We start from the raw sequence: 57,671 nt of genomic DNA, 5'->3' as shown, positions 1-57,671 counted from the left end.
CCAAATCCTTGCGCACTTCATAGCCTAGTGGAGCTTCTTCGGAGCAGACTTGATAGGGAGAGATTTGCATAAGTGCTTGGGTGATAAAGGCATTTGCCTCTACATCTGCTTGAGTGATAGGCGAGCCATCGGCTTTTTGGCTCGTGGTTTTGTCCTTGATAGCTAGGATTATCTCCCCTGCTTGCAGCGCGACTCTAGCGGCTTTATCTAGCAGCTCTTGCATTACTCGCCCCTTTGCGCCGCGATTGCTCGAATATCTTGCAGCGATATGGCTAAATCACTTGGCATATCCACTTCCAGCCAGCCCCCATCAATCTCCACGGCTTGCGCGTTATCAAAAGTATCTATAAGAGCTTGCAAAAAGCTTGTCATATACATATTTTCAAAATCCTTGCCATCATAGATTGCACTTCTATCAAGCCCATCGTAGAAATCTAGCATTTGTGGCAAAAAGTCGTGCCTAAACATAAATAGCCCCATATACTGCCCTTGTATCTCATCTAAGCTTTTAGGCTTTTTGCCTAGCTCGGTGATTTTGCCATTGTGGATTTTAAGGCTCTCAGCATCAAGCAGCACATCGCTAAAGCGCATTTGCCAAAGTCTGTGCCACTGCTTATCTACCGCGATTGACAAAGGCGCGCTACTTTTGCAAAGCTTTTGCACACAAGGAGCGAAATACACAATATCCGCATAGGAGATAAGCAAGTCTTGCCCCTCTTTAGCACAGCCCTCTATCCACTCTCTAGCACAGAGCATTGTCTGCACCATATTGGTGCTAGCATAGTTTGGATTCTCATACATTGTGTGGATACTATGCTTGCTTAAGTAAGATTCTAGCACCGGATACAAATACCCGCCAACCACTGCTATTTCATCGATCCCACACGCACGCAATGCCTCTATCTCATAGTCTATGATCGCCCTGCCCGCATACTCCACCATACATTTTGGCTTATCTTTGGTCAGTGGCATAAGCCTTGAGCCAAAGCCCGCTGCTAGAATAAGTGCTCTCAATTTCTCTCCTTTAGTGCTTGTAAAAATCTCTGCCATAGCCCATCATACTCCATACCCCCACTTCGCTCAATATGCCACATCACGCCAAAGATAGGCAGCTCCCTATGCCTAAATGCTTCTATACTTGCATCACTAGCTAGGGCGATTGGCTTTAGCTCGCTAGAGATAGATCGCACGCAGTAGTTATGAAAGGAATTAACCCGATAGCTTCTCCCTTGCACATCTATACTATGCTCTCCTATATGCCCCTGAAGTGGCGCAATCTCGCAGGAAAAATACTGCGCGATCATCTGCGCCCCACGGCAGACCCCAAGCACAGGCACACGATGCCCTACACAATGCTCTAGCACTGCTCTCTCATATCTATCGCGCTTATGTGAGAGCTCATCATCGCAAAAGAGTGCTAGATCATTCCCCCCGCTAAGGATCACCCCACGCACAAAGGGCGCATACTGCGCAAATGGGATATGATAGGCAAGAGGCAGAGGCAGATAGCTAGTAAGATTACGCGCGAAAAACTCCCCCCACTCGCTCGCCAAGCACTCGCGCACTTCTTTGTAGCTAGATTCTACAAGTCGTTGTGTCATAGCGATAAACATTACAGGCACACTATCTGCTGGGCTTGGCAGTCTATTTGGATTTTAGAGGCATTGGCATAGACTTGATATGCGTGCTCCCCCACGCCAATGACTGCTGGGATCTGCAGCTCAGAAGCGCGGATCGCCATATGGGAGTTGCTCCCGCCATAGCAGGTGATAAAGCCAGCAATATCTTTGGTGAAGAGATAGTCATAGCCCGGATCGGCGGATTTAATAAGCACGATAGAGCCTTGTAGATTTTGCTGCGTAGTAGAATCTAGCTCGATGGCTTTGCCTATGGCGAGCTTTTGTGTGATGAAGTTTGGTATCACCTTGCTTGAGAAAAAGGCGAACACTTCTTCTGGCTTTGTGATAAGCGGCGGGAGCTTTAGCGCGCAAGTAAGGTCGTATTCCTGCTTGTTTGCGGCGATTTCTTGCAAAAATCGCTCCTTTGGACTCTCTTTATACAAGCTTGCATACAAGCTCAAGATACTTTTAATATCCAAATGCGCCATATCGCTTGCTGGGATTTGCAAGCTCTCGCCTAGCTCTTTGATATAGCTTAGGGCTTTTGAGAGCAGCTTAGAGAAAGCAAACTTCACGCTCTCTCTGCCCTCTATGGCTTGCTGCAAGAAGATAAGCAAATCACTAGCGCAAATCTCTAGCCCGTGCTCTTTGAGCAAGGAGTCTAGCGCACGGAGGCGATCTTGGCTTAAAAAGTGGTGGCTTAGCGTTGGCTTGTCGCTGGTGGATTCAGCTAGCGCACTAGAGTCTATACTAGATTCTAGGTTTTGGGCGTTTGGTCTATGGATCGCCACGCCGCTATGACTACCCGAAGCCGAATCCTTACAGGATTCCCCCCCCCCCCCGTTTCACCGCCAAAATAATAACCAAACCCCTCATCATACCTAGGCGAAGTAATATCATAGCTCCCTGCGCGCAAATGCCCATAGCGCGCTAGGAAGTCTTCTAAGCCACCTTCTTGCAAGCGCGCCATATCCTTGCCTAGCTGCTTGGCTTGGGTGTTGAGCGAAGCTAGGAAGCTTTGCATCTCTTTGGCAGTCAAAAAGCCTATTTCCACAAGTGAGCGCAGAATCTGCATAGCGATAAACGCCGCCCTAGCCACCCCAGCAAAGGGCAGCGTCCCAAATCTCTTGCACTCTTCTAAAAGCCAATAAATCTTGTCATAAAGCGAGAGACTAGAATCCACTATCGCGCTATATCGGCTCTCAAGCTTTTTGGACTTCTCTAAGTCTTTGAGATAGAGCCCAGAGTCTGGGGCTAGCACGGAGTTGGTAAGATTGAGCAGGGCAAACTCCACACGCTTTAGCTCATTATCATTAAAGCCGTGCTCAAGTAGCTTGCGCAGCCGCTTTGGCGTAGAAAAATCATAGCAAGAAAACACAATGTCAAACTCGACCTTATCGTGGGACTCTGGGGCGGATTCTAGGGCTTTTAGGTAGTAATCCACAAGCTTTGTGGCAATGTCTTTATCCAAGTGCTTTGGGATAAAGGAGTTAAAGCTCACGCGCACATCGATATAAGGTATGCCTAAAAATGAGTGCATAAGTGGGTGGGAGCGCAAGTTTCTATACCCATAATTATCGCGCTGGTAAGCCCACACGCCATCTGTTACAATCTCTTTATACAAGCTAAGTGCCAATCGCTTAGGCTTTAGCCCAATGATTTCTGCTGGATTCCAATCAGGCATCACGCCAAATATCGCCTTTTGCCCAAGCACATTTGGGTGGGGCGCGCTTAGGGCTTTTATGCGCTTAGAGAGTCGCTCTAGGGCTCTAGGGGTGATTATGTCGTAGAGATCTTGCTTGCCTTGCATTACAAGGGGGCGCACTTGTAAGCAATAAAGCTCTAGCTGTGGTGATTCAGCTTGACTTGGTTCTGGCGTTGGCTTTTTGCGATAAAGCGGGGAGTTTGCGGCTCGCTGCGTCGATAGACCTCTAGTCTTATCTCCTTGCTCGCCACTACACAACCCCGCTTTTTCATCAAAAATCCTTCCGCCTGCGACTTGGCTACAAAACACATTTTGAGCTTGGCTTTCAAAACCCCTAGAATCCACTTCACTGCATTGCCCCTTCGCTTTGACGAAGGCAAACTCCACATCTAAAGCCCTGCAAGAAAAGATAGATTCTAGCTCGCTAATAAGTGCCACCACCCTAGCCATCAAAGGCTCGCTACAAGGCGCGCTACGATACTGCACGAAATACGAGATAGCATTGGTGCTCCCGCTTGTTACGCTGGCATTATCACCGCTTGTGTCATAGCTTATGCAAAAATACGGCGCGCTAGACTCCTTATCCACGCTAAAGCCCACGCCACATAGCGCGATAGAATCTAGCATAGGCTGGATTAGGATTTCATCGCTAGATTCTGGCATAGAAGCCCCCACTTGCTCTATGGCTTCTAGTAGGGCTTTGGTGTCGCTTGCTGGGATATTGGCTAGGCTTAGGAATGCCCCGGCATTAGAAGTGCTAGCGGTATCTTCACTCCTAGAGCTAGATCGCACGATAAGTCTCTCACTCTTAAGCTCTGCGATACGCGCTAGGATGGCAGCTTGTGAAGTGGCAAGCTCATCAAGCGAAGTGATCACTAGCGGCAGGACCTTAGCACTATTAAGTCGCCCATATAGCTGCTGTAATGTCCCTGCCTTTGTGCCAAACTCCCCAAACTCCACTGCCATCTCCGCCTAGTCTTGTAAAGTAAAAGTGGATTCTAGCAGAATCTTGCAAAATTACTAAACTAAAGTTTGCAAGGGATTTAGGCGAGATCTGCAAGCAAGCTAGCTATTAAGCGCGCTTATGCTACTATGCCCTCTAAGCAACACCACTCAATACAGCTCAAACAAAAGGTAGCTAATGATTACGCAAGAAAATCTAAAAGAAGTGCTAGCAATTTTAGGCTTTAAAGCTCTCTCTGCGGGGGGGGGGGGGGCAAAAAGCTAGAATCTAAACAAGCACATATCTACACAAAAACATACACAAACAATACAAAAATAGAAGTGAATTTCGCCACGCAAAAAATCAATTATGAGCCGCTAGATTCTAGCTTCAAAGAGGGTAAATATCCAAGCATAGATAGCCCAAGCACAGGCTTTATAATCCACAGAAACACAACCACAAATTTTAGCTCTAATGAAAATTTTGTCTGCCTTTTGTGTGTTGATGCCCTGCTTTCTAAAGGCTATGAAGCAAGGCATATCATATTAGAGCCAACCTTTGAAGTCGGGCATAATCAGCAAGTCTATGGCGATATTTTAGTGCTAAAAAAAGATTATACAAATCTTATTTTGATAGAAAATAAAACTGCAGGGGCTGAGTTTAATAAAGAATGGCATAAAATGCAAAAAGATGGCGGTCAGCTTTTCTCCTATTATGCGGTAAATAAATGCGATTTTCTCTGTCTTCTTGCTTATGATTTTGACTCTAATTCCAAGCAAATCGTCTATAAAAGCCATATCATTACAACAAAAGATAATAAAGAGCATTTAGAGCGAATCAACGCAGATTTAAAAGAGCACGAGAAAAAGCTAGGCTTTGAAAGCCCACAAAACGCCAATGTAAGAAGCTATTTTAATGTATGGACTAACACCTACACACAAGATTTTACAACCAAAGGCTTATTAGAATCTAGCATTGAGCCTTATAAAGTCGGTAAAGAAAAATACAACCTAGACGACCTAAAAGCAGTCCCATATAACGAAATAGCAAGCATTTACCACGAGTTTGCAACTATTCTAAGAAACAACGCCATAGGCAATCCAGAATCTTGCTTTTATATCCTAGTTGATTTATTGCTATGTAAAATCATTGATGAGCAAAATAATTGCGATAAAAATGGCAACCCAAAGCCCATAAAAGAGCAAGATTTGCAGTTTTACTATAAAGGGATTCAATATGACAATCCTTTTGCCTACACCGATAGACTTTTAAACCTCTATGAAATAGGCATTAACACACTATTTAAAAAGAAAGTCGTCAATGTCAAAAAAGCCGAGCTAGATGAGCTTTTCACAAATGCAAAGCGAGAAAAAGGCGAGTTTAAAAAAGACCTTGACAAAATCTTTGACAAGCAAAAATACTTCAATATCAAAAAATTTAATTTCATAGAAGTAGAAAATGAAGAAGAGTTTTATCTCAATTTTAAAGTATTAGTAAAAGTAGCCAACTTAATCCAAGATTTATACATCTCACAAAGTGAAAATAACCAATTCTTAGGCGATTTATTTGAAGGCTTTTTAAACCGCTACTATCATCAGCACGAGGGCAGATTCTTTACCCCCACGCCTATCACAAGCTTTATTGTCTATTCTCTCCCAACGCTTAAAAAAGATTCTAAAGTGCTTGACTTTGCCTGTGGGGCTGGACATTTCCTAACAGAATCCATAGCCCACAATAAAGACATAAAACTCTATGGCATAGAGAAAAACAAAGACCTATCAAAAGTCGCAAAGACCGCTTGCATTATCCACGATTCTAAAACGAGTTCAAGCATTATTTTCCAAGATGCCCTAGACTTTATCAAGCAAAATTTTAAAGATGAGTTTGAAGAGGCAAGTTTTCACTGCATTCTCTCAAATCCACCCTATTCTGTCAAAGGCTTTTTAAACACCCTAGAAGACATCGCACAAAAGTCCTACGCCCTAACCCAAAGCATAGATTCTAAAAGCTATGAGAAAAACAACGCCATAGAATGCTTTTTTATAGAAAGGGCAAAGCAGTTTTTGAAAGAAGATGGACTACTCGCCCTAGTCCTACCCGTTTCAATTTTGCAAAAAGGTGGGATTTATGAGAAAACTAGAGAGCTTTTATTCCAGCATTTTAATCTTCTTAGTATAGTGGAGTTAAATAAAAACACCTTTGGCACGACAGGCACACAGACAATCATACTCTTTGCAAAGAAAAAGAAAAAATACAACCAAGATTTATTGCATAAGCTAAAAGAGCACAACTTCAATCTATCCTGCTTAAAAGACGACTTTATAAACACTAGAATTTTAGAGCAATACTGCGATTTTATGCACTATCCTTACAAAGACTTTTTAGCATTTTTACAAGCAGATATTTTAAATGAGAATCTTAAAAATAACGAAGTCTTTAAAGAATACCAAAGCGACTATGACAAAAATAAAGATTCTAAAGACAAGCCCAAAGTATTTAAAAGGACAAAACTCACTCAAACCGAGCAAAAAGCCCTTTTTGAAAGCACACAAAGCTATAAAGAAACCTACAAAAATCTATCCGCACAACACACACCAAAGGACTACAACAAAGCCTTCAAAGATTTTCTACTCACTAAAGAATATAAAAGCTTAGAATCTAGCTTTCATTACCAAAGATTTTTACACCAAGTAAAAGAGCTAGAATGTGAAAAATTGCTTTATTTCTCCTATATCCAAGATGAAAAAGTCCTAATCCTAAAAAGCCCAAGCGATAAAACCACAGATAACAAAAGCAATAAAGCAAATATCATCAAATTCTTAGGTTATGATTGGAGCAAGAGAAAGGGCGATGAGGGGATAAAATACCAAACTACAATCCAAGACATACAAAACGCCGAGTTAAAAGAAAGCGAAGATGACAGCGATGAAGATAAAAAGCAAAAAGAAGCCCTGCGTAACATCAACTCCGTAAAATTCATCTCTACCCCGCTATACAATCCCGCAAATCCTAGCGACCCAACAAAGCTATGCTATGCTATAAAAGCTTTTATAGAATCTAGTGTTAATATAGATTCTATCATTACCGCCTTGCAAAGCGATGATAAGGACTTTTACAAGCTTTTTATAAGTGAAGTAAAAGCTATGCTAGACTTTAGCAAAGTGGATTTTAATAAGGCTATAAGTTTAAATCCTATCAATTCACAAGGCGAGTTTAACGCACAGAATCCTTTTGAAAATTGTAAATTTGAGTTGGTGAAGTTAGGGGAAGTGTGTGAAATTTTAATCGGCGGAACTCCAACAAGAAGTAATTATAGTTATTTTCAAGGTAATAACTTATGGGTTTCAATAGCCGAAATGAACGGACAGGTTATCACAAATACAAAAGAAAAAATCACCGATGAAGCAATTAAAAAATCAAATGTAAAGCTTATACCCAAAGGCACAACACTTTTAAGTTTTAAGTTAAGTATAGGTAAAACTGCTATTGCTGGAAAAGATTTATACACAAATGAAGCAATAGCTGGACTTATACCAAAAGATAAGTTGAAAATTTTAGATAAATACTTGTTTTGGGTTTTTGAAAGCAAAATATTAAATCTAAATTCTATTAGAGGCAATAACGCATTTGGAAAAAGTCTAAATAGCACAATTTTAAAAGAGCAAGTGAAAATCCCCTTGCCGCCTTTAGAGATTCAAAAGCAAATCGTAGCAGAATGTGAAAAAGTAGAAGAGCAGTATAACACCATAAGAATGAGCATAGAAAAATACCAAGAGTTGATTAAAGCGATTTTAGTGAAATGTGGAATCATTGCAAATAATGATGAATTTATCGGGGGGGGGGGGGGCGAAACTAGCCGACTAATTACTTCCTTACTAGATTCTATACAAGAGTTAGAATCTAAACTAGATTTTAATAACAATAACGACTTAAATCTTAAAGCCCTTTTAGATTCTATCCCCACCCCACCACCACAAGGCTGGGATACAATCAAGCTTAATAATAAAAAATACCTTACCCTTAATCCAAGCAAAAGAGAAATTGCAAATATTGATGAAAATACCATTATTTCTTTTGTGGAAATGGCAAGTGTGGCAGATAAAGGCTATATCCAAAACAAAGTTGATAAGCCGCTAAAAGAGCTTAGAAAGGGGAGCTATACCTATTTTGCGGAAAATGATATTTTGATAGCTAAAATCACGCCGTGTATGGAAAATGGAAAATGTGCCATTGCAAAAAATCTTACAAATGGTTTGGGTATGGGAAGTAGCGAATTTCATATTTTTAGAACACATAAGGGGCTAAACAATAAATTTTTATTTGCTTGTCTTAATCAAGATTCTATAAGACAAGAAGCGGCGAAAAATATGACAGGCTCAAGCGGACACAGAAGAGTGCCAATAAGCTTTTATGAATCCTTGCAAATCCCACTCCCGCCCCTTGAAGCACAGGAAAAAATCGTATCCACCATTGAAAGGATAGAATCCAAAATACACCTTTTAGATTCTAGCTTGCCGAGCTTAGATTCTAAAAAAAGCGAGATTTTGCAGCATTTTTTAGAAGCGTAGCACCCCTAGAATCCACTTTTTTGTGGATTGCTTCGGTCGCTTCGCTCCCTCGCAATGACAACAAAGGGCATTATCGCTAGAATCTTTTTGATTATTGTGCTATGGATTGCCACGCCGATTTCATCGGCTCGCAATGACGATAAAACGGTGTTAATGTAAAAAGTGGATTCTAGTAGAGTGTGGGAAGCGCATATTTCAAAAAGTGGATTCTAGGATTTACGATATTTTGTGTCCCAAAGATTCTAAGAATTGCGGTGGGGCTGTGCTTGCTTTTTACAAATTTTGGGCGGTCATTACCGACAAGGTAACTCCCACCCAAAATTTGTAAAATCACACGCATTGCCTACCCAAGACACACATTTATTGTCTCTCTAGGATTCTAGGATTTGCGATGAGAAAACAAGGCGCAGCCGCAGTTTCTTTAGTAAATCGGGGCTTTGCAAGCGCGTGCAAGGGCGCATACTTGGCGTATGTAACCGCAGCCCGCGTGAAGCAATCCACGATTTATCGCGCAAAGCCAAATCCTCGTGCTACAAAAGGCATAGCTCTTTAAACTGCTGGTAGTATCCCCACCCATTTACAATATCCGCTCGACTCCGCATAATATGTGCTAGCTCTCTATCAAGCTTTGCTTCTAGCTTCTTTGCCACATCTTTATGCTCGCGCAAGAAGTCTAGCACTTGCACTTCTGTGATCTTATGCGCATTGATATACTCCACTCTTCTTTGCAGTGCTTCTATAAAGCCTTGCATAAAGCTCTCCAAGCGTTGCAGCAGGGCTTGGCTAAGTAGCCCTGCCTTGTCGCTAGGGATTGTGATAGCGATATTGGTAAAGGGCGTTTGCTTGATAAAGTCTTGCAAGAGATAGGTAATGCCCCTTTGCCACATCGCATACTGCTCTAGGGTGATAGATACTTCTAGCACTTGTCCGCTAGCTTCACCGCTTAAGGGGATACGCAGGCTAAAGGGCAGCACGCCATTGATCTCGCCAAACATCTTTGTCGTCCATATCACAGAGTCTTTCTCTGGGGGATTGAAGTCAAGCTTGCGGCTTAAATCTAGCAAAGTGGCGTAGGCATTTTGGCTTGTGATTTGCTGCATATCGATGTAGTGGGTTTGTGTAATTACCTTTTGCAAGGACTCTTGCAGGGAATTTTGGATAAAGATATGTCCGCTAGAATCCTCCACAATCGTAGCGATACTTGCTAGATGTGGGCTAGCCTCCCCCCAGAAAATAGGAGCTTTCGTGAAGTCGCCAAAGCCTACTTGCGTGATTTGCTCATAGGGCGTATCTAGGGTGAAGACCCCTTCTCCACCTCGCCCGCTTAGGTTCAAAATGCTTTTTATCACGCCGATAGGATCGCGCACCAAGCAAATCGCAGGCGCACGCTTGGCAAATGTAGCGAAAAACTCTTCCTTTTGTGTAAAGCCGCATTCACTTAGGGCAATGGCATAGCACTCGCCCCCCCCCCCCGATTTTGGCATATTTGGCTTTTAGGAGCATTTGGTAGAGATGAGTATATCGCTGCTTGCCTGACTCTTCAAAATGCCAATTAAGCTTCACCCCACAATGGTGCAAAAAGCCTAGCATTGCGTTATGCCCTACGCCGTGGCTTGAAAGGTAGAAAAAATCATAGCTTTTAGGCAGCTTTACCCCAAGCTTCCACGCCAAAGCACTCCAAACTCTTAGCATAAACCGCACCGATCCTTTCCCTAGACTAATCATAAGTGTATAGAGTCGCATAATTCTCCTTTAGATACAATCTAGCCGACTCTCCTTATGCTAGCCTATCGCTACACCTTGCTTGACTACACCTTTCTGGCACTCCAGCATCTGGTGGTGTATTTGATATGCAGCTCTTTAGGCAGAGTGGCTCTCATCTTTTGTGTGATGTTCTCAAAGAGCTCTCTTCCCTCCGCAGAGTCCAAATCCCAATAAGGGTTTTTCACGCTTTTCCACGCGTTGATATAGTTCTCTAAACTCTGCTGGAAGTAGAAGTCCTCTTCTACATACAATATGCTATCAAAGAGATCTTTCCTAGATTCTATGATAGCGCGCTGATCTTCTCGCCTAGTCCCCCTTGTGTAGTGTGGGACAAGCTCTGTGATAATCTCTTCTGCTTTGTTTTGGATAGGGTCATCTAAATCCCTATGATTCCACATACAGGAGAAGATTTCCCCCCCCCCCCCCCCGCAAAAGTCGGTGCGCTTCTATAAGCGCGCTTTGCCTATCCATCACATTAAAGCTACTACCAAAGGTAACCCAATCAAACTCCCCGCTAGCTAGCGTGCTATCCACTCCACTAGCGCGCACCCACTCGATCTGCCCCTTTTGCGCCCACTCTTTGGTGCGATTTATGCCAATTTCTCTCATCGCGTCATTTGGCTCAACTGCCACCACCTTGCACCCTCGCTCTAGTAGCATAATGCTTAGATTCCCAGTCCCTGCTCCTATGTCAGCGACTTTTGGGGCGGTGGTTTGGCTGCTTTGCTTGACTAGAAAGGTAAGCATATCAATGCTTGCAGGGGCGTAGTTGGGGCGGTATTCGTAGAATTTGGCGTGCTTAGTATAGTCCCAAACTTTCTCTACGATCTTTTGCTGTGTAGAATCCTGTGTAAGAGTATTCATCATTTCTCCTTGTGCTTTAGCGTATGCGCGCAAAGCACAAGGGGCATAGAATCTATGCCTTTCTCACGCTCCACGCACGGATTTTATAAGGGACTTCAATCACGCTAAGATGGGCGATTTTGGACTCTATCATAGCGATGATTTTATCCCAGCGATCTTGCCCAGCTTGCGCTTGTATGTCATTGACAGAATGCCAAGCCCCCATATAGCGAGCCTTGTCCATAGTCTCCACATAATCGCACTCCATAAAGAAGCAGTCTGTGAAATCTCCTGTGGAGACTAGGATCTCCTCCCATTTTTTGACATTTTGGCTACCGCTGCTCACACGAGCAAGCTCTGGAACAATATGTTTAATCTCTCTTTCAATCTCATCAAAGACAGAGCCTTCTATGATATTTCTAGGATTCCAAATAGCTGTGAAGTAGCCATTTGCCCCCCCCCCCCCGTTTTTAAGACACGCGCAAACTCTGGGAGAGACTTTGCAGGGTCAGTCCAGTGAAACGAGCTAGCCATAATCACCCAATCAGCACTATTAGATTCTAGCCCACTCTGCTCGCCAGAGCCTTTGTGCCATTTGATATTTGCATAGCTTTTGGTATGCTCTATGCCCTTCTCTCTCATCGCGTCATTTGGCTCAACAGCGCGCACTTGCAGCCCCATATCCCCAAGCAGTGCGGTGAGCTTGCCTGTGCCAGCTCCAACTTCTGCTACTTGCAGCTCTTGCAAGGGCTTATATTCATCATTGATACAAGCGACTAGCTTTTGCAAAAGCATAGTGCTATATGCGGGGCGGTTATGGTAGTGAGCAGCGACTTGTGTGAAATCTCCTTGCTTCATCAAAACTCCTTAAAAAAGCTTGTTGTGATTGTAACGGCTTTGTGTTGATAGGTTTCTTAACACTCTAGGCTTCTAGCTTATGTAACTCCCTAGAATCCACGAGCGCAGCTAGGCGGCAGGATTTTTGAGCTAGAATCGTGGCTTTGCAAGCCGCGCAAGGAGATAAGACTAGGGTGTCTATCGACACGAGCTAGTCGAAGCAATCTGCGATTCTAGCCAAAAAGCCAACGCCAAAACTAAAACGATAATTCCAGTCAAGCTAGGGACTAGAACTACCTAGCGTTTAGGGACAAACAGCCAGCTCACAAAACGCCCCTCTGTCTTTGGCTCTTTCTCTGGCTGGGCGACTTCCTCCATCATCTCCCTTACGCGATTTAGCACTGCTACGCCAAGCTGCGGGTCGCTAGTCTCCCTGCCCTTTAGCACGACCTTAAAGCGCACATGCTTGCCACTTGCGATAAACTCTTTGGCGTGCTTGACTTTGTAGTTGATGTCGTTTTGCGCGATTTGGGCGGAGAGCTTGATCTCTTTAATGTCAATTTGCTTTTGCTTTTTCTTGGCTTCTTTTTGCTTCTTCTCTAGCTGGTAGCGGTATTTACCATAGTCCATAATCTTGCACACAGGGGGCTTGGCACTAGGGGAGATACATACTAGATCTAAGCCCTTAGCCCTTGCAAACTCCCTTGCCTCACTTGCTGAGATGATCCCATAAGTAGAGCCATCATCATCGATACACCGAACCTCGCTAAAGCGTATATCTTCATTTAGCAAAACTTCTTCTTTGCTCAAAAGCTCACCTCTTCTTTTTTGGATTCTATCATCGCTATAAACTCTCCTTCTGTGATGTCTCTTTGCTCTTTGGCTCTCCTATCTCGCAGGGCAAGCATTTTGGATTCCACTTCTTTCGCCCCGATGATTGCGATCATCGGCACGCGCTGCTTCTCTGCCGTGCGCACGCGCTTGCTAAGGGTCTCATTTTTGTCGCTAATCTCAGCATACACGCCTATTTTGCGCAGGGCTAGCTGGATATGGTGCGCATACTCTTGCTGCTCGCTAGAAATGGGGATAATCACCACCTGCGTAGGCGCAATGGCGAAGGGAAACTCCCCGCCAAAATGCTCACACAAAATCGCGCAAAATCGCTCAAAGCTCCCTAGTATCGCGCGATGTAGCATTACAGGCTGTTTGGGCTGGTTGCTCTCATCGATGTATTCAAGCTGGAATCTACTAGGCAGATTCATATCCACTTGGATTGTCCCACACTGCCACTTACGCCCAATAGCATCAGTGATTTTAATATCAATCTTAGGTCCGTAAAATGCCCCGCCACCCTCATCGATATTATAAGGGATCTGGCTAGATTCTAGCGCAGATCGCAGAGCATTTGTAGCGATCTCCCACACCGCATCATCGCCGATAGATTTCTCCGGGCGCGTGGATAGCTCCATCTCATAGCTAAAGCCAAATGCCCCCATAATCCTCCTAGTAAAATCTAAGATACTATGCACTTCTGCTTCTATCTGGCTTGGCATACAAAAGATATGCGCATCATCTTGGGTAAATTCTCTCACCCTCAAAAGCCCGTGCAGCACACCACTTTTCTCGTGTCTATGCACCACTCCATACTCATAAAATCTAAGGGGCAGCTCTCTATAACTACGCTTACTATGCTGATAGACCTTGATATGCCCCACGCAGTTCATCGGCTTTATGCCATACTCGACCTCATCGATGGTGGTGAAATACATATTTTCTTTGTAGTTATCATAATGCCCGCTGATTTTCCACACTTCACTTTTTAGAATCTCCGGCGCGCGCACAGGCTCGTATTCTCGCTGGATAAGCGCACGAGTAAGGAGCTCTTCTATACGCCTGCGTAGTCTCGCTCCAGCAGGTAGCCAGATAGGCAGCCCAGCCCCTAGCTGCTCATCAAAGGTAAAAAGCCCCATTTCCTGCCCTAGCTTTCTGTGGTCGCGCTTTTTGGCTTCTTCTAACTGGTGGAGATATGCCTTCAAGCTCTCTTTATCCGCAAATGCTATGCCATAGATTCTAATGAGCATTTCAGCATTTTCATCACCACCTAAATACGCCCCGGCAAGCTTGGTAAGGCTAAAGCTATGCAAAAGCTTCGTGCTAGGCAAGTGTGGTCCGCGACATAAATCGACAAAGTCCCCCTGCTCATAGATCCCAAAGCTATCGCCTTGTATGCGGCTCATTACCGCACACTTTAGCTCATCATCGCCAAATCGCTCTTGTGCCTGTGCGCGCGTGATCACGGACTTTTCTATCATATCGCCAGATTTTGCTAGCTCTTTCATACGCGCTTGGATTTTCTCTAAGTCTTCTTCGCCGATTTTGCTGCTTGTCTTAAAGTCGTAGTAGAATCCCTCATCAACCACCGGTCCTACGAAAAACTTCGCATCAGGGTAAAGCTGCTTGATTGCTTGAGCCAAAAGATGAGCGCAAGAGTGGCGGATAATCGCAAGTGCTAGAGCAGAATTATCAAAGTGGATCGCCTCCCCATACGCGCTTGTGTCAATGGCGTGGCTTTGTAGCTTCTCTCGCAGTGCCGCTAGCGACTCCCCGCGCTCTAATGCTATGCTTTGCAGATCGATGATCTCGCCATCTGCTTGCTTAAATCCTATAATCTCGCTCATTGCTCTCCTATAAGTCGCTTGTAGTGGATATGTAGCTTAAAAAGCGCGATACTAGCACACAATCGATTATTTTTCACTAAAACTAGTCCTTTGGCGTAGCTTGTATGTCGTATTTAGCAAGCTTATACTGCAAAATCTCTTCACTCATTCCCAGAATCTTGCTCGCCTTGGCTATGTCATTATCGCTATCTTGTAACACCTCGCATAAAAGCTGCTTTTCTAGCGACTCGATTTTGTTTGGCTCGCGTGTTTTGCGAGAGTCTAAAAAGAGATCCTTTGGCGTAATTGCCTCATCACTAAGGATTGCTGCACGCTCAATCACAGAGAGCAGCTCTCTAATGTTGCCGTGCCACTCATAAGCAAGCAAGGCTTCTTTAGCTTCTTTGGTGAAAGTTTTTGGCGGGAGATTGTATTGAGCTAGGACTAGCTCTAGCTTCCACTGCGCAATGGGCAGAATCTCCTCCACGCGCTCTTTTAGCGGCGGGATTAGCACAGGGATTGTCTGCAAGCGGTAGAAAAGATCTTCACGGAAAGCTTTTTGCGCGATTTTCTGCTCTAGGTTGGCATTAGTCGCAGAGACAAAGCGCACATCAAAGCTTATAGGCTTAGAGCCCCCAAGCCTTGTGGCTTCTTTTTCTTGGATTGCGCGCAGTAACTTTGCTTGGAGCATTATGGGCATTTCGCCTATCTCATCTAAAAATAGCGTCCCGCCATCTGCTAGCTCAAAAAGCCCCTGCTTTGTCGCTATGGCATCGGTGAATGCACCCTTCTCATAGCCAAAGAGCTCAGATTCTAGCAAATGCTCTGGGATTGCTGCCATATTGATAGCGATAAAGGGCTTTTTACTCCTAGTGGAGTTCTCGTGGATAAAGCGTGCGAAGACTTCTTTCCCCACGCCTGAAGCCCCCATAAGCAAGATACTAGAGTCTGTGGGCGCGGCTTTTAGCACTTGAGCTTGTATGGATTCTAGGGATTTGCTTGTGGCGACAAAGGGGCTTTGGCGGTTGATCGCCGCGCTTGCTTTGGAGGTGGTTTTGGTATGGGCTTGCTGAAACTCTAGCACCTTTTTACTGCGGTAGATGGCTTCAAGCAACAGCTCTGGCTCAAAGGGCTTTTGAAAAAAGTCTTTGACCCCTAGTCGTATAGAATCTATCGCGGAGTGTAGCGTGGCATTGCCAGTGATGACAATCATTTCATAGCGATTATTAAGCTGCTTTAAAAACTCTAGCCCATTCATATGGGGCATATTCAAATCTGTGATAACAAGCTGGTAGCTAGAATCTAGCTCTTTGAGCGCGTCTTTTGGACTACGAAAGGAGACAATATGCAAGTCCTTATGCTCGGCGAAAAACAGCTCGAGACTTTTGCGCATATTGATATCATCTTCTACAATTGCGATTTTCATCTCACTCCTTTAATACATCAATAACCACATAACGATTATCCAAATGCGCCAAAATCCGCTGCGGTGGGAAGGCAAAGGTAGTAGAATCCAGCACGCGCGTATTGTGGCTTGTGAGTCCATCATAGCGGATATTTGCCCTCCCTTTGCGCAAGCACTCAAGCACTTCTTCTTGGTAATGGGTCAAAATATATTTAATCGCATAAGCTTCATCATCGGTAATAAGATCGTTTATAGGGGTGTTGATAGAGCAAGTGTAGGCGACTTTAAGTCTATGGGCTTTTAGCGTGATGGGATCGGCTATGCTATATCGCTCGCCGGTGATTATGCCATCGTGAGCTTGGGCTTTGTAGGAGATGATGAGCTCTAGCTTTTGCGGAGTGGATTCTAGGGCTTGTGGGGTGAGTGCTTCTGGGACTAGAATCTCTTCAGGCAAGGGCTGCTTCTGTGGGTGGGGCTGGGGGATTAAATCTGCGTGCAGGAGTTGGATACTTAGCATAGCATAGCACGCTACTTTACAGCACTTCCTTACCCATATCGCACACATCACACACTCCATATCGCCAAAATCGCCCACATTATAGCACAACGCCTAAAAGAGCATAATAAAGCTCGCATACCAAAATGGCGTGCGTTTAATCACAATATCCTTAGACACTAAGGTTTCTCCATTAGAGTAGCTAGCTGGGGACTCTAGCCCAAGTCGCAGCTCGCTAGGCAGCCCAACCGCACTCATAGGGATTTTCGCGCCAAAATCAAGCTTATAGCGCGAGGTGAGAGAGAAGCTCGCCCCAAGGTTGAAGCCATAATCCACTTGCAACAAATAATTCCACAGCACATCTTTGCTAGTGAGTCCATTTGTATGCTTGACTAGATTCTCATTTGCTTGGTCAAACAAGAGCAGCACGCCTATGCTCAAGCCCCCATACAATCCCACAGCCATATCTTTAAGCACGCGATTTTGCCCAGCAAAAAGACTAAAGGGCAGCTCCGCCAACACATCGACATTCATTCCCCCAAGCACATAGTAAAAGCTCCCTACTGCTTGATCTTTAATCCTCTCTTTGCCAGCACTTAGCAGTCCATCGCCATAAAGCCTGCTACCTAGATAGGGGTTAAAAAACTTTTGATACCCAAACCCCCCGCCAAAGGCAAAGAGATTGGAGACAAACTCGACCCCCTGCTCTCCATTGCTAAACACCCCACTTATCTTGCACCCACTTTTATCTGTATCTGTACAGACAAACCCTGCTTCATCTTTGGGGACATTGTTTGTTTTATTATAAAGCCCATCGGTGTAGAGCTGGCTTAGGCGGCTAGCCCCTATCATAATGCTAGCAAATGCCCCGCTTTTCTTATCCGCGCTGGTGTAATACTTGCTTAAATCCGCCTTTTTACTAGAATCCGCGTTTGCAAAACGCGCTTGTATATAATCCCCCGATTTATAAGGCATAGGTGCTGGGGTGATACCATTAGAACGCAAGAGCTTTTCATAGTGCTCAATCTTCTCTTGCGTGCTTTTCCCCTGTAAATCACGCTCCTTGGCTCGCAAAATCTCCACCACATCAACGCGCTTACTCTCCTGCCCATCTAGCAGGCTCTCTAGGGTCTTTTTATCAAGTAAGAGCGTGTCGTTGCTTAAGGCATTAGGAGTATCTGCGCACAAGCACACCACTACAAGCAGCACACTGGCTAATACCCTGCCCAAGCTCCTTGCCACCACGCTTCTATCTCCTAGCATACAATTCACCTTAGAAAAGATACTGATAACTCACAAGATACATAAGCCTAAAGGCGAAGTTTTCATTCACCACACTTGGGGGGATTTTCACCCCAGCTTCTAGCCGATGATGATATGCCAAAGTCGCAGAGAGTCCAAAGTTTAGCACACTGCCTGCGATGATTTGGTGCTGCTTATAGATATTCTCTAGTCTTTGATCAAATATCGCTAGCCCTCCGCCCACACCTGCATACGCCCCCAAATAATAGCCATCATCAGTGATTGCTAAATCCCCAAACACATCAAGATTGAAGCTAAAGAGCTGCATAGTAATGCTATCTTGGATATTGTTGGAAGAATTCCACGCGGCAAGGTATTGCCCATAGATGCGAATCCCCATTGGCGCAGCCCCGATAAAGTGCATATACCCACCACTAGCCCCTAGCACAAAGGGATTGATTGAAGCAGCATAAGGCTTACCAAGTCTTTGAAGTGTGATGTCCATATTGCTAGCCCCTAGCACCACGCCTATAAACGCGCCATTTCTTGTGCGATTTTCTAGCGCGCGGGCTTGGGATTTTAGGTGGTGGTAGTATTGAGCACGCAAGAAATATAGCTCTTTGTCTTTGTTGGTTTGGTCTTGGTTTGGTTCTGGCGTTGGCTTTGGCGCGCTTTTGCGGGAGTCTGCTAGCGTAGAATCTGTGGATCGCTTCGCAAGTGCCAGCACATCTACTCGCAATGACGGAGAAAGGCTAGAATCTAAGCTTTTAGATTCTAGCTTGGCTTGGGTTTCACTTGCAGCTTGACTTTCTTCTAGGATTCTAGGAGTTGCGGTGGGGCTTTGCAAGTTTTGAAAATTTTGGGGAAGGTTAGCGACCTTGGCAGTCGTGCCTTTCACAAAACAAGGGATACCGCTCGCCGTAGGCGATGTTTCTTTAGTAAAATTTTCAACCTTGTGAAATTGCTCGCCCAAGACCGAATCCCACACAAACAAAGCGTGTAAAATCAAAAGAGCCACTACCCTAAAACACATAGCTATACCCCACCATAGTCGCCGCCCCAAACCAGTCCAGCTTGTCATTAATGATGAATTTTATCTCCGCTTCTGCACGATGTTTTGTCGCTACAACAACGCCAAAGCCTAGATTGATCACACCCCCAAGGGTCGCATCAGGCTTGTTGTCATAAGTCATACTAAAAAGCCCCAGCCCCATAATCGCGCCAGATTCTAGCCCCTTTGCCACAGGGAGATCTACCAAAATATCCGCACTCACTCCAACCCCACTAAAGCCAATATCCGAGTAGCGAAGCTCTTTGGCATTGCTGCCTAGGTATTGCACATAGATTCTACTGCCTACGATATTTGGGATTGAGAGTGTGTCATACAGCGATGGATAGAAGCTTTGATACCCCACTTTCGCGCTATATGCGTAGGCATTGCCCGAGAGATAAGCGGGGTCATTTGTGGCATTGTGGAAAATCCAGCCCCCATAAAGCCCGATAAATATGCCCGTCTTTTGATTAGAGGCTTCAAGGTTATTGACAAGATCAATGATCTCTTCATCTGTGGTGGCATTATAAGCGATGATATAGGGATAGTAGGAGAGATCAAGACTATTGTAATCAAGTGGCTTGCTCGGGTCTAAAAACGGATCTTGCGCTAGTAGTATGCGTGGCACACACGCTAAGGCATAGAGCAAAGCTAAAGCGCGTAAAGCGCAGGCGTATGCTGGCTTTATGCTACATTGTCTGCCATAGCTATGTTTCATCATACAGCCCTTATGTGATATAATCGCGCACACCACTTTAGCGCGCTATTATAGATTTATCAAAGTTACATAAAGTTTAAACCCAATCACGCAAGGAGAAGCTATGAGCACTATGCCAAATAGCACAGAAGGTAGCACAAAAAAGCTCACCCTAAAAGCCCTACGAGATAAGAAAGGTAGAGAGAAAATCACTGCTATAACTGCCTATGACGCGCTCTTTGCTGGGATATTTGATGGCGAAGTTGATGTGATTTTAATAGGTGATAGCCTAAATATGAGCTTTGGCGGGCACAAAGACACCACAAGCCTAAGCCTAGAGCATATCATCTACCACACTCAAGCAGTCTGTCGCAAGGCTAAAAGCTCATTTCTCATAGCAGATATGCCCTTTGGCACTTATAGCACGCGTGATAGCGCGCTAAAAAACGCCACCAAGCTCATCAAAGCCACACAAGTTGATGCCTTAAAGCTAGAGCTTACAAGCAAGAAGCTCCACATTGTAGAAGCCTTGATTGATGAAGGCATAGCGGTAATGCCCCACATTGGACTTATGCCCCAATATATCAAGGCAGAAGGCGGCTATAAGATTAAAGGCAGAGATGAGACACAGAGCAAGGAGCTACTAGAATCTGCTTTAGCATTTGAGCAAGCAGGGGCATTTGGCTTGCTGCTTGAGGGCATTATCGCGCCTTGTGCTACTGCCATTACACAAAAGCTGCAAATCCCCACCATAGGCATAGGCTCTGGGGCTGGGTGTGATGGGCAGATTCTAGTGTGGAGTGATATGCTAGGGCTCTTTGATGACCTAAATCCAAAATTTGTGCGCACTTACTTACAAGGTGCTAGTATCATTAAGCAGGCGGTGCGTGATTATGCTAGCGATGTCCGCAGTCAATCTTTCCCCAATGAGCAAGAAAGCTACTAGAGAAGCGTTAGGAGTGTAAGGAGTTAGAGCATTATGGAAAAAATCTCGCTAGATTTTACACAAGATGAGAGAGATACGCGCGTAGTGGGTGTGGAGAAAATCAGCTTTGAAGAGCGCAGCGAAATATCACTAAGACCAAGTATCTGGGGGGATTATATCGGGCAAGAACAGGTGAAAAAAAACCTAGAAATAGCCATTTTAGGCGCGAAAAAGCGCGGAGAATGCCTAATGCACACGCTACTCTTTGGTCCCCCCGGACTTGGCAAAACAACCCTAAGCCACATCATCGCCAATGAAATGAGCGCACCCATCAAAGTTTCTGCTGCGCCGATGATTGAGCGAGCAGGCGATCTAGCTGCACTACTTACCAATCTACAAGAAGGTGAAATTTTGTTCATCGATGAGATCCACCGCCTAAGCCCTGCTATAGAAGAAATGCTCTACCCCGCTATGGAGGACTTTCGGCTTGATATTATCACAGGCTCTGGACCAGCAGCACAAACGATCAAAATCGATCTGCCACGCTTTATGCTCATTGGCGCGACAACTAGGGCGGGTATGCTCTCTCACCCCTTGCGGGATCGCTTTGGTATGGACTTTCGCTTGCAGTTTTACACCACCAACGAGCTAGCCCAAATCATAAAAAAAGCAGCAAAAAAGCTTGATAAAGGCATAGAAGATTCTGCTAGCGTGGAGATCGCTAGCCGCTCGCGAGGCACTCCTAGGATCGCGCTGCGACTATTGCGCAGGATACGCGATTTTGCCGATGTGGAAGATGAGGAGACAATTAGCCTAAGCACGACAAAGCAAGCCTTGCAAGAGCTAGGAGTCAATGAGCTTGGCTTTGACGCGCTAGATTTGCGCTATTTAGATGCTATCGCGCAGGCTAAAAAGCCCATAGGGCTAAACACGATCGCTGCTATCATTAGCGAAGATGAAGACACGATCCAAGATGTGATTGAGCCATATTTACTTGCGCAAGGATTTTTAGAGCGATCAGCTAGGGGAAGAGTAGCCACGACAAAGACTTATGAGCTTTTACGCCTGCAAAGCCCAAGACTGCTGTAATGCTATTATAGATACATTTACTGCACTTAGTTAGAATCCACGCTTTGTGTTATTAAACCTCTTTTAACTTGTTTTAACTTGGGGTGATACCGCTTTGTCTATCTCTTACAAGCCAACAACTAGAATCTAAATTAAGGAGAACTATGACTCGTAGAGATTTTATCAATGGTATGGCAGTAGCTGTGGTCGCTGGAATGACACCTTTAGAGATTCTAGCCAAAAGCTCTTCATCAAGCTATCCGCCACTTTGGCAAAACCTTGTCGGCAGCGATGATGATAGCTACTTCTTCGCCCACGCCTTGCGCGATGGCGAGCAATATGACTTTACCAAAATCCCTATACAAGAGCATTATGATGTCGTTATTATCGGGGCTGGGATCAGTGGGCTTAGTGCAGCCTGCTTATTGCACGATAAGCACAAAGGCACAAAAAGCTTGATACTAGATAATCACAAAGACTTTGGCGGACACGCTAGGCGCAATGAGTTTGCCACGCCTTATGGCAAGATTCTCACCTATGGCGGTAGCGAGTCGCTACAATCTCCAAAGACCCTATATAGCAAACAAGTTGTGCGATTTTTGCACTCACTCAATGTCGATATAGATGCTCTTGCCAAATGCTTTGACCAAGACTTCTACCCAGATTTAGGACTAAGTAGGGGTGTGTTTTTTAACAAAAAGAACTTTGGCGTGAGCAAGCTTGTAAGCGGCGATCCGCGTGTGATTATCGATGATAGCATTAGGCAAGAGCGCAATAATGCTAGAAGCTTTGCGGAGTTTATCGGGGATTTCCCTATGCCTAAGGCTGATAGAAAAGCACTTTTAGAGCTTTTTACTAAGCCTAAAGACTATCTACAAGGCTTAAGCAAGAAGCAAAAGCGCGAATATTTAGAGCGCACAAGCTATAAGCAATTCTTGCAAGATAAAGTCAAGCTATCTCCGCTTGCGTTAAGCTTCTTTGAGGGTGTGAGCGATGACTTTATGGCTTTGGGGATTGATATGATTTCTTGCGAGCTAGCGCAGGAGTGTGCGCTGCCCGGATTTGAAGCCATAGTGCCTGCTAATGATATCTTTGAAGAGCCCTATATCCACCACTTCCCAGATGGTAATGCCTCTATCGCACGCCTAATGGTAAAACGACTTATCCCCCATATCGCTGCTTGTGGCAATACGCCAGAAGAAGTGCTGCTAGCGCGTTTTGATTATAGTAAGCTTGATTTGCCAAAAAATATGAGTAGAATCCGCTTGCAAAGCACCGTACTTGATGTGCGCAATGTCGCAGGGGGCGTGGAGATCGTCTATGGCTGCAAGCGCACCAACAAACTCTATAAAGTCTTTGCCAAAAAGGTCATTATGGCAAACTATAATGCAATGATCCCCTACATTGTCAAAGAGCTACAAGAAGAGCAAAAAAGCGCGCTCTCACAATGTGTCAAAACCTCTCTTATCTACACCAAAGTCCTACTCTCTCAATGGGAGTGCTTCACAAGGCTTGGCATACACGATATTTACGCGCCAAAATCTTTCTATGTCAATACCAAGCTAGACTTCCCTGTGGATATGGGGGCATATAAGCACCCGCGAGATCCTAAGAAGCCTATATGCTTGCATTTAATTGGCTCGCCCCTATGGCTTAATCCCAAAGAGATTGATACAACACAACTCACCGCAAGAGATCTCTCACGCCTGACACGCCACGCGCTGCTAGAGACGCCATTTTCCACACTAGAGCAAATGACCCTTTCGCACTTACAAGAAATCTTTGGGCAAGCGGGGTTTAGTAAGCGCGATGTGCTGGGCATTACGCTTAATCGCTGGGGGCACTGCTATGCTTATAACTACAACTCGCTCTTTGATACTCCAAAGCAAAGTAAAAGCACCATAAAAACCGCGCGCAAAGTCTGTGGCAACATCGCCATAGCCAACTCTGATGCCAACTGGGACGCATTCTTACACACAGCAATAGAGCAGGCAATGCGCGCACTAAGCGATCTTAAGCTAAGCTAGATTCTAGCTAGAATCCAACCCCTAGTGTAACAAACACTGCGTGCGCACCTGATCGAGCCTTGCTAGAATCTAGCACCAAAGTGCTTGAATGCCTATTGTCATAAATAGCCCCAGTATTATAGGCATACGATTGATACATATACTGCACGCCCACACGCATAAACGCAAGCTCACACCCCACGCCCACACCTACGCCAAGCACATTTTGTAGCGGCACGCTTACATTGCGAGAAATACGCGAGAAGTTTGCCATATAATCTACCACACCATAAAGCCGCCAGATTTTATACTGCACGCCCGCTTGTATCCCAGAGCCAAAGAGCAGCGCAGACACCTTGCCATCTTCATCATCTTGCTCCCTAGCAAACTCTTCTGCATCAAAAAGCCCCTGCCAAGCAAGCTCTATAAATGGCATAGCATAGAAAGATAACGGCTGCTTTGCTGTGCTAATCTCCACGCCAAACCTCCCCATACCCATAAATCCCATCGCACTATCATCAGTGATCTTATGCATACCCCTAATCTTAGGAAAGTTCATAGAGTGCGCCCCGAGTGCTAGCTCACCGACAATCCTTACTCTCTTAGGCTCTCTTGGTGCAAGGATTGATGAGCTAGATTCTAGCTTTTTGCCCGCTTGGCTTGCTTGTGGCTTCTTTTTAGCCTTGCGCACTATGGTAGAATCCAGCTCGCCATCTTCATCAATGATCGCATCAACCGCGCTAGATACTGCCACAGCAGCAGGCACGCTCTCATTAGCAAAGCTTAGGCATACACTTTCATTTTGACATTTGCTAGGGGCTAGATCATAGAGCTTTTTGCAAGCACTCTCTTCATAAAAGAGATGATTGCAGCTTGTAGCGTAGTATTCTTGTGCGCGAGCTTTGTCGCTTGCTAGCAGAGTATCGCCAAGTGCTTCACACGCTTTGGTGAAGTCATTTTGCACGCCGACTTCACAAGAGTGCGTAAGCAGCTTTTCCCTAGCTCTAGGCTCTTTGGCTTGAAGACTTAGGAAGTAAGCTCCCTGTGCAGAGCCTAGCGCGAAAGCCTTTTGCAAAAGGCTAGAGTCCTGCTCACTCTGCCCCAAGTATGCGCACGCGCGGGCGTTGTTGTGATTACAAAGCTTTTGCATACTTGATTTATCAAAGCCAGATTCTCCTAGTAAGAGCACCGCACCATCGCCGTATTGATTAAGCTGGGAGGATTGTTTATAGAGAGCTTTTGCTTTGGCTGCGTTTTTTTGCAAATTTGCCAAGCCTAGCGCATATACTTCCCCAAGATAGGCGCACGAGAGCGCGTCATTAAGCTTGCAGCCTTGCGTGTATAAATCTAGCTTCTTACGCGCAGCTTCTTCTAGCCCAGCCATTTTAGTGCAAGCTAGTCCGTAGCCGTTTTCACACGCGTGCGCATAATACCACTGCGCGCTTTTCTTAGACTCTTTAAGCGCGATTTCACCTGCTTGCACACAGCCTTCCAGCGTCCCCATAAGGCAGGCTTTTTTGTAGTATTTAAGGGCTAGCTTGTCGTTTTTAGCTAGCTCAAGCTCACCTTTATAATACTTATCGCCTAAGCTCACGCAGTAGTAGCCCTCAAGCGTAGAATCCTCACAAAGTCTCTCAAGATTCTCTAGCTCTTTGAACTCTGGTGCTGGAGCTTCATCGACAAGCTTTTTGCTAGGGTCGTATTGGATCTTTACATATACATACTTTTTATCCTCATAGCGCGCTAGAATCTTATAGCCGATATTATGCGCACCCGCATAGATTCTAACCCGCTCGCTCGCCACACTCTGCCCGCTTGTATCAGTGCTTTGCTCATACTCTGCTTGCACGCTTGTATTAAGCGATAATCGCAGCTCTTTAAGCGCGCGCGCTATCGCACTTGTCTGCCCCTCTTGCTTGCTAGCTTGCCCTATGGCGCAATGCTGCTCTGCGCATATTTTAGATTCTACCCACTCAGGAGCTGGCTTTGCCTGCATAGTGCCAAGCAAAGCCAATGCGCCAAGCCACACCCATCTCATACAATCTCCTAGATTCTAGGCTTGTTGCCCATATTTCTTAAGAGCAAAAAGATGACAAAAGCACTCACGCTAACCACAGCGATCGTGCTAAATGCCTCAAAATATCCAAATGGAGCACTAAGGTCAAACACACGCATTCCAAAAATCTCAAACCCCATATTCCACCTTTATGTTAGAGCTTCACGCGCGCACTTAGGGCGCGAGAGAGTGAAAGCTGATCGATATTCTCAAGCCCTATCCCAGTAGGCACACCTTGAGCGATCTTGCTAAAATGCAGTGGCAAGTCCTGCAGCCTATCTTCGATAAATAGCATTACTGCATCATTAGCAAGACTTGGAGAAAAGGCAAATATCATCTCCCTAATTCTCCTGCTTATAATGCGCGTGCGCACTTGAGCGAAGTCAATTTGCTCTAGCTCAGGAGATAGCACCCAATATTTGCCATCAAAATCACCCATTTCTTCAATAGTGAAAATATCCTTAGGGTGGAGCACAACACAAAGCTTTGTGTCATCTCTGCTATCATCAAGGCAGATTTCACAAAGCTCATTTTCACTCACAGCCCCACACACCGAGCAAGTGCTAATGTGCTGGATAGAGGTTTCTATGCAGTGGGCAAGCTTTAGGGCTAGGTATTTGTTCTCTATGGCAAGGAGATAGGCGATCTTCTGCGCACTTTTACGCCCGATGGTTGGGATCTGCTCCAAAGACTCTACAAGCGCGCTAAAGCGCGATAGAGACTTTTTGTAGAGATTCATTAGCTCGCCCTAAACTGCTTCAAGGTTGCTTATGCCAAGCTATTTGGCGAAGTTTTCTATGGATTTTTGTAGAATCGCCACTGCTTGAGCGACATCGCCATAGTCTTTGACTTTGACCCATTTATTTGGCTCGAGCATTTTGTAGGTTTCAAAGAAGTTCTTAATCCTATCAAGTGTGATTTTTGGCAAGTCATTTAGCGATTTGATCCCATCATAGCGCGGGTCAATTTTGCTAATAGGCACGGCGATTAGCTTCTCGTCCATTCCGCTCTCATCTTCCATAATAAGCACGCCAATTAAGCGCACTTTAATCACACTCCCAGCCTGCAAGGGGTATTCATTGATCACAAGAATATCCACAGGATCATCATCATCTGCTAGCGTGTGGGGGATAAAGCCATAATTTGCCGGATAAAACATCGCGCTATACATCACTCTATCAACCACCACCGCGCCAGAATCTTTATCCACTTCATACTTCACACTTGAGCCATAAGGGATCTCGATAATGGCATTGATCTTATCGGGGACTTCTCCTATAGAGATTTTTTCTATATTCATCTTCTATCCTTTCACTTGAGATAATACACAGGCATTCATTTCTTCTACAATCTCTTCTATCGTGCGCTCGCCATTGATCGTATGCAGCAAGCCCTTATCTCCATAAAATGCGCGTATCTCCGCAAGTGGCTCTAAGAATACTCGCATACGATTATTAAATACTTCTACATCATCATCTGCACCCCTTGCGCGCCCTAGCACGCGATCTTTGGCTACTTGCTCACTCACTGATACTTCAATGACCTTCACAAGCTCTACTTCTGTCTGCTCTGCAAGCTTAGTGTGCAGAGCTTGCATTTGCTCTATGCTTCTAGGGTAGCCATCAATTAGCACAATATCTCTTGGTGCATTAGCAAGCGCACCTATGATTGTTTGGACGACAATATCCAGTGGGACTAGCTCGCCCTTAGCAATAATACTGCCAATAAGCTTGCCGCGCTCAGACCCACTTGCCACCTCTTCGCGCAATAAATCTCCTGTGGAGTAATGCACAACTTTATCTGCATTGCGCTTAGCTATGGCTTGCGCATCTGTGGTCTTGCCAGAGCCGGGAGCTCCAATGATGAGAAACAACTGCTTCATAAACACTCCTTAATAGATTATGATTGCTTGCGCAAGCGGATATGCAGCTCGCGCAATAGCTCTTCGCCAACTGCACTTGGTGCTTCTGTAAGCGGGCAGGCAGCTCTCTGCGTCTTGGGGAAGGCAATCACATCGCGGATACTTCCCGCCCCGCTAATAAGCATAGCGAGTCGATCAAGCCCTATGGCAAAGCCCCCGTGCGGCGGCGCACCATAGCTTAGCGCATCAAGCAAGAATCCAAACTTCTCCCTTGCTTCCTGCTCGCTAATCCCAAGTAGCTCAAAGACTTGCTTTTGGATAGAATCTTTATGGATTCTCATACTCCCACCACCTAGCTCTACGCCATTTAGCACCACATCATAAGCGATGGATTCTATGCTTTCAATGTCATCTTGCTCTAAGTTTTTAGGCATTGTAAAAGGGTGGTGCAATGCTGCGACAGAGCCATCGCTACTTTGCTCAAACATAGGAAAATCCACCACCCATAAAAACGCCATTTTGTCCTTATCGATTAGCCCCAAATCTTTAGCGATTTTCTGGCGCAAGCGTCCCATATAGTCCCATATCACACGCTTATCCCCCGCACCAAAAAAGACTATATCCCCCTGCTGCGCACCTGTGCGCTCTAGAATTGTTTGAAGCCCGCTTGGTGAGAGAAACTTCACAAGCGGACCCTTTGGCTCATCTTTAAGCTGGATATAGGCTAGCCCCTTTGCCCCAAAGCCTCGCACAAACTCTTCTGCTTCACTTAAACTCTTGCGGCTAAAGAGACTATCCCCGCCCTTTATGCACAGAGCCTTTATGCGCTGCTTTTGTGTATCTTTAGCAATTTGAGCAAAAATTTCATTACTAGAATCTAAAAACGCATCTCCCACTTCTACAAGCTCCAAGCCATAGCGCAAGTCTGGCTTGTCGCTCCCGTATTTCTCCATAGCTTGCGCATAGGGCAGGCGCGCAAATGGTGTAGCAATCTGCACGCCCACTGCGGCAAACACATCTTGCAAAAGCACTTCGCAAGTATGCATTACATCTTCTTGTGTGCAAAAGCTCATTTCTACATCAATTTGTGTAAATTCTGGCTGCCTATCTGCGCGCAAATCTTCATCACGGAAGCAGCGCGCGATCTGGAAATATCGATCAAACCCACTGACCATCAACAGCTGCTTAAAAAGCTGGGGGCTTTGAGGCAGGGCAAAAAAGCTGCCATTATGCACGCGACTAGGGACTAGATAGTCTCTAGCTCCCTCTGGGGTCTGCTTTGTCAAAATAGGTGTCTCCACTTCTAAAAACCCCATTTTCTGCAAGCTATTTCTAGCTGCCATACTAATATCACTACGCATTTTAAAAATATCATAAGACTTTTTCGCGCGCAAAGTTAGGTAGCGATACTTTAAGCGCAGCTCTTCGCTCGTATTTTCATCGTTTATGGGGATTGGCAGAGTCTTTGCTTTGTTTTCTATAGTGAGATTCTCTAGCACGATCTCTACTTTGCCACTCTTTAGCTTTGGATTCTCAAGTCCTGCCCCACGCGCGCGCACCAGCCCAGAAGCGAGCAGCACAAACTCATCGCGCACAAGATTTGCCTGCTTGTATGCGCTAGATTCTGGGTCGCACACAAGCTGCACGATCCCGCTATGATCGCGCAAGTCGATAAAAACCACGCCCCCGTGATCTCGGTAGGTATTACACCAGCCGCACACTTCCACACGCTGCCCTATGAGCTCTTCACCAATCTCCGCACACAAATGTGTCCGCAACATTACCTATACTCCTAAAATCTAGCTTAAAAATTTTCGCAGTAGATCTTGCACTTGCAAGGGATCTGACTTTGAGATAAAGCCGTCTGCGTGCAGGCTTGAAGCCATTTCAAGGTTAGAGTCATTGCTCATAGAAGAATTGACAATCACAGGAAGATTCCTAGACTCTGCTCGCCCTTTAATCTGCTTGAGCACTTCAAAGCCAGAGAGCACGGGCATTTCAAGGTCGGTGATCACAGCTCCCACTTGCTCAAGTATCCCATCAGAGTAGAGATAATCTAGCAGTGCCCGCCCATTGCTAAAAGAGACATAGCGGACATTAAGCTTCTCTAAAATCATCTCTAATGCCTTAGAAGCTGATTTAGAATCCTCTGCCATAAGCACAAGCTTATCGCTATCAATAGTGCCTAGCACATCGATCTTAAGCTTTCTGCCAAACTCCTCATCAGGGAATGCATCGGCTACCATTCTCTCTACATCAAGGATTTGGATCACAGAGCCATCATCGTATTTAGTCGTGGCAGTTACCTTACTATCCCCATCAAAGCCAAACTCACTGCCTACAATGATGTCATTCCAGTTTTTGTTGATAATGCGCTTAACACCTAGAATCTTTAGCCCGACATCTTGGTTTGAAAAGTTGCATATCACCACAAGGCTCTTTTGCGAGTCGATAGAAAATGGGCGGAGGTCTTTTTTGGGATTTTGAGAGTTGTAGTAGAGCCATCGGCGCATATCAATAAGGGGCATAGACTCTCCACGCACGGTCAAAAATCCCAGCACAAGCCCGTCATTCTCCCCAGCTGTCTCTGTCAAGTCTCCATCATAGTAGATAATCTCACGCACCTTAAAGACATTGATTGCATAAAGCTGCATACCAATGTGCTCTCCGTGCAGCTCCACGGAGTCTGGGTCATCAAGCGTGAAGCACAAAAACTGCGCCTCGTTGTTTAGGTGTAAGCTCGTGTTTCTATCAATGTCTTTTATCACGCTTATGCTCCTTGTGCTAGAGAGTGTATCTGGATAGGTTGCGCTAGTAATGGCTTAAACTTAAAAATGTATAATTTTACATAGCTTATGTTAAAAAACACTTATAAAAGGACAAAAATGCCAACAAGCAAGGAGCAATACCTTAGTGCGCTAAAAACTCTGCAAGACTACGCCTATGCCTACTATGTGCTTGATGATCCAATCGCTAGCGATGAAGAATACGACACACTCTACCACCAAATCAAAGCCTATGAAGCCAAAAACCCCCAAGACATACTGCCAGACTCCCCCACACAGCGCGTAGGTGGCACTATCCTTGAAAGTTTTGAAAAGCACGCACATAAGCAGAGAATGTGGAGTCTTGATGATGTCTTTAGCCTACAAGAGCTAGAAGAGTGGGTAGCGCGCATTGGCAAAAACTATCCAAATGCTAGCTTTGTATGCTCGCCTAAATTTGATGGCGCATCACTTAATCTCTGCTATGAAAACGGCGTGCTAGTCAGTGCTGCCACAAGGGGAGATGGGCTCATCGGCGAAGAAGTGCTGCAAAATGCCAAAACTCTCCCCTCAATCCCGCTTACAATCCCCCATAAAGCCACGATTGAGATCCGCGGTGAAGTGGTGATTAAAAAGGACGATTTCGCCGCGCTTAATGCCACGCGAGCAGAGCAAGGCTTGCCGCTCTTTGCCAATCCGCGCAATGCCGCAGCAGGCTCACTACGCCAGCTCGATAGCACAATCACCGCACAAAGAAAGCTGCTCTTTGTCCCTTGGGGGATAGGCACAAGTGAAATCGAGCTATCCCCTAGCTTTTATGCAATAATGCGCTTGATAGAATCCTTTGGATTCTACCCTATAATGCGCCATATCCGCCAAGCCCAGAGCGTGCAAGAAATCCACACCTACTATGAGCAGCTACAACAAGATCGCAACAACTTTGCAATGATGCTAGATGGTATGGTGGTCATACTAGATAGCCTTGCCTTGCAAAATGAGCTTGGCTGGACGATTAAATCCCCCCGCTTTGCTTGTGCGTATAAATTCCCTGCAGTTGAGAAGATCACGCAAATCCGCGCGATTACTAATCAAGTGGGGCGCACAGGGGTCATCACGCCCGTGGCAGAGCTAGAGCCCATAGAGATAGAAGGAGCAAGAGTCGCGCGCGCTAGCTTATATAACTACAGCGACATTGAGAAAAAAGGCATTTATCTCAACGACTTTGTCATCATTATCCGCAGTGGCGATGTGATCCCTAAAATCATTAAGCCGCTCACTGCTAGGCGCGATGGCAGCCAAACCCCCATACTCCCCCCCACAACTTGCCCCGTGTGTGGCTCAACGCTCGTGCAAGAAGAAGTAGTCTTGCGCTGCTGCAATCTCTCCTGCAAAGCACGCATACAAGAGTCTATCATCTACTTTGCGAGCAAAAAGGCATTAAACATCGATGGCTTAGGAGAAAAGCTAGTCTATCAGCTCTATAATGCCGGGCTTATCACTTCTATCCTTGATCTTTACTCACTCACTATGCAAAGCCTGCTTACACTAGAAGGCTTCAAAGAAAAAAAGGCGAGCAATCTCCTAAACGCCATTGCAGCGACTAAGCATATCGCGCTATGGCGGTTTATCAACGCGCTAGGCATTACGCATATTGGCGAGTGGGCGAGCAAGGAGCTAGATAGGAGCTTTGGGCTTGGCTGCTTTGCTAAAAGCTATGAAGAGATTATCGCCATTAGTGGCTTTGGGCAGGAGATGGCGCGCTCATTTGTGGATTTTGCGCGCATAAATGGCGAGTTTATAGACAAGCTTCTAGCACTCATAGAGCCTAAAGCACTAGAATCTAAGCAAGCTAGCAGCCAAGATTCTAAGCCCTTGGCAAATCTAAGCTTTGTCATCACAGGCACACTAAGTAGGGCGCGCGAAGAGATGAAGCAGTATTTAGAAGAGCTAGGCGCGCGCGTAAGCGGAAGCGTGAGTAAGAAAACAGACTTTTTGCTCTGCGGGGCGGATGCTGGAAGCAAGGCGCAAAAAGCCAAAGAGCTAGGCGTGCGTATCATCAATGAAGCAGAGCTAGCAGCCCTACTAGAATCTAAAAGCTAGATTCTAGCTCTTAGGCTTTGTGCTAAGCCAAAGCATAGCAATGCCAAGCAGCAATGCTAGTGATGAAGAGTAGAGGATAGCTAGCTTTGAGACCATTATCGCCTGCGCGCCTTGCTCCAAATCTGCATACGCGAGATTTGCGACAAAAATCGCCATCGTAAAGCCAATGCCAGCCAATGTCCCCACTGCAAACACCTGCATAAAGCCAAGATCTGCTGGCTTTGTAGCGATCCCTAGCTTCACCCCAATATATGCAAAAATAAAAATCCCAAGCGGCTTGCCCACCACAAGCCCAGCAATCGTGCCTAAAAAAATCGCATCAATATCAAAGCTTATCCCAGAATCCACCCTTACCCCCGCATTGATAAAAGCAAAGAGTGGCACGATACAATAGGAGCATAGTGGGTGCAAGACACTCTGCAAGCGTAGAAGCGGGTTTTGCGCTTGCAAGGAGTAGCGCGAAATAGAGTCTAGAATCTGCACGCGCTTGCTTTGCTGCTGCAAGTCAAACTGCTTCTTTGGGTTATCACCGCTAAAAAATCGCGCGAGATTTTCCCATAGACCCTTAAGGCTAAACTTCGCGCGCACGATATTTGTCTCAAAGAAATTCCCCCCGCTTTGCATCATTGTATGAATCCCTTCTAGCTCCTTTTTAAGATTAAGCAAGCAAGTGTCCGAGACATTAGATCGCCCCGGGATACAAAATGCCAAGATCACCGCAGCAATGGTAGAATGCACCCCACTATTAAACACCGCTATCCAAAGCAAAAGCCCAAGTAGCAGAAAGCTTGAGAGCTTGTAGGTGTCCTTGTGATTGATATACACAAGCAGGGCGACTATCGCCCCTGCTACAAGTAGCCAGCCAATATGTAGCGTGCTGGTATAAAATAGCACGATCACCAAAATCGCACCTAGATCATCAACCACCGCCAAAGTTACCAAAAACACCTTGCAGCTTAGTGGCACTCTCTTGCCCAGAAGCAAGATCGCCCCTAGTGCGAACGCCGTATCCGTGCTCATCGCCACGCCAAAGCCATTGGCACTTGGGGTGCCGTGGTTGAAGAAGAGATAGATAGCAATAGGCACGATAATGCCCCCAACTGCCGCAAGCATTGGGAAGATGATTTTCTTGAATCCAGCAAGCTCACCATAGAGAATCTCTCTCTTCATCTCAAGCCCCATCATTAGAAAAAACAAGCTCATCGCCACATCGTTGATAAAATGCTCCACACTCATACCCTGATGATAAGGACCAAGGAAGAGTCCAAGCTCTAGCTCTTTTAGCGCGAAATACAGCGGGGAGAAGTTGGAGTTTGCCACAAGCATAGCAAACACCACGCAGAAAAACAGCAGCACACCACTAAAAGACTCGTGGTGGATAAAGGCGATTAGGTCCTTTTTTAGGCGGTCTTTGTTGTAGTCTTTGAGTGTGGGCTTCATTGTAGTCCTTGGGTAGTGGTGTGCTAGAATCTAGCTAGATTCTAGCTTGGTATATGATGACTTGGGCTTGGTTTAGGCGTAGGGATTTGCGCGCGGATTATAGCTAAATCTTGCGCGTTTTGTGGGGGCTTGTTGATTTACAAGTGCTTTAATAATACTTTTATCAAACAAGCATTATTATCACACTAAAATAAAAATGATTCTTAGATTCTACACATAGTGAGAATTGAGCAGGATTTGGCTGGGCTAGATTCTGCTTGTTTAAGGATAGGGAGGCTATATGGACTTTTTGCGAGAGCATATTGATTTCATCGTGTTTTTGGTGCTTGGGGTGATGAGCTTCCTAGCACTATGGTTTAGCATTGAGCGGATTATCTTCTATGCGCGTGTTGATGTGCGTGTGTATGCGAGCCTTGATACACTTGAAGAATCGCTTAGCAAGAATCTAACCGCGCTGTATATCATCTACTCAAATGCCCCTTATGTCGGGCTGCTTGGGACGGTGTGCGGGATTATGATCACATTTTATGATATGGGTATGAGCGGGGGAATGGACGCTAAGACGATTATGGTGGGGCTCTCGCTTGCACTGAAAGCTACCGCGCTTGGGCTATGTGTGGCTATCCCTACGCTTATGGTCTATAATGTGCTTTTGCGCCGTTGTGATGTGCTAAGCAACCGCTACAAAGCTCTTAAAAAGCATAGTGATGAAGCCTAGGCGCGCAGAGGGGCTAAATATCGTCCCCTTTATTGATGTAATGCTTGTGTTGCTAGCCATTGTGCTAAGTGTCTCAACTTTCATCGCCCAAGGCAAAATCCCCATCAATCTCCCCCAAGCTGATAATGTGGAGAAAAAGAACGATGATAAGGTCGTGCAGATTCTCATAAGTGCAGATAATAGAATCTATATCGATGACAAAGAGCTAGATTCTAGCTCTTTGCGCGAGCAGCTTGAAGCACTTGATAGCGAAGCGATGGTTGAAGTCAAAAGCGACAAGGACGCGCGCTTTGAGAGCTTTGTGCAAATAATTAGTATCCTTAAAGACAAAGGACACGAGAATGTCTCTATCACTGCCCAAACACCTTAAAAGCCCCTCTGCCATTGGCTTTTGCGTATCGCTTGGACTGCATTTACTCGGCTTATCGTGGATTGTGGGGATATTTAGCGATGAAAAGATCGCGCAAGTGGGGAGCGCACCTATCACAATGAGCCTAGCAAGTATCAACACCAATGCCCCACAAAAGACCTACTCCAAGCCCACCAAGCCCAAGCAGGAGCAAAGCCAGCTCCATAAGCAAAAGCACAAAGCTAAGCACAAAATCCCCACCCAAGAAATCTTGCAAGATCAAGCTCAAGCAAAGCAGCTTCCACAAGATACCGCCAAGCCCACACCACAAGAGGGCGAAGAGACCAAAGAGAGCGCATCTAACCAAAACTCCCAAGGCTCTACACAAGAGCTGCTCGCACATAGCGAGGGGATAAGCGATGAGTTTTACACCAAGGTGCAAGCTGCCATAGCGCGCAAGCACGACTACCCCCAGCTCGCTAGAATCCGCGGTATGCAGGGCACGGTAGTCGTGGAGTTTTGCCTAAAGCCTGATGGGAGCATTGAGGGGATACGCGTGGTGCGCTCAAACGCAGGCGATATTCTCAACAAGCAAGCCATACAAACGATCAAAGCCGCGCACAAGTCTTTCCCTATCCCTAGTAAAATTGTCTTACTAAAGATTCCCATTAACTACGGCTTGACAGATAGCTAGAATCTACTTGAAGCAATTTGGCTTTGAGATAATCTTAACCAAACAAGCCAAGCTAGATCCAAACTAAGCTAGATTCTACTTTATAGATTCTAGCTTGCTACTTCTTCAGTGCGATAGCTTCTTTCACCAAATCATCGCCGGTATTAAACGCCTTAGCATTCATCGAGTAGCCGCGCTGATACAAGATAAGGTTTGTGAGCGCATTACCCACATCGACATTGCTTGTCTCTAGGTATTTATGCTTGATTTGCCCAAACTTTAGATTCCCCTCGTTGTTCCAGCCTAAGATTGGATTCCCGCTTAGGACTCTGTTTTCCCCGCCTAGCGCATTTGTCCCTAGGCTATAAACATTATCGCCCATTTTTTTCAAGCCCTGATCATTGACAAACGCCACCACGCCTAGCCGCCCCATAGGCTCGCTCACGCCATTACTAAATGCTAGAAAAATAATGCCATTTTCATCGATTCTAATATCTTTGAGCGAGCCTTCTGCCTTGCCATCTTGGCTTGCCTCAAGCATTTTAGAGTCCTCATAAGGCAGATTCCTTGAAGTGTATTTATCGCTGCCTGTGATTGAGTAGGTGATCTTAGAGTCTTTGAAGTCAAGCTCCATAGGTGCGGACTCTGGCTTGCCGTCTTTGTCAAATGTCAGCTCTTGCGTTATAGGCTCTTTGCTTATCATAAACTCACCATTAAAGTCATAGACCGCGCTTTGCACAAGCCATTTTTGCGCGATTGGGGGCGTGCTAGTAGGGTCGCCTGCATCAAGCAGATAGTATTCACTCTTTAGCAAAAATTTCTCCCCATCTTCATCATAAATATCAAGTGAAGTAGTGTAGGTGGCGATTTTTAGATCTTTGGACTGCAGCTGCTCATCTTGAGCAAGCGGGACAGCAGAAGTGCTAATGCCTATGCGATTAGAGAGCGCGCCGCCAATTGTTACTTCTAGTGTTTGACTTTGGGGGTTTTTGACATTAAAGGCGAGATTCCCACGCGCCCCAAGTGTTGGAGTAAGCTCTAGCCCGCTTTTTTTAAAGAGCTCCATAAGGTCGCCTATGGTGCGAAACTCATTAGCACTAGCCCCGCCGCTGCCATAAGTGAAGCGCAGGCTCTCCTCACTCTGGCTGCCTTCTTCCCCCTTTTTAATCGTGATGATAATATCCCTAAATGCGCGCGGGTCAAAGGGCTGCCCATCATCATCAGCAAAAGATGCGACATCTTGGCTTTTCACACGCCCTTCATCAATCATACCATTTGGCACAAGAAACTCCTGCGCGCTTTTGAAGTTCGATTTTGCATTGAGATTGACAGCTACATCGACCTTAGTTGTTACCACCGGGTGGAATTTCAGCTCTTGGGGGATTTGTAGCGGTTGCATTTGCCCACTTGGCAGCGTGGAGAGATCTTGCTCGCTAGGAGATGAGGTAAAGACTCCATCTTTGATTTTCTCCAAATTCACACCATAAACATACTGCCCGCTAGAAGTTACCAAATACCCATCAGAGTCGCGATTGAAGCCGCCATTACGCGTGAAGAAAATGGGCTGGGGCATTTCATAGCCATCTTCTTTGACTTCAAAGCTTCCATCTTGCTTCTCCCCCACGACAAACCAGCCCTTCCCCATATAGGCGACATCAAACTGCCCATCACTTGGGTGGTAGTTGCCATTTTTAGTAGAAATAGCATTGCTAGCCCCTGTTGCGCCATAGGAGCGGTCGTTGTTGGTAATGGTGTTGGAGTTTAGCGCATCCATTTGCGCGCTAAAGAGATTCTTAAACTCTGGGATATTTTCTTTAAAGCCATTGGTATTGACATTGGCGATATTGTTTGCGATAGAATCTAGCCCAAATTGGTGGGTCTTCATACCGCTATAAGAGTTTAAAATCGTGTCATTCATAGCCATAATGTCTCCTTACAATCCTGCTCTTATGCCCTAGCGCACCAGCTCTTTATCTTTGTCATAAAACTCAAGCGCAGCACTAAGTGGCAAGATCAGCTCGCCCATACGGATAAGCGGCTTGCCCTTGTCAAATAGCACGCTTTGGATCTCGCCTCGCCCTACGCGCGTGGTTAGGTAGTGGTTGGTCTTTGGATCAAGGTTGTATTCTGCTTCCACAGAGTATGTGCCAGAGTCCATCTGCTCACCCCTGTCATTAAGCCCATCCCAAGCAAAGTCTAAATACCCCTGCTGCCCGTTTTTATCATCAAGCGAAATGCTACGCACAAGCTGCTTAGACTCATCAAAGATTTGCACCACTGCCTTGCCCTTGCTTGTATCAATGGGGCGGTCAAAAAAGAGTGAAAAATGCACCTTGCCCTCCCCTGTGTAATTCACACCGCTTACATCAGTTTCAGCGATTTTGCCCACCATCGCCACACTTTGGAATGCCGAGCTCTGCGCCATTTGCCCTGCTGCTTCAATGCTGCTATCCACGCCCTCGCCAAGTTTGTCCATAGTCTCTTTAAGCGTGGATTGGAAGTTTTTGAACTCTTCATTGCTCTCTTGCATAACTTTCATAGAATCCACCATTTCTTTCATCGCCTTTTTGTTTTCTTCTTGCATTTCTACTTGGGTTAGCTGGGCGGTTTGGGTGATGATTTTCTCCGTCTCCATAGGTGCGGTTGGGTCTTGGTTTTTGAGCTGCTCTAAAAAGAGCTTCATAAAGGCATCTTTATCCAATCCATTGGCGATTTTGGGGGATTTTTCTTGCGTTTTTTTAATCTCGCTTGCTTGCTTTGCTCCTGTAACTTCTGCTAAATCAAGTGCCATACTCTCTCCTTAATTTAGATTCTACGCATAGAGCGGTAGGGTGATTTCCATACCAGGCTCGCTAGAATCCTTCGCCATATACTCAAGCCCAGATTCTAGCCCGCCTTGTGCATTGTCTTTGCTAGCTTGATCATTATTCTGGCTACCGCTGCCAAAGCCACCGCTAGAGTTTTGCGAGAAGCTTAGATCGATACCATCAAAGCCTTGAGCGATAAGACTTTGGCGCAAATCTAGCTGATTTTGCGCAAAGAGCGTGATCGCTTGGGGATTAGAGATGACGCTTATATGCAAGTTATTGCCCCTTTGCGTGATAGTTAGCTCAATGTTGCCTAGCTCTTTTGGATTAAGCTCTAGGGAGATCTTATTCATCGGGGGCTTGAAATTTTTCACTTCTTGGTCAAACTGATTGACAAATGAAGTGATCATCTCTCTTACTTGCGGCTTACTTAGCTCCTGCTTCATAGCACTTGCCCCAAGAGCCGCGCTTGTAGCAAGTTTAGATTCTAGCTTGGATTCTGCCTTTTGCTCGCCTTGCTTGGCAGACTTGGGGGACTTTTCTTGCGCTCTCTCTAGCTCAAGCTCTTTTGGTAGCTCCATATCCGCTAGCTCTAGCTCACTCTCCATTGCACGCGCCAGCTCCTTTGGTGTGCTAGATTCTAGCTCGGCGCGAAGTGGGCTAGAATCTTTGCTAGATTCTGCGCTTGGCATTTGGGCTGTTTGAGCTGCTTTAGCCTTTGCGCGTGGGGCTTGCTCCCTTGGATCTTTGCTAGATTTTTGAGACTCTCTCAATGCTTCTTGCGCGCCTTGCACCAAAGCTGGAGTAGCCATTGCAGCTGCTGTGCTTACAAGCCTCTGCGTTGGCTGGCTTGGGCTAGTGGGCTGGGCTAAAGGCTTTGGACTCTCGCTTACCTTGCTAGCAAAAAGCTCTGCCTTTATCTGCTCTAAGTCTAGCTCCTTGCCTGCGATAATGTCCTTTTGTATCTGCTCAAAGACTCGCTCTTGTCGCTCATTTTTCAGCCTAGATTCTGTGATGTTTTTAGGCAAGGTTTTGCCACGATTGATGATGGCAATCTTCTCCGTCTTGCTCTCAATGGCGTATTCTATGCGATTAGCCTTACTGCTTCTGCGCGCTGCTGCATCAAGCGCATTTGCCACACTAAGCATAGAAAAAAGTGGGCGCAAGCTCTGTTCATCTTGCTTGTCAAAAAACTGCTTGATCCCTTCACTTGCTGGGGCTTGGCGAATACCGGTGCGCGCTTGCACGGAGTTTTTAAACTCCTCTTCTTGCTGGGTAAATTCTGCTTTGCTAGGGTTTAGCCCGAGATCTTGCGCCTTTTGCACCACATCACCTAGCGTTGGCTTGGCTAAGGCATTTGCTGGCGTGGCTTTTGGCGTGCCATCTTGTAAAGGTGCGCTAGTAGGGCTAGTAGGAGCAGCAGGAGTGCTTGGCGCACTAGGCTTTGCAGGGCTTAAGCTTTGGGCTACTTCTTGTGCGCCAGCGACTAGCGCGCTAGCTTGCAGGGCTTGCTGGATCGCATTAGATTCTAGCGCGGTGTCGTTAGCACCGCTAGAATCTAGCTTCGCGCTAGCTCCTTGCGCACTGGGTGTGCTAGATTCTACTTGCGCGTTTGTGCCGCTTGCTTTGGGCTGCGAGCTAGATTCTGCTTTGCTGGCATTTTGCGTGATTTTAGAGAGAAAGCTCTCTTGAGGTTCTTGCTTTGCCATATCATTTAAGCTTTTTTTCTGCTGGGGGGCTTCTTTGGGAGCTAGGGCAGGGAGCGGCGCGCTATCTTGGCTTAGGCTTGGAGTAGCACTTTGCTTTGGCGTGCTGGATTCTAGGGCTTGGGCTAGCATTTGGGGTGCTTCTTTGCTTACACCTAGCGGCTCACCCTTGGGGGCTAATGGAGCAGAAGTAGGCGCACTAGGCGTTGCAGTGGTGCTTGGGAGTGCATTAGCAGTGCTTGGACTCTCTATCTTTGTGCTAATTTGCTTGGTGCTAATTTGCTTGGTGCTAGCTTGTGGGCTTGCAGGCTCTTTGGCAAGCTTTTGGGCAGCTTGTAGATGTTGCGCACTAGCTTTGGCATTTGCCGTGGGGGCGGAAGTGTGTGCTTGCTCTTGTAGTGATTTTTCAAGCACGCTTTTAAAGTCTGGCGCAGGCTCTGCACCGCCCTTACTACTAGGCTTTGCCTTTGGAGAATCTATGGGAAATGGGGTCTTTTTCACCGCTTCGATATGACTTACTTGCTCTAGCACGATTGGTCCTTCGCTTCAAATTTCCCAAGTTCAAAGCAAAAAAAGTTCCATAATTACAAGCTTGCGTGGATACACTAAGACTTGCGATTGCAAACAAGGATTCTAGGGCTAGGCTGATTTAAGATAAATGATTCTAAGGATTACTAAAGATGAATCGCTCAAAGCTGAATCCACCCAAGCAACCCTCAACACCCAAGACTATCTAAACGCCCAAAACTTGCTAATAACATACCCACTTATCGTATAAAACACCGCCGCGATAATTTGCGCGACATACTTATCTATCAATAACACTCGATAGCACAGGATCAGCACACCTAGATTGATGAGATATGCTAGCCCCATAGCCACGCCAAAGCGGATAAGATCTTGCTTGTGGGAGTTGGTGGATTTGAAGGTGAATTTTTTATTAAGGAAGTAGGAGTTGGCAAAGCCCACGGCATAGCCAAGCATATTGGCGATCTCTGGCAGCACACTAAGCCAAGTAAGCGCAAGGATCACCACCCAGCACACAAGGGTATTGATCCCACCGACAATGGCATATTTCACCGCGCTTGTTTGTAGCACTCTTTTCACGCTAGATTCCCATAGCTTGGCTAGATTCTAGGCGTGGACTAGGCGATCGCGGATCTGCTGCAAGGCTTTGTAGCGGTGGGAGAGAGAGTTTTTCACTTCAGAGGGTAGCTCTGCTAGAGTTTGTGAGAATCCATCTGGGATAAACATCGAGTCATAGCCAAAGCCATTATGCCCCCTTTCGTGGTTGATGACTTCGCCCTCACACACACCATTTGCCACATACTCCACATACTCGCCGCGCGATCCCACCCCCACCAACGCCATACAAGTAACAAACTGCGCCTTTGAGCTAGCGACACCACGCTTCTCTAGCTCGATGATAAGCTTGCAGCGGTTCGCGCCATCTTCGGCATTTCTATGCGTGGTGCTAGCATAGCGCGCGCTTTTGACTCCGGGCTCACCACCTAGCGCATCGACACAAATCCCACTATCATCAGCGATCACAAACACGCTATAGAGATTCCCGGGCAAGGCGTTAAACACGGATTTTGCCTTGATTAGCGCATTTTCTCTAAAAGTCGTCCCCCACTCTTCAGGCTCTAGCAGGATATTTGCCTCCTTTTGGCTAAGCACCTGCCCCAAATCTCCAAGCATTTCGCGGATCTCGCGGATTTTGCCATTATTCCCACTAGCAACAATAAATTGAAACATCAAAATCTCCTAATGTATTCTTTAATGTATATGATAAGTCCCTAAAGCACTGCAAGCCAAGCTTTGATAAAAACCAGCTATAATAGCAGATTTAACACAACTTGACTCAAGGATTATCGAATGTTCAAGGCAATTCTTCCCCTAAGCTTCGTGGTATTTCTGCGATTTTTGGGGCTTTTTATCGTGCTTCCGGTTATTTCTTTGTATGCGACAGAGTTTGGCGAGACTTCCGCGATTTTGCTAGGGCTTGCTGTGGGCGGGGCATATCTTACGCAAATCATCTTTCAAACGCCCTTTGGAATCCTAAGCGATAAAATCGATCGCAAAAAGGTCGTTATGGCAGGGCTTTTTATCTTCCTTATAGGCTCTGTTATTTGCGCACTAGCCGATAATATTTACCTACTCATTCTTGGGCGATTTATCCAAGGGGCGGGCGCGATTGGCGGTGTAGTTAGCGCGCAGATCACTGATCTTGTGCGAGAAGAGCAGCGCACAGGAGCTATGGCGATTATGGGTGGGGGGATATTTGCTAGCTTTACGCTTGCTATGCTTATTGGTCCAATCATCGGTGGCTATGTCGGTGTGGCGTGGCTTTTCTGGCTTACTGCTGCACTCACGCTTATTTCAATGCTCCTGCTTGCGCTCAAAGTCCCCCCCACGCCCAAAATCTCCTACTCCTTTGAGCAAGCCCCGCAAAAAAGCGCGCGCAATCGCAATCTCACCATTATGAATTGCAGCTCATTTTTAGAAAAGATGTTTATGACTTTGATTTTTGTCGTAATCCCTCTGTGCTTTGTCAATGAGCTAGGAGCGCATAAAGAAGATTTATGGAAGATCTACACTCCAGCGGCACTTTGTGGGATTTTCGCCCTAGCACCTGCGAGTATTTTGGCAGAGAAATATGGCAGGGCGAAGCTCGTGCTAGGCTATGGTGTGGGGCTGTTTTTGCTCGCATATATTTTGCTTGCTATTGGTGGGGCGGAGAATTATTTATGGCTATTTGTCGTAGGGATCGTGCTGTTTTTCATAGGCTTTGCGACTTTAGAGCCTATTATGCAATCGCTCACAAGCAAGTATGCTAAGGCTCACGAGAGAGGCAGGGCATTGGGAGTCTTTACCACCTATGCGTATGCAGGGTCGTTTGCAGGGGGTGTGCTAGGCGGTGTGCTATACCACCATTTAGGGATTATGTGGATAGGGATTATTGTCGCAGTGATTTGTGTGCTATGGCTAGGCTCTTTTGCTCTGCTAGCAAGCCCCACTAAGCAGAAAAACCTCTACCTCCCCATAAGCGAGTATGATCGCAGCAAGATCTCTACCCTAGAATCTAAAGAAGGCATTATCGAAGTCTATACCAACGACACAGAAGGCGTGATCGTCCTGAAATATAAGAGCGATATTCTTAGCGCACAAAGCGCACAAGAGCTAGCCAGCACCATAAAGAAGCCCCAATGACAGCCCCCATCACTCCCACCATTAGCAAAAAGATCTTAAACATCGTAGGGCGCACCAATGCCAAATACCGCCTAATCCAAGAGGGCGATAGAATCCTACTAGGGCTAAGTGGGGGCAAGGACTCTATGCTACTTGCCACAATCCTTGCGTATATGAAGAAGCACGCGCCTTTCTCTTTCGACTTTAAGGCAGTTACGATTGATTATGGCAGGGGTGGGGAGTATGAGTATATCATCAAGTATTGTGAGCAAAACAATATCCCCTATGAGCGAATCCGCACAGATATTTATAAGATTTTAGAAGAGCACAAAAGAGAGGGGACAATTTACTGCAGCTTTTGCTCTAGGATGCGCCGAGGCAGTCTCTACACACTTGCCCTTGAGGGCGGCTTTAATAAAATCGCCCTAGGACATCACTTAGATGATGCGGTGGAGAGCTTTTTTATGAATCTTAGCTTTAATGGCGCGCTGCGCTCTATGCCGCCCATTTATCGCGCGCAAAATGGCTTGTATGTCCTGCGCCCGATGATTTTTGTGCGCGAGCGGCAGATCCGCGACTTTATCGCTAATAACAACATCTACATAGCCCCTGATTGCAACTGCCCCATAAATTGGCTCCCTGAAGATAAACGCCCAAAATCTAGGGCAAATACCAAAAAAATGCTAGAAAACCTCGAGCTTGAGAATCCACTTTTATTCAAATCGCTCAAAAACGCCTTTAGTAACTTGCACGCAAATAGCTTTAGCGATGAGCGGTTTTTAGACCCGCAAGACTCACAAGGGTAGAATCTAGCCTTTTTAGATTCTACCTCGCACAAAATAAGTGCAAAATGCCACTTTATAGCAAGCAGTGTGAAAAATATGGCAAGTTTTCTTGGTCTTCCTTGCGTTTTTTTTTTTTTTTTTGTGTTAAATTCTGCGGTTTATAGCTTTACAATGCTTTTGGCTTTTGCTTTTACCAAAATCACTGCAAAACTTACAGGAGGCTTCTATGCTAAAAAACCTAAACCTAGGCACAAGAGTATCGCTACTACTTGCTGCTATCATCATCGTATGTATGGCGACTATGACTTTCGTCATCATCGGCTCTTCCACCGCTATCCAAAAGCGCGAGGCGCAAAAGCTCCTTAGCAATGTCTCCTTGCGTATGAGCAATTTGCTTAGGGGAAGTGTGAATCAAACCTTCGCATTTCTTGATGGCGTGCATAACTCTATCGAGGCAAATTTGAGTGGCGGCACAGCCACAGAAGCCGAGCTAGAAAAAGTCATCGAAGATATGCTAGATGCCAACGACAACGCCAACTTCGGCTACTTGTATCTTAAGCACTTCAAGCCCTCCAAGTCTATCAACACCCTGAAAAACGGCGAGTTTATGATCGTGCGAGGCGATAGCGATATCGACAACAAAGGCGGGCTATACACAATCCCAGCAAGCGAGCAAATCCTGCAGTCCCAAAGTCTGCAAAAAGCCCTAAAAACACAGGGCAACACCATCGGCACACCGACTTTCGCCGATCTTGATGGCAAGGGGCAGAAGCTACTCTCTGGGCTCAATATCCCTATCAAAGACAAACAAGGCAGGGTTATAGGGGTCTTGGGGCTAGTGATAAGTATGGATCGAGTAAATTCTTGGATGCAAAATGGCAATTTGAGCGTGTTTGATGGAGACTATCGCTTCATAATGACAGAAGATGGCGATATAGGCGTGCATCCAAGCCAAGACGCGCTTGGCAAAAACATTTTAGAAGTCAATACCGATGAGCACGCCCAAGCCCTAAAGCAAGTCGCCAAAGCTCACGACTCAGGCATTTATGAATACAAAACCATAGACAAAAGAGACGCGCTAGTAGGGCTATCCTCCTTGCAGCTCTACAACACAGGGACATATTGGAGTGCTATGGTGGTAGCCCCGCTAGATGTGATTATGCAGCCGGTGTATTCTCTGCGCAATTTGATCGTGCTATGCGTGGTGATTTCCCTGCTGATTGTGATCATCTCTGTGTTTTTCTACATCAAGCAAGCAGTAGTCTCGCGGCTCAAAGTCGTCTCAAATCTGCTAGTAAATTTCTTCAAATACCTAAACCACGAAACAAGCACGCCGCCTAGCCTTGTAACCCCAAAGGCAAATGACGAGATAGGCGGTATGGTGCTAGCGATTAACCAAAATATCGCCAACACGCAAAAAGGCTTAGAGCAAGATAAGCAGGCAATCGCCCAGTCTGCCCAAACTGCCAAGGATATAGAGTCTGGCAAGTTTAGTGCTAGGATCGCCGCTATACCCCATAACCCCCAGCTAGTGGAGCTAAAAAATGTCCTAAATGCTATGCTCGATGTCTTGCAGAACCACATCGGGCGCGATATGAACGAAATCCAGCGCGTGTTTGATAGCTTTGTAAGGCTTGACTTCACCACAGAGATCGCCAATGCAAATGGGCGAGTCGAGCTTGTAACCAATACTTTGGGGCAGGAGATTAAGAAAATGCTCAACTCTTCAGCAAGCTTTGCCAACTCGCTCAATGAGCGATCAAACGAGCTAGCAGAGTCTATGCAGCGGCTCACAGAGTCTAGCTCCCAGCAAGCAGCAGCACTAGGGCAGAGTGCCACCGCCGTGGAAGAAATCAGCTCCTCTATGCAAAATGTCAGCTCCAAGGCACAAGAAGTAACCCAGCAGACAGAAGATATCCGCAATATCGTGGGCATTATCAAAGACATCGCTGACCAAACAAACTTGCTAGCGTTGAATGCCGCCATTGAAGCAGCGCGCGCTGGAGAGCACGGGCGGGGCTTTGCCGTGGTGGCAGATGAAGTGCGCAAGCTTGCAGAGCGCACTACAAAGTCTCTAGGCGAGATTGAAGCCAATGTCAATCTGCTTGCCCAAAGTATCGTAGATATGAGCGAGTCTATCAAAGAGCAGACCGAAGGGCTAGCGCAGATCAATGAGTCTATCGCCCAAATCGAGGGATCGACCCAAGAGAACGCCACCATCGCCAGCCATACAAACGACATCACGCAAAAAGTCGGCGACATCGCAGAAGAAATCATCAAAGATGTCAATACCAAGAAATTCTAATGCGCTCAAGCTGCCTAGATTCTAGGTAGCTTGAGATCCCTTAAAGGTAGATTCTAGTATGGATTCTAAAGAAGCTACGCTTTGCCACGCCGCCGTTGTCGGCTCGCAATGACAAAAAGTAGATTCTAGCTAGAATCTACTAGAATCTAAACGCGCAAGATCAAAGTGATAACGCTAAGCTAGGGCTAGAGGCAGGCTCTAGGGACACCCTTACAGCAAGCCTTGTGAATCTATCTCTTAGATTCTAGCCTTTTAGACTCTAGCCTAGAGCCGCACTACCCCTCCAAGCTTTTCATATCAATCACATAGCGGAATTTTGCCTTGCCACTTGTGAGATTTTCATAAGCTGTATTGATATCATTTACGCTAATGACTTCTACTTCTGGGTAGATTCCCTGCTGCACGGAAATATCTAGCATTTCTTGCGTCTCTTTTATGCCGCCAATAAGTGAGCCATACACCTTTTTACCCGCAGAAAAAACAAGCCTTGTTACATCAATATGCGTTTTTAGCTCCACAGGCGGCAGCCCAACAATTGCCATTTCACCGCCAAACTTCAGCAAATCCACATAGCTATTGACATCATAAGCCGTAGGAATGGTAGAAATGATAAAGTCAAATCGCTCTTTGCACTCACTTGTAGCAGTGTAAAGGGCTTTGACACCTAGATTCTTAGCCTCTTGAGCCTTAAGTGTATTTCGTGCAAACACACTCACTTCCGCCCCAAGATATAGGGCGTATTTCACCGCCATAAGCCCAAGTCCGCCAAAGCCTGCTACTGCGACTTTATCGCCCCTTTTTATCTTGCTAAATTTTAAGGGGCTATAAGTGGTGATACCTGCACAAAGCAGTGGAGCGACCTTGTCTAGTGGGGCATTTTGCGGCACTTTTATCGCAAAGTTTTCACTCACAACGATATTGTTTGAGTAGCCCCCATAAGTTGGGGCATTATCGTGGAAGCAATCAAGGCAATCATAGGTAAAAACCGCCTTGCCATTCTCGCAAAACTGCTCTTGACTTTGCTTACACGCAGCGCACTCACCGCAGGAATTTACCATACAGCCAACCCCCGCATAATCGCCGATCTTAAACTTACTCACATTTTTACCCACAGCTACCACACGCCCAGCTATCTCGTGCCCGGGGACCATAGGGTAGATTCCCTTCCTCCATTCACTTCTAGCAGAGTGTATATCGCTATGGCAGATTCCAGCATACAGAATCTCAAGTAAAATATCATTCTCGCCCATCGCGTGGCGAGTGAAGTTAAAGGGCTTAAATGTGTCATCTTTGTGCGTAACTGCATAGCCTTTTGCACTGATTTTTTGCCCATTGTTGGCTTGGGCTAGATTTTCTTCTAAAAGCATAAATTCTCCTTGCAATATGATAGATTCCTAGAATCTAAAAGATATTATAAAGCCTGACACCTAGTGTCTCTCAAGCTAGATTCTAGCTACTCCACGGTAACAGACTTAGCAAGATTCCTTGGCATATCCACATCATTGCCCAGCCGCACAGAAATTTCAAGGGCTAGCAGCTGAAGTGCCACCATCATAGAGAAAAACTCCTCCATATAGCTTTGGGCAGGATCGATTTTGATCCAATCATCTGCGAGCGCGAACTCATCTTGAGAAATCGCACAAATAGTCGCATCTCTAGCACTTAGCTCCTCGACATTAGAGGCGATTTTCTCATAGAGTAGGTGCTTTGGCATAAGGGCTATGGTGAAAAGATTAGCATCAACGAGTGCGATAGGTCCGTGCTTCATCTCCCCGCTTGCATAGCCTTCAGCGTGCAAGTAGCTAATTTCTTTAAGCTTTAGCGCACCCTCTAAGGCTAGCGGGTAGAACACATCTCGCCCGATGAAGAAAAATCCATGCCCGTGCAAATACCGCTTGGAGAGCCTTTTAAGCCGCTCGTGCAAGGTTGGGCTAACCTTGGTCGCAGAAATGGCTGCAATCATACTTGCGCGCTCACTTTTGCGCCCTTTCTCATCAATCACCCCGCGCAAAATCCCCAAAAACACGCTTAGAATCCACAGCAGCATAACTTGCGTGGCAAAGGCTTTGGTGCTAGCTACACCCTTTTCTATCCCAGCACGCGTGAGCAGCACCGCATCTGCTTCTCGCACGATCGAGCTATTATCGACATTGCAAATAGCTAGCGTGCGCAGTCCTTGGGATTTAGCAAGCTTTAGGGCTTCTAGGGTGTCAGCCGTCTCGCCACTTTGGGAGATTACGATAAAGAGTTCATCACGCAGTAAAATGGGCTTAGCATAGCGCAGCTCACTTGCAAGAGCGACATTGGCACGCACTTTTGCTTTGCGTTCTAGGAGATATTTGCCAACCATTCCTGCGTGGTAGCTCGTCCCGCACGCGCAAATACTTATCTCACTCACATTCTCAAACAGCCTAGAATCTAGCTCATCAAGCCTAATGCTATCTTCTCTCACTCTGCCCATCATTGTCTCTAAAAGCACTTGCTCTTGCTCATAGATTTCTTTCTCCATAAAGTAGCGGAAGCCATTTTTCTGCGCATAGGATTTAGAGTGCGTTAGAGCTGCTTTGGGCTCTAGCTTAGGTAGGTCAAGCGAGTCTCCCACTGCGCCATCTTCTAAATACACCACCATATCCACAAGCCCAATCAAAGGCGCGTCCGAAGAGGCGAAAAATACTTCCCTGTCAATATTTGGGCTCTCTAAGCTTGCCTTTGTCGCGCCAATGATCAAAGGCGCACCACTTTTAGCATAAAAGATCCTATCAGGTGCAGCTTTTGTGATAAGTAGCGTAGCATACGCGCCTTGCAAGCTTTGGGCTGTCTGCTCCCACGCAGCTCGCGCATCTTGCGCTACTTTTAGATTCTCTTCAAACAAATGCACAATCACTTCTGTATCTGTCTGGCTCACAAAGCTATGCCCCTTTGCTATCAAGGAGTCTTTTAGCTCTTTATAGTTCTCAATAATGCCATTATGCACGACATAGCTAAACTCCCCTGTGTGGGGGTGGGCGTTTGCCTCTGTGGGCTTGCCGTGTGTAGCCCATCTTGTGTGCGCTATACCTAGCCCAAATCCACTAGAGCTAAAGTCTTTAGTCTTTTGAGCTAGGTTGTGCAGCTTGCCTGTGGCTTTAAAGCCTAGAAGCTCGCTATTATGTAACACCGCAAAGCCAGCAGAGTCATAGCCCCTATACTCCAGCTCCTTTAATCCACTTAGCAAAACTTCTCTTTTTTCCTTTGTGCCGATGTAGCCTACAATTCCACACATATTCTCTCTCCACACATTTATACACGCAAACTACGCGCTAAGTCGCGCATTGTAGCGAAATTTCCCTTCTATAAATCTACGCAGACCCCCAAGCGGAGCTTAGGGTTGTAAAAAAATGCTAAAATACCGAATTTATATCCCTTAAGATTCTAGCCGCTAAGCCAAAGAGTGTGGCAAAGGTTTGCAATGAAAAGTTTCTATACACGCTTTTATCCCTATATCAAAGACTACTATTTCTTTTTCTTCTGTGCGATTTGTGCAAGTGCTATCAATGCGGGCTGCACGGCATCTGCTACCTATCTTGTGAAACCTGTGCTAGATAAAATCTTCACCGAAAAAGATGCGGCTATGCTGCTACTTTTGCCAGCATTGTTTATCGCAGCGTATTTTGGCAAGAGTGTGGGAGCGTATGCGCAAAACTTCTTTGTCAATTATATTGGGCTAGATATTGTGCGCAGAATCCGCGAAGATGTCCTAGCCCATATGCTGCGGCTGGATTTAGAGTTTTTCAACAAAATGCGTAAAGGTGAGCTAATCGCACGCATTACGAATGACATAGGGCTAGTGCGAGCGGCGGTGTCAAACTACTTTGCCGATTTTATGCGCGAGAGCCTTACGATTATCGGGCTGCTTTGCGTGGTGATCTACCAAAATCCACGCCTTGCCTTTTACTCACTTGTGGTGCTGCCCCTTGCTGTGCTGCCTATTCTAATAATTATCCGCCACTTAAAGCGCATTTCACGCAAAACACAGGAGAAAAACAGCGACATCACCGCTAAAATCACTGAAGTTTTTAATAATGCTGAAATCATCAAGGCAAACAATGGCGAGAAAATCGAGCTAGAGCATTACAAAAGAGAGAATCTACACTTCTTCAAGCTTGGCATTAAAGCCACGCTTATAGGCGGGCTTAATGGTCCTATTATGGAGACTTTGGGGGCTGTCGCCATTGGGGTGGTGATTTTTGTGGGGGGGAGTGAGGTTATCGCTGGAAATATGACAACAGGCGAGTTTGGCTCCTTTACCACGGCACTTTTTATGCTCTATACGCCCATCAAGCGCGTGATAGGCATTATCACAAGCTTTCAAGACGCACTTGTAGGGGGGGAGAGAATCGGGCAAATTTTAGACCTGCGCCCAAATATCATCGATGGGGATAAAACCTTGCAAGCCCCATTGCAAGAAATTGCTATCAACAATGTGCATTTACACTATGATGAAGTTGCTGCACTCAATGGCGTGAGCTTAGAGGTTAAACGCGATGAGATCATTGCACTTGTGGGCAGAAGCGGCAGTGGCAAAAGCTCATTAGTCAATATGATTTTGCGCCTGTATGATCCAAGCTCTGGGGAGATTTGTATCAATGGCACCAATATCAAGCACTTCACGCAAAAAAGCCTGCGCGATCATATCACTATCGTAACGCAGCGTATTTTTATCTTCCACGATAGCATTGCTGCTAATGTCGCCTATGGACAGGAGATCGATGAAGCACGCGTGATAGAGAGCCTGAAAAAGGCGCAGCTCTGGGAGTATGTGGAGGCTTGTGAAAATGGAATCTACACAATGCTTGATGAGTTTGGCGCGAATCTTAGCGGCGGACAAAGGCAGAGGATCGCCATTGCCCGAGCGATTTATCGCGATTGTGATGTGATTATCTTTGATGAAGCCACAAGCGCGCTAGATATGCGCACAGAAGAAGCTATACGGGAGAGCATTGACACGATCAAAAAAAACAAGATCATTATCCTAATCGCGCACCGCCCAAGCACCATCTCCCTAGCTTCGCGCGTGTATTGCCTAGAAAATGGCGTTATCACTGACATCACCACCCCACAAGGATTTTTAGCACACAATGAAGCACCACATAACGCTTGATACCTTTGTCATTTCCGATACACACTTCGGGCATAAAGCCGTGATGAAAAAGGAGCCTATCCGCAAGCTCGCGCTAAAATCTAGCGGCTTTACGCGCTTTGATGAGCTGCAAGTCTATCGCTGGAATGCCGCTGTGGGCGCAGATGAAAAGGTGCTGCATTTAGGGGATTTATACTTTGATATGGGCTATACATATCTACCGCGCCTACACGGAGAGAAGCTGCTCATTGTAGGCAATAATGACATTGGCAAGTTTGAGCGTGTAGAGAAAATGCACGAGTGGCAAGTCTGCCACAAGCTAAAGCTCCAAATCCCTGAAGCAAAACGCGTCAAAGAGCGACTTAAGGCAAAGTTTGGCAAAGCCCAGCTCAAAGACCCTTATGCCAATGCCATTGTGCTAGACCTTGGCAGTGAGCGCGTGATGTTTAGCCATTTTCCTGTGTTTAACCGCAAAAAAGATGATCGATTCTACCTAGCGCGCGATGTGCTTGATGAAGCGTATAAAATCTGTGATTGCAGTCTCAATATCCACGGACACACGCATACCAAAAAGACTTATAACCGCTTTTGTGTCAATGTCTGCTGCGAGGAGCTAGACTTCACACCTGTGCGCCTTAGGGAGATTGTGCGCTAGAATCTATAATAATAGCAAGGAGTATTGATGGAACTTGTGGTTGTGCTGGTTAGTATTTTTATAGTGTTTTTGTTTCTTGGTGCGGTGTATGGGTTTATCGCCCACTCTAAGGCGCAGCGGTTTGCTAGAGATTTGGAGCTCGCACATAGTAAGCTTGGGCGCGTGCTGGCAAGACTAGAGAAGCTAGAATCTAGCTTTTCCCTATCACCACAAGCTGATAAAATCGGCGCGGCGATCCACGCGCAACAACAAGGCGAAAAAGTGGATTCTAAGAAAAACGCCCAAAATAGAGAAACCCTAGAATCCACTTTTGAAAAAACGCAAATGGATTGCCACGCCTTGCCTAGCGGCAAGGCTCGCAATGACAGAGGGGCGGTGGATTACCACGCAACCGCTAGCACGCTTGCTCGCAATGACAGCACAAACACCGCCCACAATGGCGCAAAAGTGGATTCTAAGAGGTCGTGCGATTCTAGCCCACAAGCGCAATCCCACGCTAAAGATTCTAGTAAGCCCCAATCCACAGCACACCCAAGCACACAGCCTACCCCCAAATTCCAACGCCTCCTCCAAACATTCACGCAAAACAGCCTTGCCCTGCTTGGTGGCATATTTTTTATCCTTGCGGCATTTTTCCTTGTCAATTACTCAATCAATCACTCCCTTATCACGCCCCAAGTGCGCATAGGCTTGAGTCTTGCCTTTGGCGTGCTGCTGCTTGCGTGTGGGTTTCTCTCCACGCTTTATCAACACACACTAGCAAGGAAGCTCCAACGCCTAAGCCATAAATCCCCCTCCATAATCGCCCAAACCTGCATTGGCGCAGGGCTGGTGGTGGAGTTTCTAGCAGTGTATGGGGGGTATTATTTTTATAGATTTTTTGGGCTTACAGGGGCATTTGCGCTGCTGGCATTTATCGCGATATTTGCGCTTGTTTTGACCCTGCGCTATGGGGTGGTGATAGGGATTTTTGGCGTGCTGGGGAGCTTTAGCACGCCTGTGCTGCTCGCAAGTGGGGCGTATCACGCTACGATGCTCTTTGTCTATGTGCTTGTGTGCTATTTTTTCGCACTTAGCATTGCGATAAGAAGCAGGCAATTTGCGATATTTCTCATCGCAAATGTGTTTGTGCTAGGCTATATGCTAGATTTTGTGCTCTTGCGTGAGGTGGGGCGAGGCGCGCTTGTGCTGCTTGTGTTTGTGGTTGTGGCACTGCTTGGGGCGCATAGTGTTTTTGCACTTATGTATGCGCCTACGCTATCTACAAATAAGCAAGCACGCAGTGGAGAGTCTAGCAAGGCTATGTCATTGTGGCGCAATGCTTTGGGGCTTAGCTTGGCATTCTCTGCGCTTGTGCTATGCGTGGGGATTGCTGGGATTTTTGCGCGATTTGGCTATATGGATTTTGGCACGCTTGAGCTAGCGTTTTTGGCATTTGTGATGGCGTGTTTGTTCGCACTCCCAGCACTCACGCGCTTTGCACGCTATCCTATTAGCCCACTTTATCTAAGCCTGCCTATCCCCTTTGGCATTGTTATGCTCTGCTTTGTGATTAAGACTGCTGGGGCAAGCACGCTGGTGGCACTTGGCTTTATGGTAGGCATAGTGGCGGGGCTTTATGTCTATGTGCGCTTTAGGGATTTAGCTTGTGGGCTAGAATCCGCTTGCATAGATGTGGATTGCCACGCGGAAAATAACGCTCGCAATGACGCAAAAAGCACTTCTGGTGCAAAAGTGGATTCTAAGAGATTTTGGGATTCTAAGATTGTGCGGCTAGAATCGTGGTTTTTCAAGGCTTGCAAGGAGATAAGACTAGGCTGTCTATCGACGAAGCAAGCCGCAGAAATCCGCGATTCTAGCCCACAAGCTGAATCCCTTGCTAAAGATTCTAGTGTGGTGCGTATGCGCGTATGGTATCTATGGCTTATGAGCTTTAGCGCGCTATGCTTTCTCCTACTCTCCACGCAGATTGCCTGCCTTGATTGGATTGAGAGTGCTGGCAAATATGCGATGTGGATTCTAGGGCTTGGGGTGTTTGGCTGGGTGTATCGCGCGGTGGTGGTCTATGGGCTCACACCCTATCGCGATGTGCTGCTGCTTGTAAGCGCGTTTGGCGCACTTGGGGCACTTGGGCTCATTGGCGATGATCTCTTACACACGCTTCCGCGGACGATGAGAGTCTCTCTGCTCTGGCTTGCAAGCGGTATTTTGCTAGCCCTGCTTGGGCGCACAAGGATTCTGCCTAGGGGGATTAGCGGCTTTGAGTGGGTGTTTGCTGGCTTTGGGCTGCTGGCGACTTGGGCGCATATTGTAGAGATTGATTTGCTCTATGGGCTATTTGGCAGCTTGCGCGGCTCGTATCTGCCAGAGCTTGGGGTTTTTATGCTTGTGAGTGCGATAAATCTCTGGCTTTTAGCGCGTGCGGTGGATTCTCCTGCCGCTTCTCCCTCTGCCTCTCTCTCCACTTCACGCCGTGGGATTTTCGCTGCTCTAGCTGGGCTGCTACTTTGGGAGATACTCGCGCTCATCAATCTCTGCGCACTTTGGATTGTGCGACATTGGTTTATGGGGTTTGATAATTTCTTTATGCGCGAGAGCCTATCGCGCACGCTGGTGGTTTGTGCGGTGTTTGCCATCGCATTTGGTGCGCTTACAATCAGTGGCAGAGTGCGCACAAAGCAGAATCTAGCCCAGCAGAGCCAGCTAGCTAATCACTCATCTCACCAAAAACCTTTGCACCAGAATCCACTTTGGATAAAGTTTTACACGCGCTCAAGCCTAGTGCTTTTTGTCTATGGGCTTGTGGGATTCTGCTCGCTACTTCTCTCCTATAAGGGCTATACCTATGCCTATGCCGCAGTGGAGCTAGATATGCTCCAAGCCTTAAATCAGCTCTTTATAGCAATCATAGCGCAAGTGGTGCTTGTGGGGCTAGCTGGAGTGCTGTGCTTGTGCTACACAAAATCCCTAGCCACATCGTGGCACGCGCAAGGAGCAAAAGACTCTAAAAAGGATACTAAAGACTCCGCTACATTTGCACGCTTCTCACTGCAGCTCATCGCCAATACCGCGGCTCTTGTGGGGATTGTGGGTGCGCTGGTGTATGCGATACGACTATGCTTTGCTGGGAGGGGGGATATTTTCTTTGGCGATATAGTGATAGGCGATAGGAGCTTGCACTATGAGTTTGGGAGTGCTGGGTTTGGTGAGATTGAGCTATATACCTACTCTATCGCGCTAGTGCTGCTTGGGATTATTATGCTAGCGGGGTATTTCATCTCGCGCTATAAGGTGTATAAAATCTATGCGTTTGTGCTCTTTGGGGCTGCCACACTCAAGGTCTTTTTCATCGATACAAGCAGACTTGATAGCCTAGCAAAGATCGCGCTATTTGTCTGTATGGGCGTGCTGTTTTTAAGCGTAAGCTATGTGTATTCGAAATATGTCTCTAGCAAAGAGCGCGGCTCTAGCTAGAATCTAAAAGCCTAGTGCAGCTCTTTAGTGCTATCAAACTCCCAGAATCGCTCATACACGCGCGAAGGCTTGCTAAGCTCTGTGGCAAGGCTAGATTCCCCCAGCTGCTCAAGGAGCGTGCGCTCATAGAGAGGGTTGCGCCCTAGCCCAAAATCGCGCGTAGGGATAGCGATAGAATCTAGCAGCAATGCTGTGATGTCAAAGTGGCTAAGTAGGCGGGATTTAGTGAGATTTTGCGTGGGTGGCTTGGTGAAAGCTGGATTGATAAAGGCGTTGTAGATACTTCTGCTTGTGCCATCTTGCACAAATCGCTGCTGCATTGTGAGATGATCACCCAGCAAGACTAAAGTCGTATCCTTTGCCAAAGGACTTTGCAAAAACCACTGCACAAAATCCCCCACAATCTTATCTGAGCAGTGCAGGGAGTTTGCATAGCTTGTGGGGAGATCGCAGTAAGCTTTATCCACAAAGCCCGGCGCGTGCGTATCGGCTGTTAGCACATAAAAAGCAAAGGGCTTTTTGTCCTTTTTAGCGGCATACTCTTGCAAATATTCTTTGACATAGGCAAAAAGCACAGAGTCTTTCACGCCCCAATCATTACGATAATCCTCAAAGCCCTGCGCGTAAGCCTCTATGGAGCTAAGATCATTCATAGGGATACTATGTGAGGCAAAAAACCCCCTAGACCCAGCGAAATCTGCATTCGCCCCGCGGAAAAACGCCTGCTCATAGCCAAGCGCGCTAAACACATCGCCCAAACAAGTAGCCGAGTGCAAGAAGTAGTGCGCGACACTATCATTAAAGCCAGCATTAAATGGCAGCCAAGTTTGCGGGAAAGCGCAGTTGTAGGAGATTAGCCCTGCAATCGTCCAGCCTGTGCCTGTAGTTTGCCTAATATGGCTAAAACTTATCCCGCTTGAAGCTAGGGAGTTTAGATTCTGCGTTAGCTCGGCAAAGGGCAGAGAGATTTTCACAGCAAAATCTCTGGCATCATTGCTCCCAAAGGTCGCCTCCATAGACTCCATATAAATCACAAGTAAATTTCTAGGCTTTTGTATTGTAGAGAAGCTCTGCTTGATAGATTCTATATCAGGGGCTTTGTAGTAGCTCTCATAGAAGTTTGCATAGGTTTTATGCACCTTGTTGCTTGCGATAAACTCGCTAATTTTGAGCTTTTTGCCCACATAATTCCAGCCATATACACTAAGCAGGGCGATAAAAACATAGCGCGCTATCAAGGAGTGGCTACGCACGAGCTCTTTACTCCACAAAAACAAGCGCGCACAGATCTCATAGCTCGCCACAAAAAGCCTAGCCGTGCCACTAGGGTATGTAAGAGCTAGCGAGATAGCAAGGCTGGGCAAGAGAGCAAGAGCTACAAAAGAGAAGATAAAATCTATATCCACTCCATTTGGCGCGACAGGGAAGCGCAAGTGGAAGATGATTTGCGTAATATCCACCTTGCCAAAGAATCTACGCACCCACAGCGTGGAGAAAAATGGGAAAAATGTGCAAAAGCTAAAGAGAAAAACCCCAGCGCGTGCAAAAAATGCTTGGGTGAAAAGTGTTGGGGCTTGATTTTCACTATCGCTGTGGGATTCTAGGGGTTGTGTCTGTTTTTTATCAACGCTTTTGGATTCTAATTGCTGTTTTTGTTCTAGGATTCTAGGAATCGCGGTATTGCTTGTGCTGTTTTTCACAAATTTTGAGAGGGAGCTAGACTTGAGGTCTGCGGTTCTCTCAAAATTTGTGAAATCAGTGCAATGATTACCCGAAGCCGAATCCTTTAGATTCCCCCCCCCCCCCCCCCCCCTCCTCGTCCTTTTCCCCTTTTTCTTTT

The 57,671-nt window shown here is 46.2% G+C and carries 41 protein-coding genes and 6 pseudogenes (1 of these 47 running past the window's edge); 15 read left to right on the top strand and 32 right to left on the bottom strand.

The features are described from left to right. From F4V45_RS05495 to F4V45_RS10050, 4 genes and pseudogenes are all read right to left on the bottom strand, one after another. Nucleotides 1-223, bottom strand: a pseudogene (locus tag F4V45_RS05495) (3'(2'),5'-bisphosphate nucleotidase CysQ family protein) (its annotated part extends 524 nt beyond the left edge of the window); the annotation flags it as partial. Further along, nucleotides 223-1,014, bottom strand: coding sequence for a phosphocholine cytidylyltransferase family protein (locus F4V45_RS05490; RefSeq protein ID WP_150337414.1), 792 nt, complete (start codon nt 1,012-1,014; stop codon nt 223-225). The gene F4V45_RS05490 and the pseudogene F4V45_RS05495, both read right to left, overlap by 1 nt. After that, complete coding sequence (locus tag F4V45_RS05485) at nt 1,011-1,613, bottom strand: gamma-glutamyl-CDP-amidate hydrolase (RefSeq protein WP_150337471.1); 603 nt, start codon at nt 1,611-1,613, stop codon at nt 1,011-1,013. Before F4V45_RS05485 ends, F4V45_RS05490 begins: the two co-directional genes overlap by 4 nt. Next, a pseudogene (locus F4V45_RS10050) lies at nt 1,613-3,462 on the bottom strand (PEP-utilizing enzyme); the annotation flags it as partial. The gene F4V45_RS05485 and the pseudogene F4V45_RS10050, both read right to left, overlap by 1 nt. Nucleotides 3,463-4,608: 1,146 nt before the next feature. On the opposite strand from F4V45_RS10050, the gene F4V45_RS05470 reads away from it, so the two are divergent. Further along, the gene (locus F4V45_RS05470; RefSeq protein ID WP_246145146.1) at nt 4,609-8,835 is read left to right on the top strand and encodes an N-6 DNA methylase; all 4,227 of its coding nucleotides are present in this window, start codon (nt 4,609-4,611) and stop codon (nt 8,833-8,835) included. Nucleotides 8,836-9,004: 169 nt separating this feature from the next. Here the strand turns inward: F4V45_RS05470 and F4V45_RS09475 are convergent, their stop codons facing one another. After that, nucleotides 9,005-9,175: a hypothetical protein gene (locus F4V45_RS09475; RefSeq protein ID WP_170235187.1), complete on the bottom strand. Its 171-nt coding sequence runs from the start codon at nt 9,173-9,175 to the stop codon at nt 9,005-9,007. Between the two features lie 51 nt (nt 9,176-9,226). Between F4V45_RS09475 and F4V45_RS09470 the strand changes: the two genes are divergently transcribed. Continuing rightward, nucleotides 9,227-9,388, top strand: a complete 162-nt coding sequence (locus F4V45_RS09470) for a hypothetical protein (RefSeq protein ID WP_170235186.1) — start codon at nt 9,227-9,229, stop codon at nt 9,386-9,388. Here F4V45_RS09470 and F4V45_RS05465 read toward each other — a convergent pair. The 11 genes and pseudogenes from F4V45_RS05465 to F4V45_RS05415 form a co-directional block, all read right to left on the bottom strand. Continuing rightward, nucleotides 9,366-10,319 (bottom strand): DUF2972 domain-containing protein, encoded by a 954-nt coding sequence (locus F4V45_RS05465; protein WP_150337411.1) that lies wholly within the window; start codon nt 10,317-10,319, stop codon nt 9,366-9,368. The genes F4V45_RS09470 and F4V45_RS05465 overlap by 23 nt on opposite strands. After that, nucleotides 10,270-10,578 (bottom strand): hypothetical protein, encoded by a 309-nt coding sequence (locus tag F4V45_RS05460; RefSeq protein WP_150337410.1) that lies wholly within the window; start codon nt 10,576-10,578, stop codon nt 10,270-10,272. The genes F4V45_RS05465 and F4V45_RS05460 overlap by 50 nt, the downstream gene beginning before the upstream one ends. A 65-nt stretch (nt 10,579-10,643) precedes the next feature. Next, nucleotides 10,644-11,463: pseudogene (locus F4V45_RS05455) on the bottom strand (class I SAM-dependent methyltransferase). Between the two features lie 52 nt (nt 11,464-11,515). Next, nucleotides 11,516-12,300: pseudogene (locus tag F4V45_RS05450) on the bottom strand (class I SAM-dependent methyltransferase). 276 nt (nt 12,301-12,576) lie between these two features. Next, the gene (gene infC / locus F4V45_RS05445) at nt 12,577-13,089 is read right to left on the bottom strand and encodes a translation initiation factor IF-3 (protein ID WP_023930011.1); all 513 of its coding nucleotides are present in this window, start codon (nt 13,087-13,089) and stop codon (nt 12,577-12,579) included. Continuing rightward, nucleotides 13,086-14,957 carry a threonine--tRNA ligase gene (thrS, locus tag F4V45_RS05440; protein WP_150337409.1) on the bottom strand — a complete coding sequence of 624 codons (1,872 nt, stop codon included), beginning with the start codon at nt 14,955-14,957 and terminating at the stop codon, nt 13,086-13,088. The genes infC and thrS overlap by 4 nt, the downstream gene beginning before the upstream one ends. Before the next feature lie 82 nt (nt 14,958-15,039). Further along, complete coding sequence (locus tag F4V45_RS05435) at nt 15,040-16,362, bottom strand: sigma-54-dependent transcriptional regulator (protein WP_150337408.1); 1,323 nt, start codon at nt 16,360-16,362, stop codon at nt 15,040-15,042. Between the two features lies 1 nt (nt 16,363). Next, nucleotides 16,364-16,906: a hypothetical protein gene (locus F4V45_RS05430; protein ID WP_150337407.1), complete on the bottom strand. Its 543-nt coding sequence runs from the start codon at nt 16,904-16,906 to the stop codon at nt 16,364-16,366. Nucleotides 16,907-16,951: 45 nt separating this feature from the next. Then, nucleotides 16,952-18,100, bottom strand: coding sequence for an outer membrane beta-barrel protein (locus tag F4V45_RS05425; RefSeq protein WP_150337406.1), 1,149 nt, complete (start codon nt 18,098-18,100; stop codon nt 16,952-16,954). Between the two features lie 10 nt (nt 18,101-18,110). Next, complete coding sequence (locus F4V45_RS05420) at nt 18,111-19,112, bottom strand: outer membrane beta-barrel protein (protein ID WP_150337405.1); 1,002 nt, start codon at nt 19,110-19,112, stop codon at nt 18,111-18,113. Next, nucleotides 19,102-19,851, bottom strand: coding sequence for a hypothetical protein (locus tag F4V45_RS05415; protein WP_150337404.1), 750 nt, complete (start codon nt 19,849-19,851; stop codon nt 19,102-19,104). The genes F4V45_RS05420 and F4V45_RS05415 overlap by 11 nt, the downstream gene beginning before the upstream one ends. Nucleotides 19,852-19,960: 109 nt before the next feature. Between F4V45_RS05415 and panB the strand changes: the two genes are divergently transcribed. The 3 genes from panB (at nt 19,961) to F4V45_RS05400 (ending at nt 23,847) form a co-directional block, all read left to right on the top strand. Continuing rightward, nucleotides 19,961-20,773, top strand: a complete 813-nt coding sequence (panB, locus tag F4V45_RS05410; protein WP_150337470.1) for a 3-methyl-2-oxobutanoate hydroxymethyltransferase — start codon at nt 19,961-19,963, stop codon at nt 20,771-20,773. 33 nt (nt 20,774-20,806) lie between these two features. Then, nucleotides 20,807-21,841 carry a Holliday junction branch migration DNA helicase RuvB gene (gene ruvB, locus F4V45_RS05405; protein WP_150337403.1) on the top strand — a complete coding sequence of 345 codons (1,035 nt, stop codon included), beginning with the start codon at nt 20,807-20,809 and terminating at the stop codon, nt 21,839-21,841. Nucleotides 21,842-21,984: 143 nt separating this feature from the next. Then, nucleotides 21,985-23,847, top strand: a complete 1,863-nt coding sequence (locus F4V45_RS05400; RefSeq protein ID WP_150337402.1) for a flavin monoamine oxidase family protein — start codon at nt 21,985-21,987, stop codon at nt 23,845-23,847. A 7-nt stretch (nt 23,848-23,854) separates the two neighbouring features. Here the strand turns inward: F4V45_RS05400 and F4V45_RS05395 are convergent, their stop codons facing one another. Genes F4V45_RS05395 through F4V45_RS05370 form a run of 7 tightly spaced genes read right to left on the bottom strand, consistent with a single transcriptional unit; the run spans nt 23,855 to nt 30,511 of the window. Further along, complete coding sequence (locus F4V45_RS05395; RefSeq protein WP_150337401.1) at nt 23,855-25,864, bottom strand: tetratricopeptide repeat protein; 2,010 nt, start codon at nt 25,862-25,864, stop codon at nt 23,855-23,857. Nucleotides 25,865-25,872: 8 nt separating this feature from the next. Further along, complete coding sequence (locus tag F4V45_RS09465) at nt 25,873-26,022, bottom strand: hypothetical protein (RefSeq protein WP_023929999.1); 150 nt, start codon at nt 26,020-26,022, stop codon at nt 25,873-25,875. Between the two features lie 14 nt (nt 26,023-26,036). Next, complete coding sequence (gene recR, locus F4V45_RS05390; protein ID WP_023929998.1) at nt 26,037-26,621, bottom strand: recombination mediator RecR; 585 nt, start codon at nt 26,619-26,621, stop codon at nt 26,037-26,039. Nucleotides 26,622-26,660: 39 nt separating this feature from the next. Then, entirely contained in the window at nt 26,661-27,182 is a 522-nt protein-coding gene (ppa, locus tag F4V45_RS05385) for an inorganic diphosphatase (RefSeq protein WP_023929997.1), read from the bottom strand. Nucleotides 27,183-27,185: 3 nt separating this feature from the next. Next, nucleotides 27,186-27,764 (bottom strand): adenylate kinase, encoded by a 579-nt coding sequence (locus tag F4V45_RS05380; protein ID WP_150337400.1) that lies wholly within the window; start codon nt 27,762-27,764, stop codon nt 27,186-27,188. Nucleotides 27,765-27,781: 17 nt separating this feature from the next. After that, nucleotides 27,782-29,521, bottom strand: coding sequence for an aspartate--tRNA ligase (aspS, locus tag F4V45_RS05375; protein ID WP_170235190.1), 1,740 nt, complete (start codon nt 29,519-29,521; stop codon nt 27,782-27,784). Nucleotides 29,522-29,542: 21 nt separating this feature from the next. Further along, complete coding sequence (locus tag F4V45_RS05370; protein WP_150337398.1) at nt 29,543-30,511, bottom strand: chemotaxis protein; 969 nt, start codon at nt 30,509-30,511, stop codon at nt 29,543-29,545. A 117-nt stretch (nt 30,512-30,628) separates the two neighbouring features. Here F4V45_RS05370 and ligA point away from each other — a divergent pair, with 117 nt between their 5' ends. After that, the gene (ligA, locus tag F4V45_RS05365) at nt 30,629-32,608 is read left to right on the top strand and encodes an NAD-dependent DNA ligase LigA (protein WP_150337397.1); all 1,980 of its coding nucleotides are present in this window, start codon (nt 30,629-30,631) and stop codon (nt 32,606-32,608) included. Nucleotides 32,609-32,611: 3 nt separating this feature from the next. Here the strand turns inward: ligA and nhaA are convergent, their stop codons facing one another. Then, nucleotides 32,612-34,048 (bottom strand): Na+/H+ antiporter NhaA, encoded by a 1,437-nt coding sequence (gene nhaA, locus F4V45_RS05360; protein WP_150337396.1) that lies wholly within the window; start codon nt 34,046-34,048, stop codon nt 32,612-32,614. A 280-nt stretch (nt 34,049-34,328) separates the two neighbouring features. Between nhaA and exbB the strand changes: the two genes are divergently transcribed. The 3 genes from exbB to F4V45_RS05345 are packed head-to-tail and all read left to right on the top strand — an operon-like array spanning nt 34,329 to nt 35,809. Continuing rightward, entirely contained in the window at nt 34,329-34,766 is a 438-nt protein-coding gene (exbB, locus tag F4V45_RS05355) for a TonB-system energizer ExbB (RefSeq protein WP_023929989.1), read from the top strand. Further along, entirely contained in the window at nt 34,756-35,136 is a 381-nt protein-coding gene (gene exbD / locus F4V45_RS05350; RefSeq protein WP_023929988.1) for a TonB system transport protein ExbD, read from the top strand. The genes exbB and exbD overlap by 11 nt, the downstream gene beginning before the upstream one ends. After that, nucleotides 35,108-35,809 (top strand): energy transducer TonB, encoded by a 702-nt coding sequence (locus tag F4V45_RS05345; RefSeq protein WP_150337395.1) that lies wholly within the window; start codon nt 35,108-35,110, stop codon nt 35,807-35,809. Before exbD ends, F4V45_RS05345 begins: the two co-directional genes overlap by 29 nt. Before the next feature lie 97 nt (nt 35,810-35,906). On the opposite strand, the gene F4V45_RS05340 is transcribed toward F4V45_RS05345, so the two are convergent. The 5 genes and pseudogenes from F4V45_RS05340 to rdgB form a co-directional block, all read right to left on the bottom strand. Beyond that, on the bottom strand, nt 35,907-37,706 hold the full coding sequence (locus F4V45_RS05340) for a flagellar hook-basal body complex protein (RefSeq protein WP_150337469.1): 1,800 nt from the start codon (nt 37,704-37,706) through the stop codon (nt 35,907-35,909). Nucleotides 37,707-37,754: 48 nt separating this feature from the next. Then, nucleotides 37,755-38,579: pseudogene (flgD, locus tag F4V45_RS05335) on the bottom strand (flagellar hook assembly protein FlgD); the annotation flags it as partial. 21 nt (nt 38,580-38,600) lie between these two features. Continuing rightward, nucleotides 38,601-40,832: a flagellar hook-length control protein FliK gene (locus F4V45_RS05330; RefSeq protein ID WP_150337393.1), complete on the bottom strand. Its 2,232-nt coding sequence runs from the start codon at nt 40,830-40,832 to the stop codon at nt 38,601-38,603. 198 nt (nt 40,833-41,030) lie between these two features. After that, a complete protein-coding gene (locus tag F4V45_RS05325; RefSeq protein ID WP_246145143.1) occupies nt 41,031-41,408 on the bottom strand; it encodes a GtrA family protein in 378 nt (125 codons plus the stop codon). A gap of 27 nt (nt 41,409-41,435) precedes the next feature. Beyond that, nucleotides 41,436-42,059, bottom strand: coding sequence for an RdgB/HAM1 family non-canonical purine NTP pyrophosphatase (rdgB, locus tag F4V45_RS05320; RefSeq protein ID WP_150337392.1), 624 nt, complete (start codon nt 42,057-42,059; stop codon nt 41,436-41,438). A 120-nt stretch (nt 42,060-42,179) separates the two neighbouring features. Between rdgB and F4V45_RS05315 the strand changes: the two genes are divergently transcribed. From F4V45_RS05315 to F4V45_RS09935, 3 genes and pseudogenes are all read left to right on the top strand, one after another. Continuing rightward, complete coding sequence (locus F4V45_RS05315; RefSeq protein ID WP_150337391.1) at nt 42,180-43,514, top strand: MFS transporter; 1,335 nt, start codon at nt 42,180-42,182, stop codon at nt 43,512-43,514. Next, a complete protein-coding gene (locus F4V45_RS05310) occupies nt 43,511-44,299 on the top strand; it encodes a tRNA 2-thiocytidine biosynthesis TtcA family protein (protein WP_150337390.1) in 789 nt (262 codons plus the stop codon). The genes F4V45_RS05315 and F4V45_RS05310 overlap by 4 nt, the downstream gene beginning before the upstream one ends. A 205-nt stretch (nt 44,300-44,504) precedes the next feature. Then, nucleotides 44,505-46,487, top strand: a pseudogene (locus tag F4V45_RS09935) (methyl-accepting chemotaxis protein); the annotation flags it as partial. Nucleotides 46,488-46,858: 371 nt separating this feature from the next. Here F4V45_RS09935 and F4V45_RS05300 read toward each other — a convergent pair. After that, nucleotides 46,859-47,950, bottom strand: a complete 1,092-nt coding sequence (locus tag F4V45_RS05300; RefSeq protein ID WP_150337389.1) for an NAD(P)-dependent alcohol dehydrogenase — start codon at nt 47,948-47,950, stop codon at nt 46,859-46,861. An 86-nt stretch (nt 47,951-48,036) separates the two neighbouring features. Beyond that, entirely contained in the window at nt 48,037-49,845 is a 1,809-nt protein-coding gene (gene glmS / locus F4V45_RS05295; RefSeq protein ID WP_150337388.1) for a glutamine--fructose-6-phosphate transaminase (isomerizing), read from the bottom strand. Between the two features lie 186 nt (nt 49,846-50,031). Between glmS and F4V45_RS05290 the strand changes: the two genes are divergently transcribed. Genes F4V45_RS05290 through F4V45_RS05280 form a run of 3 tightly spaced genes read left to right on the top strand, consistent with a single transcriptional unit; the run spans nt 50,032 to nt 55,831 of the window. Next, nucleotides 50,032-51,723 (top strand): ABC transporter ATP-binding protein, encoded by a 1,692-nt coding sequence (locus F4V45_RS05290; protein ID WP_150337387.1) that lies wholly within the window; start codon nt 50,032-50,034, stop codon nt 51,721-51,723. Further along, on the top strand, nt 51,701-52,357 hold the full coding sequence (locus tag F4V45_RS05285; RefSeq protein WP_150337386.1) for a metallophosphoesterase: 657 nt from the start codon (nt 51,701-51,703) through the stop codon (nt 52,355-52,357). Before F4V45_RS05290 ends, F4V45_RS05285 begins: the two co-directional genes overlap by 23 nt. A 27-nt stretch (nt 52,358-52,384) precedes the next feature. Continuing rightward, nucleotides 52,385-55,831, top strand: a complete 3,447-nt coding sequence (locus F4V45_RS05280) for a DUF2339 domain-containing protein (RefSeq protein ID WP_150337385.1) — start codon at nt 52,385-52,387, stop codon at nt 55,829-55,831. An 11-nt stretch (nt 55,832-55,842) separates the two neighbouring features. Here the strand turns inward: F4V45_RS05280 and F4V45_RS05275 are convergent. Beyond that, nucleotides 55,843-57,671, bottom strand: a 1,829-nt coding sequence (locus F4V45_RS05275; RefSeq protein ID WP_150337384.1) for an LTA synthase family protein, incomplete at its 5' end; no start/stop codon positions are given.

This window comes from Helicobacter canis, from assembly GCF_008693005.1.
Lineage (GTDB): Bacteria > Campylobacterota > Campylobacteria > Campylobacterales > Helicobacteraceae > Helicobacter_B > Helicobacter_B canis.
Note: the sequence above shows the minus strand (reverse complement) of the source record. Positions and strands in the feature narration are given on the sequence as shown.

What these genes read in the sequence shown, in the direction of transcription:
- F4V45_RS05430 (WP_150337407.1), bottom strand. Translation starts at nt 16,906, where the DNA reads ATGTGTGCGATATGGGTAAGGAAGTGCTGTAAAGTAGCGTGCTATGCT.
- F4V45_RS05400 (WP_150337402.1), top strand. Translation starts at nt 21,985, where the DNA reads ATGACTCGTAGAGATTTTATCAATGGTATGGCAGTAGCTGTGGTCGCT.
- F4V45_RS05420 (WP_150337405.1), bottom strand. Translation starts at nt 19,112, where the DNA reads ATGTGTTTTAGGGTAGTGGCTCTTTTGATTTTACACGCTTTGTTTGTG.
- exbB (WP_023929989.1), top strand. Translation starts at nt 34,329, where the DNA reads ATGGACTTTTTGCGAGAGCATATTGATTTCATCGTGTTTTTGGTGCTT.
- F4V45_RS05380 (WP_150337400.1), bottom strand. Translation starts at nt 27,764, where the DNA reads ATGAAGCAGTTGTTTCTCATCATTGGAGCTCCCGGCTCTGGCAAGACC.
- F4V45_RS05415 (WP_150337404.1), bottom strand. Translation starts at nt 19,851, where the DNA reads ATGATGAAACATAGCTATGGCAGACAATGTAGCATAAAGCCAGCATAC.
- ppa (WP_023929997.1), bottom strand. Translation starts at nt 27,182, where the DNA reads ATGAATATAGAAAAAATCTCTATAGGAGAAGTCCCCGATAAGATCAAT.
- ruvB (WP_150337403.1), top strand. Translation starts at nt 20,807, where the DNA reads ATGGAAAAAATCTCGCTAGATTTTACACAAGATGAGAGAGATACGCGC.
- F4V45_RS05435 (WP_150337408.1), bottom strand. Translation starts at nt 16,362, where the DNA reads ATGAAAATCGCAATTGTAGAAGATGATATCAATATGCGCAAAAGTCTC.
- thrS (WP_150337409.1), bottom strand. Translation starts at nt 14,957, where the DNA reads ATGAGCGAGATTATAGGATTTAAGCAAGCAGATGGCGAGATCATCGAT.
- F4V45_RS09465 (WP_023929999.1), bottom strand. Translation starts at nt 26,022, where the DNA reads ATGGGGTTTGAGATTTTTGGAATGCGTGTGTTTGACCTTAGTGCTCCA.
- F4V45_RS05465 (WP_150337411.1), bottom strand. Translation starts at nt 10,319, where the DNA reads ATGCCAAAATCGGGGGGGGGGGGCGAGTGCTATGCCATTGCCCTAAGT.
- rdgB (WP_150337392.1), bottom strand. Translation starts at nt 42,059, where the DNA reads ATGTTTCAATTTATTGTTGCTAGTGGGAATAATGGCAAAATCCGCGAG.
- F4V45_RS05345 (WP_150337395.1), top strand. Translation starts at nt 35,108, where the DNA reads ATGTCTCTATCACTGCCCAAACACCTTAAAAGCCCCTCTGCCATTGGC.
- F4V45_RS09470 (WP_170235186.1), top strand. Translation starts at nt 9,227, where the DNA reads ATGAGAAAACAAGGCGCAGCCGCAGTTTCTTTAGTAAATCGGGGCTTT.
- exbD (WP_023929988.1), top strand. Translation starts at nt 34,756, where the DNA reads ATGAAGCCTAGGCGCGCAGAGGGGCTAAATATCGTCCCCTTTATTGAT.
- F4V45_RS05290 (WP_150337387.1), top strand. Translation starts at nt 50,032, where the DNA reads ATGAAAAGTTTCTATACACGCTTTTATCCCTATATCAAAGACTACTAT.
- F4V45_RS05340 (WP_150337469.1), bottom strand. Translation starts at nt 37,706, where the DNA reads ATGAATGACACGATTTTAAACTCTTATAGCGGTATGAAGACCCACCAA.
- F4V45_RS05395 (WP_150337401.1), bottom strand. Translation starts at nt 25,864, where the DNA reads ATGAGATGGGTGTGGCTTGGCGCATTGGCTTTGCTTGGCACTATGCAG.
- recR (WP_023929998.1), bottom strand. Translation starts at nt 26,621, where the DNA reads ATGAATCTCTACAAAAAGTCTCTATCGCGCTTTAGCGCGCTTGTAGAG.
- F4V45_RS05460 (WP_150337410.1), bottom strand. Translation starts at nt 10,578, where the DNA reads ATGCGACTCTATACACTTATGATTAGTCTAGGGAAAGGATCGGTGCGG.
- F4V45_RS05285 (WP_150337386.1), top strand. Translation starts at nt 51,701, where the DNA reads ATGAAGCACCACATAACGCTTGATACCTTTGTCATTTCCGATACACAC.
- F4V45_RS05315 (WP_150337391.1), top strand. Translation starts at nt 42,180, where the DNA reads ATGTTCAAGGCAATTCTTCCCCTAAGCTTCGTGGTATTTCTGCGATTT.
- F4V45_RS05425 (WP_150337406.1), bottom strand. Translation starts at nt 18,100, where the DNA reads ATGCTAGGAGATAGAAGCGTGGTGGCAAGGAGCTTGGGCAGGGTATTA.
- F4V45_RS09475 (WP_170235187.1), bottom strand. Translation starts at nt 9,175, where the DNA reads ATGCGTGTGATTTTACAAATTTTGGGTGGGAGTTACCTTGTCGGTAAT.
- ligA (WP_150337397.1), top strand. Translation starts at nt 30,629, where the DNA reads ATGCCAACAAGCAAGGAGCAATACCTTAGTGCGCTAAAAACTCTGCAA.
- panB (WP_150337470.1), top strand. Translation starts at nt 19,961, where the DNA reads ATGCCAAATAGCACAGAAGGTAGCACAAAAAAGCTCACCCTAAAAGCC.
- glmS (WP_150337388.1), bottom strand. Translation starts at nt 49,845, where the DNA reads ATGTGTGGAATTGTAGGCTACATCGGCACAAAGGAAAAAAGAGAAGTT.
- F4V45_RS05300 (WP_150337389.1), bottom strand. Translation starts at nt 47,950, where the DNA reads ATGCTTTTAGAAGAAAATCTAGCCCAAGCCAACAATGGGCAAAAAATC.
- F4V45_RS05485 (WP_150337471.1), bottom strand. Translation starts at nt 1,613, where the DNA reads ATGTTTATCGCTATGACACAACGACTTGTAGAATCTAGCTACAAAGAA.
- F4V45_RS05310 (WP_150337390.1), top strand. Translation starts at nt 43,511, where the DNA reads ATGACAGCCCCCATCACTCCCACCATTAGCAAAAAGATCTTAAACATC.
- F4V45_RS05280 (WP_150337385.1), top strand. Translation starts at nt 52,385, where the DNA reads ATGGAACTTGTGGTTGTGCTGGTTAGTATTTTTATAGTGTTTTTGTTT.
- nhaA (WP_150337396.1), bottom strand. Translation starts at nt 34,048, where the DNA reads ATGAAGCCCACACTCAAAGACTACAACAAAGACCGCCTAAAAAAGGAC.